This is a genomic window from Rhodococcus koreensis (assembly GCF_017068375.1).
In the GTDB taxonomy this organism is placed as follows: Bacteria; Actinomycetota; Actinomycetes; order Mycobacteriales; family Mycobacteriaceae; genus Rhodococcus_F; species Rhodococcus_F koreensis.
This window is the reverse complement of the sequence record NZ_CP070609.1, coordinates 7347277-7404947: the sequence shown is the minus strand read 5'-3', so window position 1 is coordinate 7404947 and position 57671 is coordinate 7347277. Positions and strand designations below refer to the sequence as shown.

The following is a 57671-nucleotide window of genomic DNA, read 5'->3' as shown; positions in this document are numbered from 1 at the left end:
GGATGTTGTCGATCAGCAACGGCACCAGGTCCATGATCTCGGCGAGGTCGGTGTCGTGCCGCTGCAGCACCTCGCTCACCCCCGCCAGATCGTCGATGCCGGCGGCGATGTCGCCGCCCCGGGCGGACACGAGGTGGTCGATGTGATTCAGCAAGGCGGACAGCTGGTTCACCGTGTCGCCGATCGCGAACTGCTGCCCGGCGAATTCGTCTCCGATGGCGGTGAGCGACCCGGCGAGGGAGTCGACCTGCGCCTGACGCGCCGAGATCGTGTCGACGAGTATCTCGAGGTTGTCGACGAGCGCTCCGACGTCCGCGCTGTTACCCGCGATCACCGAACTCGCCTGCGACAGTGTGCGGATGGCGTCGTTCATCGCGGGACCGAGCCCGTCCGTGGACGCCGCGGCTGCCGAGATCGCGGCGCCGGCGTCGCCGCCGTCGGGGCCGAGGGTCTTGACGACGGTGTCGACGCTGTCCATCAACTGGTCCCAGGTGATGGGCGAATGACTGCGTTCGCGGGGAATGGTCTGCCCGCTCTCCAGCACCGGACCGCCGGTGTACGCGGGACCGAGTTCGACGAAACGCTCCCCGATCGCGGAGGACACCAGCACGTACGCGTGCGCATCGGCGGGCACCACGACGTCGGACGCGATCGACATCGTGACCGTCACCACCCCGCCCCGCGGTTCGACGGACTCGACGGTGCCGACGGGCACGCCGAGCACGGTCACCTCGGTGCCGGGGAACACGCCGTTGACGTAGGCGAATTCGGAATGAATCACGGTGGAGGAGGTGCGGAAGATCAGCAGCCACCCGGCCACGACGATCGCCACCACGAGGACGAGCACGCCGCCGATCCCGACGACCCGGCGTGCGGTTCCCGCGTTCACGAGCATCCCGTGATCAGTCCGACGACGCAGAGCAGGTTGTCGGCGATCACGGCCGACGGCGCCGACACGTCGGCCCAGTCACCGTTTCCGGTCGCGTTGACGAGCGCCCTCGCCGCCGGTGCACCCGTGGTGAGCAGTGCGTCGAGGTTGGCGAGGTTCGCGTCGAGTCGCTCCGTCACCTGCCGCGCGTTCGCGAGCAGTGAGTCGAGTTCGGCGGTGTTCTCCCCCAGGAACTGGGACGCCTGCGCGATCAGGGCCTGGAGATCGTCGACCATCCGGCGGATCGCCTCGCGCCGGGTGGCGAGCGTGTTCATCACGACGTCGGCGTTGCCGAGCAGGGTGGTCAGCTGATCCTGCTGACCGACCAGCACGTCGGTGAGGGTTCGCGAGCTGTCGAGCAGTTGCGTGACCTGATCCGCGTTCTTCGCCAGGATCGCGGACGCCGCACTCACCCCGGACAGTGCCTCCCGGTTGAGGGTCGCGTCCTGCGGCACCGTGTCCGTCACGACGGTGAGCATCTTCTGCAGTCCGCCGAGGTCGAGGTCGTCCGCCGTCTCGAGCGCGGACGAGCCGATGTCGTCGAGCGAGTACGGAACGCTGGTGCGGCTCAGGGGAATCACTCCGTCGTCGCCCAGGTCGCCGGGCCCCGACGGTGACACGTCAAGATACCGCTTGCCGAGGATGGTCGACAGTTTGACGCCCGCGGACGTCGTCGACCCGAGGTGACGCGCGCCGTCGAGCCGGAAGTGGACGACCACGTGATCGCCCGCCAGGTCCACCGCGGTCACCCGGCCGGCGGGCACCCCGGCCACGTACACGTAGTCGGAATCGGTCAGGCCTGCGGCGTTCGCGAGTTCGGCGGTGTAACCGTCGGTTCGCACACTGAAGCTCACCCGCGGGATCACGAGAACCAGGGCCAGCGCCAGCGTCGCGGCGAGGATTCCCACGATTCCGACGATCAACGGGTTGACGGGCCGCACCCGCTGGTTTCCGGCCAGCGCGTCCCAGACGTCGCGCACCGTGTCGGTGACACTCATTGGCAGTACCTCGAATGCAGGTCGGGACCGAGGGCGCCTTCGCGACCGTCGACGTTGACGATGAACGTGCACAGGTAGATGTTGAGCCAGGAACCATAGGAGCCCGAGCGGTCGACGGAAGCAAAGAATTGCGGCATGGCCACCATCAGGTGATCGAATTCCGGGTCGGCACCGACCATCGCCCCCGTCAGCGATTCGAGTCGGTTCACCGTGCGGCCGAGTTCCGGAACCCGCCCGTCGACGATCTGCAGCGCCGAGCGGCTCACCGCCGCACTCTGATCGAGGGTGTCCATGAGAACCTCGTTGTTCTCGGCGAGCATCCCGCTGAACTGGGTGAGGCTGTCGACGAGGTGGGACAGTTCCGGACCGCGGGCCGCCGCCGTTCCCACCACCACCTCGAGGTTCGCGATGAGATCAGCGATCAGCTGATCGTGATTCGCGAGGGTGCCGGTGACGTCCGCGACCCGGCGCAGCAGCGTTTCCATGCTCGTCTTCCGGCCGTCGAACACGGCGACGACTTCGGTGGCGAGTTCGTTGACCTGCTTCGGGTCGATCGCGTCGAACAGCGGCTTGAATCCGTTGAAGAGACTCGTGAGATCGAGTGCGGGCGACGTCCGGTCGAGCGGAATCGTGTCGCCCTCCGCGAGGGTGCCCTCCTCGCCCGACGAACCGGCCGCGAGATCGAGATACCGGATCCCGAGCAGGTCGCCGTATCGGATCGCGACTGTCGTGCCGGCAGGCAGAGTCTGATCGCGCTGCACCTCGAAATTTACCAGGGCGGTGGCGCTTCCGGCGTCGCCGTCGACGATGTCGACCGAAGCCACCCGTCCCACCCGCACACCGGCGATGGTGACGTCGCTGCCGGCAGTCACCCCCTGGGCGTCGGTGAACAACGCCTTGTACGCGACGGTCGGTCCCTCCACCGGCACCCGCAGTGTGTTCACCACGAGGACCGCGGAGAGAATTCCGAAGACGGCGAAGACCGCCAGTTTGATTGCCGAGTTCCGGACGCTCATCCTCCGCCACCGCCCCCGCAGTTCGGTCCGTTCAGGCCGGGGTACCGCGGGCAGTCGGACGAGCTGTAGGGCCGCGGGTTCGACAGGTCGGCGGCGACCCGCACCGCGAACGTACCGGTGGAGAAGACGGCGGCGCCGGCGTCACCGAACGGACCCGCCTCGTCCAGCGTCGCCCGCAGCAGGTCGGACTTGCCGGCCATGGTGCCCAGGGTCGGTGAGACATTCAGTGCCACCGCGATCATGTTGTCCGCGTTCTGCTCCAGGACGTCGCCGGAGTTCCTCGTCACGACGAGGGAGGCGGCGAGGAAACCGGTGAAGCTGCCGGTGTTCTCGACGAGGGTGTTCGACAGCGACACCGCCGCGTCCATGCTTGCGAGGACGTCGGGTGCGGCCGTCGCCAGCTGTTCGCTGATCCGTGCGATCTGCGGCGCGCGCTCCGCGAGGGAGTCGACGAGAGGCGCGGTCGACTGCGCCACCGTGTGGAGGCTGTCGATGGTGTGCCCCAATTGTTCGCCGCGCCCGCGCAATGCGTCGGCGACGGCGCTGAGCGCGGCCTGCATCTGCTCGGGCTTCACCCGGGACACCAGGTCGTAGACCTTCGAGTACAGGTCGTACATCTGGACGGTCTCGGCCGACGTGTCGGGTTGCAGCCGGGCACCGGCCTCGAGCCGCGCACCGCCGGTTCCCGCGGTGGACACCAGCTCGACGGTCTGGTCGCCGAACAACGTGCGGGGCACCACCCGCACCTGGACGGACGCCGGGATGTGCTGCATCTGTTCGGGGCGGAGACTGATGTCCATGCCCGTCTCGTCCTGTCCGGGGTCGACGCTCGACACGGTGCCGACGGTTGCGCCCTTGTAGGACACCGTGGTGTGCGCCTTCACCGCACCGGCGTCCGCCGGAAGCGTCGCCGTCACCACGGGGTCGGTGACGATCGCACCGGTGCCGAAACCGACCAGCAGCGCCGATCCGACGGCCAGGACCGCCACTCCGATCACACCCCGCACCGCGAGGGCACCGTTGCCCGGACCTCCCGGGCGGCCGCGCATCACGGCAACCCCAGAGCGGGGGCGGAGGGGACGAGACCCCACAGGGTGAGCGTCAGCAGCAGGTCGACGATGCCGATGGCGAGGATGCTGGTACGCAGCGCGCGCCCGGCCGCCCGGCCGACGCCCTCGGGCCCGCCGTAGGCGTGATACCCGTACGAGCAGTGCACGAGCGCGATGATCGTCGCGAACACAACCGCCTTCACGAACGAGTACGCGACGTCGGTGGGCGTGAGCATGAGGTGGAAGTAGTAGTCATAGGTTCCGGCCGACTGCCCGCTGAACGTGACGATCACCAGTCGCGAAGCCAAATAGGACGACAGCAGCCCGACGACGTACAGCGGCACCACACAGACCAGGCACGAGACCAGCCTGGTGCTCGCGAGGAACGGCAGCGACGGGATCGCCATCGCGTCCAGCGCGCTGATCTCCTCCGAGATGCGCATCGCGCCGAGCTGTGCGGTGAACCCCGTCCCAACCTTCGCGGCGAGCGCGATGCTGGCGATGACGGGCGCGAGTTCGCGGGTGTTGAGGATCGCGGACAGGAGCCCGGACAGCGACCCCATTCCGAGCAGGTCCAGTCCGCGCAACCCCTCGATGCCCACCTGCGTCGCCGCGACCGCGGACATCGCGAAGACGACTCCGATCGCTCCGCCGCCGGCGAGCAGGGTCGCACCACCGAAACTGATGTCGCCGATCTGCCGCATGATGTGCCGCCAGTACTTTACGACCGCGAGGGGGACGCCTGCGATCACGCTGCCGTAGAACGTGAATTCCCGGCCCAGTCCCGTCATCAGTTCGAAGGGCTGCCGGACCCTGGACCGCACCCAGTGTGCTGCGGGCCATCGGGTACTCACGACCATCAGTAACCACCTACGGGGACGACGAGAACGGAATAGAGCTGACTGAGCACGGTGTTGACGATGAACACGAGGATGAAGGCGAGCACGACGGCCTCGTTCACGGCGTCGGCGACACCGCTGGGTCCGCCTTTGGCGTGCAGCCCTTTGAAGCTGGCGACGAGCGCCGACGTCACCGCGAACGCCATCGACTTGACGAGGGCGACCACGAAATCCGACAGCCGCGTGTACTGGGACAGTGCCGCGAGAAAACTTCCCGCCGAACTGTTCTGGACGACCACCTGGAAAAGGAAGCACGCCGACACTCCGACGGCGGTGACCATGGCGCAGAGTGCGACGCCGACCAGCACCGCGGCGAGCACCCGTGGAACCACGAGCCGCTCGATCACATCGAGTCCGAGGACCTCCATGGCCTCGACCTCTTCGCGGATCGTGCGCGAGCCGAGGTCCGCGCAGATCGCGGACCCGCCCACCCCGGCCAGCATCAGCGCACAGACCAGCGCGGACGCCTGCCCGACGATCACGAACCCGACGACCGCCCCCGTGTACCCCTCGGCGCCGAGCTGACCGGCGAGGCTGCCGATCGTGACGGCGATGAGGACTCCGATGGGGATCATCAGCAGCAGTGCCGGCGCCGACGTGACCGAGGCGATCCGCCAGGCCTGGTCCAGCAGTTCCCGCCAGGCCAGTTTGCGCCGCACCAGAACTCGGACGGCGGCCACCGTGGTCGCGATCGAGAACCCGATGAGCGCACCGACTTCGTTGGCGAAATGGCTGACGGGCCCTTTGGCGGGTGGCAGCTGGAATGTCACGCGGTCCTCCCCCGGTGCCGGTCACCTGCGATCGGTGACCGGCGTCGAGCAGTATGGGAATCGGGGTCAGACGACCGCGACGTCGTGGGCGCCGTGGGCTTTTCGAAGCTCACCCTTGACGACCTTGCCGCTGGCATTCCGGGGGAGGGCGTCGACGACGACGACGTCTTTCGGATGCTTGTAACGGGCCAGTTTGTCTTCGAGCCACGCGGCGAGTTCGTCGACCGTCAGATCGTCGCCGTCGTCGTCGAGCGCCACGATCGCCACGGGCACCTCGGTCCACTTGGGGTGGGGCCTGCCGACCACGGCGGCCTCCCGGATCCTCGGATGCCCGAACAGGACGTTCTCCACCTCGGCGCAGTAGATGTTCTCGCCGCCGGAGATAATCATGTCCTTCTTGCGATCCACCACGTAGACGAAGCCTTCCTCGTCCTGCCGCACCAGGTCGCCCGAGTGGAACCACCCGCCGGCGAACGCGTCCGCCGTCGCGGCCGGGTTCTGCCAGTAGCCCTGCATCATGGTCGGGCCGCGGTACACGATCTCGCCCACGGTGCCGGGGGCGACGTCGTTCATCTCGTCGTCGACGATCCGCGTCTGGATGGTCGGGACGGGCTTGCCCACCGAGCCCAGCTTGCGGATCGCGTCGTCGCCGTCGAGCACGCACGTGATCGGGGACATCTCGGTCTGCCCGAACACCGCCACGACGAGAGCCTTCGGGAAAGTCTCCGCCATGGCGCGCAGGACGGTGTCCGATGCGGGTGCGGCACCCCAGCTGATGACGCGGAGGGCGAGGTCGCGGCCCGCGGCAGTGGGGTCGGCGCAAACGGCCTGCCACTGCACCGGAACGAGGAACACCGTGGTGATGCGCTCGCGCTCCCACACGTCGAGCATCTCGGCAGGGTCGAACGCCTTGAGGGGGTGGATCACGGTCGTCGCGCCGAGCATCAGCATCGGGGCCACCGAACCGAGGGCGGCGACGTGGAACACCGGGGACGCGAGGAACCCGACGTCGTCGCCCCTGTCGTAGCGCATCGCCCGGATGCAGGTGATGGACTGCCCGACCATGTTCGAGTGCGACAGCACCGCACCCTTGGGTGTTCCGGTCGTGCCGGAGGTGTAGAGGATGAGCGACGGCGTGTCCTCCGGCAGGTCGACGGGGGCGAAGGCGGGACCGTCTTCCGCGACGAGGTCCTCGTAACCGAGAACGTCGCCCTCGGTCTCCGCGCCCATGACGATCGCGAGGCCGAGATCGGGAACATCTTGCCGCACAGCGGAAACGAGAGGCGCGAGCGCGGGCTCTGTGAAGATGGCTCGTGCGCCCGAGTCCCGTGCGATGAAGGCGACCTCGGGCGGTGTCAGCCGGAAGTTGACCGGGACCGCGATCGCGCCCAGCGCGTTGATCGCGAGCACCGCCTCGAAGAATTCGGTGCGGTTGAGCGTGAGCAGCAGGACGCGGTCGCCGAAGTTCACCCCGCGCCGGGACAGCGCCGCCGCGAGGGCCTGCGAACGCTCGTGCAGTTCGCGCCAGGACGTGCTCTGCCCGAGATGGCGGAACGCGGGATGGCCGGGCTTCGTCCGGGCGTGGGTGGCAACCCAGTTGTTCCAGTGGTTGCGGCGGGATTGCAGTGGCTGCGTGAGCGTCTCGCTACGTGATGACATGTGGTGGTGGTCCCTTCGCTGTACTCGAGTTCGCCCCTCGGCCCCACACGGAGGCTGTGACGAGTATTACAGATGTCGACGTCTATCGGAACGGTCTTGTTAACCACAATTCGCATCAGCTGCCGAAGTTCGGAGCACGTTTCGTGAGCATGGCGGTGACCCCTCGGCGAAGTCCGGCGACTGGAGCAATTCGGTCTGGCCCGCCTTCTCGCGGCCCAGCGCCGGGTCCAGTTCCGTCAGGGTGGTCGCCGTGAGAGCCTGCTTGGTCAGCGCGATGGCCCTGGCCCTGGCCCTGCCGATCGAGGCGGCGATCAGCGCGCTGGATCCGCCGTCGGGCATGAGCCCGACGTTGACGAACGCGAAGAGCAGGTACGCGTCCTCGGCGGCGTACGTCAGGTCCGCCGCCAGGGCGATGGAGGCCCCGACACCGACAGCCGCGCCGCGTACCTGCGCGAGCACCGGGACCGGGAGGTCGACGATCGCGCGGATCACGCGATTGGCGGAATCCATCACCACCTCCAGCGGCGCCTCCCGGCCGCCCGCTGCGGCCGCCGCCGCGAGATCCGCGCCGGTGCAGAATGCCGCGCGCCCGCACGCGAGAGGACGACGACGCGGACGGCAGGATCCGCCGCCGCGCCTTCGAGCACGTCGCCGAGTGCGGTCATGTGTGCCAGATCGAGTGCATTCATCCGGTCGGGCCGATCGATCGTAATCCGGAGGATCCCGCCGTCCACGACCACCCGGAGACCGTCGGCTGCGACGGCGGGGATGGTCGACAGTTGCCGTGGTGCACTCATGACGCCAGCTACCTCCGAGGGAATCGACCTGCGAGGCCGGGGGAAGGCGGGCGACGGAAGAAGCCATCGTCGCACGCGAATTGCTGTTAACTTATTAGTGTCGTTCGGTACGTGTCAATACCTCTCGGAACACTTTTCGTACTGTCTTACTGGCGATTCATCGAGACGCCGGGCGAACACTCCAGCGCAGGGTGACCATCCGAGGCTCGTCGGTGCGGGAGTCTCGGTTAAGATGACCGGCAGAGGAATTGGCAGACGACTGCCCACTACTGGAGGTGACCGTGGCCCGGACCAGCACGGCGGCCGGTGCCGCGACCGACCGGCCGATCCGCCGCCGCCCCAAGAATCGCAAGGCCCAGATCGCGAACGTCGCAGCCGAAGCCTTCAGCGAGCGCGGCTACCATGCGGTCGGTGTCGACGAGATCGCTGCCACCATCGGCATTTCCGGTCCCGCCCTGTACCGGCACTATCCCAACAAGTACGCGCTGTTCGTCCACGCGGCGACGACGACGGCCGACGCGCTCCAGGCAACCGCGGACGGCGCACGGGGCGGCGTCGCCGACCTCGAGCCCGGAGACCGACTCGACCATCTGATCTCCGCGCTCGTCGCAATCAGCATCGAGAACCGCAAGGTCGCCGGGCTCTACCGCTGGGAGGGCCGGTACCTCGAGGCCGACGATCGCACCCGCATCCGCGACGTCTTCGTGCACGTCACGCAGTGCGTGGCCGCGCCGCTGCGCGAGATTCGCCCCGAACTCACCGCCGTCGACGCGACGACGCTGGGGGCGTCGACACTGAGCGTGATGGCGAGCATCAGCGCACATCGCACCACCCTCGCGACGCGCCGACTCGACGCGCTTCTGAAGTCTGCCTGTGAATCGATCCTGCGCGCGACACTGCCTCCCGCCGTCCCGACCGAAGGAGAGAACGCAGGCGCAGGTGCGGTGCGCGGCCTGGCCGTGACGTCCAAGCGTGAATTGCTCATCAACGAGGCCGTCAAGATCTTCGACCGGCACGGCTACCACGACTCGAGCATCGAAGAGATCGGCGCCGCGGCCGGCATCAACGCGTCGAGCGTGTACCGCCACTTCCCCAGCAAGGCAGATCTTCTCGCAGCGGTGTTCTACCGCGCGTCCGACCGGCTGGCCGTAGCCACCTCGGCGGCCTTGTCGGCCGCCACCGGACCCGAAGATGCGCTCCGCAAACTCGCCGAGTCGTACCTGGAACTCTCGTTCGGGAACCCGGAAGTGCTGTCGGTCTACTTCGCGGAGATCGGGAACCTCCCGAAGAACGAGCGCACCAATCTCCGCAACGTGCAGCGCCTGCACGTCGAGGAATGGGTCCACCTGGTGACCGCCGTGCGGTCCGAACTCTCGGCGCCGGAGGCACGGTTTCTGGTGCACGCGGCGCTGGGGCTGGTTCTCGACATCGGCCGACTGGTCCACTTCGACACCCGCGAGGAGTCGCGTGCCCGGCTCCACACCCTGATGACGGCCGTGCTGCTGGGTCACTGAGCGTGTGTCCCTGGGCGAATCGCCCAGGGACACAGTTCTCATGCTGCCCGCCGGCGGGCTCCTCGTTGCTTGTCGTTGTCCGCGCCGAGGTCACGGGGGCGGTAGCCCACCGGGTATCCGGGGTAGGTCCGGTTGCGCGGATCGCGTGCGGCCTTCGATTCGCGGCGCGGTGGCAGGAGGCGCACGAAACGCGCCCGGATCCGCAGCGCACGTCGGGACGCGTTCTGCAGCCAGCGCGGGGCTGCGGGAAATCCGAACGCCGCCAGCATCATCGGGTCGAGGAGCGCGTAGACCCCCATTGCGACGAGCGGCCGGAGTGCCGCCGGAAACCAGGAGCAGAACAGCGTCAGCGTGTACGTGCCGACCCGATGGTTATCGTCGGTGTACCGGAAGTGTGTCCGCTCGTACTCGGCCTTGAACCGGTAGAAGTCCTCGAAGGTCTCGGGGATGTTCCTGATCCCCATGCGAACCCCCACCTGACGGTAGAAGTGGAAGCACGCAAGACGCTCGTTCGGGGTGAGCCGCCGCCACCCGAACCGGTCGATCCAGTCGATCGGCTCGTAGATGAAGGTGGTCAGCACGTACAGCATGTCGTCGTTGTCGATGTCGTACTTGCCGTGCATGCGGTTCACGACGCGCAGTGATTCGACGCCGCGTTCGGAGTCGTAGCCGTGTTCGACGAGTTCGGCCATCAGCAACGCGGTGTCGTCGTATCGCTTCTGCGGCCGCTTCTCGAACTCGCCGGTGCGCTGCAGCAGTTCCGAAATCGTGGGGACGCAATACGTTCGGAACAGTGCGAACTCGAGGGACCGCTGGTAGTCCCACGGAAACTCGTAGCCGGCAGTGATGCGGTGGATCTCCTCGTGGTCCCTGACCGGGTCGAGTTCCTCGATCCGGCGCTGCCAGCCGTGCCTGCCCCGTGGAACCCCGCCCGGCGCACCGGTGCCGGTGCGCATGGTCTTCGTCAGCATGTGGATGCCCTCCCGCGATCAGCGTCCGTGTCGGTTCTTCAACATCCAGGCGGAAATCTTCATGTCCCGCGACTTGCGCTGCATGGTGAGCAGGTTCAGCGGAGCCGCGAACTTCTGCCGGGCGATGGATTTGACCCGGCTGAATTCACGCAGACCGTCCGCGCCGTGGATGCGGCCGAAGCCCGAATCTCCGACACCGCCGAACGGCAGCGCCGCCACGCCGGCGAACCCGAGCACCGAACCGATCGTCACGACACCGGCCCTGAGCTTTTCCGCAGCCTGCATCGCCTTCGTCGCGTCCTTGGTGAAGATGGATGCGCCGAGACCGAACGTGGTGCCGTTGGCCAACGCGACCGCCTCGTCGAGGCTGGCGACCTTGTTGATGGCGACCGTGGGGCCGAACGTCTCCTCGCGGATCGCGGTGCTGTCCTCGGGAACGCCGGTCAGCACGATGGGCCCGACGTACCCGTCCGCGATGGAGTCGAGTCCGCCGACCACCGCGGATCCACCCTTGTCGAGTGCGTCCTGGACGTGGCTGCGAACCACGTCGGACTGGCTGGTCATCGTCATGGGGCCGTACGCCGCGTCCCGTGGCCCCGGGCGCAGGACCTTCGATTTCTCGGCGACCAGCCGGACGAACTCGTCGTAGACGGAGTCGACGACGTAGATGCGCTCGACGCCCGCGCACGTCTGTCCGGCGTTGCCCATCGCCCCGAACACGGCGAACCCGGCCGCCTCGTCCAGGTTCGCGTCGGCGTCGACGAGCATGGCGTCCTTGCCTCCCGCCTCGACGACCAGCGGCGTGAGCGTTTCGGCGCAGGCAGCCATGACGCGCTTGCCGGTGGCGGCGGACCCGGTGAAGGCGATCTTGTCGACGCCGGCGGAGACGAGGGCGGAACCTGTCGACCCGTCGCCGGTGACCACCTGCAGGACAGGCTGATTGGGAATGAGTGCCTTCCACTTGTCGGCGAGCCACACCGCGACCCCGGGGGTCAGTTCACTGGGTTTGAAGACGACGGTGTTGCCCGCTGCCAGCGCGTAGGAGATGGAGCCCATCGGCGTGTAGACGGGGTAGTTCCACGGCCCGATCACACCGACCACACCCATCGGCTCGTACCCGACGCTGCTGGCCTGGTTCGCGCTGACCAGACCGGAGGGCACCTTGCGCCGCTTCAGGACCTTGCCCGCGTTCTTCGCCGCCCAGTCGAGATGCTCGATGGCGAGCATCACCTCGAGCAGCGCGTCGTCGTAGGGCTTGCCGGTCTCGGCGGCGACGAGTGCGGCGAGTTGCTCGCCGTCCCGTGCCATCGACTTCTTCCAGTCCAGGAGCCATTGTTTGCGGCCGTCGAAGCCGAGGGCGTTCCACCACTGCGCGGCCGACCGGGCCGCGTCGACGGCGGCGCGCACCTCCCGCTCCCCCTCGATCGGGTACTCGGCCAGGACGGTGCCGTCGCGCGGGTCCAGGGACGCGAACGTCTTCGGCGCCGACTCCGCCGGCCCCGTCGGAGCCGTGGGCTGAGCGCCTGCCGTCGTCTCGGTCGTCTCCGCCTGCTGTGGCATGGTCGATATCCTCCCTCGAGATCACATCAAATATATGTGATGTGATGTAATGTAGTGGACATCACAGTATGCGGCTGACCCCATCGCGGCAAGCCCCACACAGTCACCCCCGGCCGGCCTGTTCGCCGCCCGCATCACCCACGAGGAGCTCCCCGGACATGAGCGTCGAATTCACCAGTGAACAGAAGGACTTCGCGGCGGCGATCGCCGATTTCTGCAAGCGGGAGAGCGGCACCCGCGAGCAACGCGACAGGCTGACGAATCACGGCGAGCACAACCACAATCAGGACCTCTACGAGAAGATGGCGAAGCTGGGCTGGCTGGGCATCACCATCCCCGAGGAGTACGACGGCTCGGCCGCGAGCCACGTCGACATGTGCATCCTGCTCGAGGAAGCCGCCAAGGGCATGGCGCCCATCGGCGGAATCGGGCCCACCCTGATCACCGGCGGCGCGTACGCGAAGTTCGGAACCGACGCACAGAAGGACGTCGTGCTGCGCGGCATCGTGGCAGGCCGGTCGCAGTCCATCTCGATGTCCGAGCCGGAGGCCGGTTCCGACGTCGGCAACCTCAGCACCCGCGCGGAGAAGACCGCCGACGGCTGGGTGATCAACGGCCAGAAGACGTGGTGCTCCAATGCGCACTTCGCCGACAACATCCTGCTCGTGGCCCGCACCGGGCGCGGCGACGGCAAACACGAAGGCCTCACGATGTTCCACGTCCCCGCGGATACCGCGGGACTGAAGATCAGTGGCATCGACACGATGGGCGGCAAGGAGGTCAACGACCTCTACTTCACCGACTGCGTCCTCCCCGAGGACGCGGTGGTGGGCGAGGTCGGCAACGGCTGGCGCCAGCTGATGACCGGACTGAACTTCGAACGCCTGATCCTCGCCGCCATGATGCTCGGCACCGCGCAGCGCGCGTTCGCGGACACCCTCGATTTCGTCACCCAGCGCAAGCAGTTCGGGCGTCCCGTCGGATCGTTCCAGGCGCTACGCCACCGCATCGCCGATCTCGCGACGGAGATCGAGTGCTGCAAACTGCTCGTGTACAGCGTCGCCAAGGACGTCGACGCGAACCCCGACAAGATGCTGGCCCGCGAAGCGTCGATGGCCAAGCTGAAGGTCACGGAGACGGCGAAGAAGGTCGCGCTCGAGGGCATGCAGATGATGGGCGGGTACGGCTACGCCACCGAGTTCGACATGGAGAAGCACGTCCGCGCCACCATCGTCTCGAGCATCTACGGCGGTACCAACGAGATTCAGCGCGACATCATCGGCAAGACCTACGGCTTGTAAACATCCACTGCGGTTTATGCTGGTTTGCCGCATCGAAGGAGTTCTCCATGGCATCGCCCTCCGTGTCACGATCCCCAGCGGGCCGCACCCTGCGCCGCCGACCCCAGTTGTCGGACGACGTCGCCGTGCACGTCCGCAACCTGATCATGTCCGGGGGCGTTCGCCCGGGTGACTTCATCCGCCTCGACGAGACGGCGGCGGACCTGGGTGTCAGCGTCACACCCGTCCGCGAGGCGCTCCTGACCCTGCGCGGCGAGGGACTCGTCGAACTGGTTCCCCACCGCGGCTACGTGGTCGCCCCGCTCAGCCGGGACGACATTCACGACCTCTTCTGGCTACAGGGCCAGATCGCCGAGGAACTCGCGGTCCGCGCGACGCGGTCCGTCACCCCGGAGGTCGTCGAGGAGCTGACCGCGATCAATGAGAAGCTGCGGCGGGCCGTCGAGGACGGCGAGGCCGACCGCATCGAGGATCTCGAGTTCTCCTTCCACCGGGTCATCAACCATCTCGCCGACGCGAGCAAGCTGTCGTGGTTCCTGCTCAGCGCCACCCGGTACACGCCGGTGCAGTTCTATTCGTCCGATCCGGCCTGGGGCGAGTCGGCGGTCGAGAGCCACCGGCGCCTCATCGCCGCGCTCGCCGACGGGAAGGCCGACGTGGTCGGCGCCGAGAACAAGGCCCACTTCATCGACGGCGCCCAGCGACTGGTCGCACATCTCGACGAGGTCGGCATCTGGGACTGACCGGCGCCGCCGATCACCCGCGCCGGGTCAGCACGGTGCGGGGTTGCGGTCTCCGTAACCGGGGTCCAGTGCCCGCTGGATGATGTACACGGCCCGCGGATCGGTGGTCAGCTGGCCGTGGTCCGCGGTGTTCGTGTCGCAGCCGTCCTGGAGCCAGATGTTGTGCACGGCGGCCCCGGGACCGGCTGTCAGGAACGTGTTCTCGGGAGGGGTGGACACGGTGTCGCTGCGACTGGCGACCACCGTGTAGTCGATGCCCGGGTCGGTGTCGCCCGCCGCGTTGAGGAGCTGCAGGAAGGGCGAGCCCACCATCTGCTGGATGTAGGACGGCCCGACCGCGACACCGGCGAGCGTCGTGACCGGCACACCCAGTGCCTGCGCGATCGCACCGAGCGACTGGACGTCCCCGAAGCTGGTGCCGTGGTTGGTGGCGCCGAGCGTGACAAGCGAGTGCACCTTGTTCAGCGCGGGGTTCGCCCGGTCGGCACCGCCTTCGAACCGCAGGTACTGGCGGGACACCGTGCCGCCGAGCGAATGCCCGATCATGTCGACCTGCGGAGCACCGGTGGCGGTGCGGACCAGCTCGACGAACCCGGCGAGCTGCCGAGCGGACTCCTCGATGTCGGCGCCGCCGAACATGCGCATCATGTTGCCCTTGGTCAGACCGGCCGCCTGTCCGTAGTTGAGGGCGAAGACGCAGTAGCCGTCCGCGCTGAGCTCCGGAGCGAGGTCCTTCCACGTCCCCACCATGCCGGTCCAGGTGCCGTGCACCAGCACGACGGGACGGGGGTGCGCCGCGGACGGCTTACAGCTCCAGTCGTTGGCCCCGGGAAGCGCGGACGGATCGACCACGGGCGCGGGTTCCGCTTCCACGGGATCCGCTGCCGCCGGTGCCGCACTGCCCAGCATCACGATGCCTGCCAGCACGCACAACAGAGCCCTAGTGGCCGACGATATACGCATATTCCTCGTATCCTGAGTGTGCGGAAATAGACTTCAGGTTACGTTAGCCAACCGTCCATCAAAGTCTCAACCTGAGATCGAGACTCCCGGGGGTGATAACCCACCAGGTTCGTTTTCGGCCGATCGACCACGGCACTCCCGGCCATCCGGAAGGCTCATGGAAACGAACCACCAACGACACACGATAGTCGGGATGAGAGAGCTACTGCCGATCGAGTGAGTGGGGCGATTATGTACTTCTCCGTAGAACAGCGGAACGGCGACGATTCCGGAGAGCATTCTGACGCCTCGGCGCAGCACGCACTCGAGAGTCTGCGCGCGGAACTCGACGCCGTCGACGCGACCCTGCTCGAGGCGGTCCGGCAGCGGTTGGAAGTGTGCCTGCGGATCGGCGAACTGAAGCGCCGCGAGCACATCGCCATGATGCAGCCGGGACGGATCCACATCGTCCACGAACGGGCGCGCCAGTACGCCGACAGCCACTCCCTCTCCCCGGAGTTCTTCGATTCGCTCTACGACCTCCTCATCGCCGAGACGTGCCGGCTCGAGGACCTCGTGATCAACGCGGAGACCGTCGACGAGGCTCCCCGCCACAATGGCAACCACAACGGCAGCCACAGCCACGCCGGCAACCACCAGGTTCGCCACAGTTCCGTGCCGTCTGCGAATGTCGAGTCGTGATGAGTACCCGGACGCTGCTGGTCGACAATTACGACTCCTTCACCTACAACCTGTTCACCCTGCTGGCCGAGGTGAACGGGGAACCGCCGACGGTCGTGCACAACGACGTGGAGTGGGGTTCGATCCCCTGGTCCGACTTCGACAACATCGTCATCTCCCCCGGCCCCGGCCGGCCGGACCGGAAACGCGACTTCGGGATCAGTGCCCGCATCATCAGGGAAACCGAACTCCCCGTGCTCGGCGTGTGCCTCGGCCACCAGGGGCTGTGCCAGCTGTTCGGGGGCAAGGTGGTGCTCGCGCCCGAACCGATGCACGGCCGCGTGTCCCTCGTCGACCACGACGGTTCCGAACTCTTCGCCGGCATTCCGTCGCCGTTCCCGACGGTTCGCTACCACTCGCTGATCGTCGAGGATCTCCCCGGCGACCTCGAGGCCACCGCCTGGACGGCCGACGGACTCCTGATGGGCGTGCGGCACCGCACCCGCCCGCTGTGGGGAGTCCAGTTCCATCCCGAATCGATCAGCACCGCCTTTGGCCACGAACTGCTCGCGAACTTCCGCGACCTCACGCAGACGCATTCCGGGACACCCACGCACGGTTCCCTGCTCAGAATCCCGATCCCCCACGCGCCGTACGTGGTCCAGCAGGTGCGGGTCGACCACGAAGTCGACCCCCGCACCACGTTCGAGGATCTGTTCGCGTCCGGACCCAACGCGTTCTGGCTCGACGGGACCTCGGCGTCGGAACCGACTTCGCGTTTCACGATCATGGGCAACTGTTCCGGTCCGCGCGCCGAATACATCACGTACGACGTCAGCGAAGCGATCGTCCGGATCACGCGCGAGGGGTTGCCGGTCGAACAGGTGCACGCACCGTTCTTCGACTACCTCGAACGGCAACTGCAGGCACGGTCGGTGCCCGGACTCCCGGGTGTGCCGTTCGGCCTCGGCTACGTGGGATACCTCGGCTACGAGTTGAAGGCCGAGACCGGCGGAACGGCGGCACACAAGTCGCCCACCCCGGACGCCGCGCTGGTGTTCGCGGACCGCGCCGTGGTCATCGACCATTCGAACGAGCGCACGTACGCGCTGTGCCTGAGCGATCACCAGGACGATCCGGAGTTGCGCCGCTGGCTCGACGAGATGGAGGCGGCGCTGCACCGGCTGGCCGAGCCGGACCAGCCGCCGACCGCGGTGCCGCCGATCCGGAAACCGGAATCCGCCGAACTCGCCCTGCGGCACGACCACGACAAGTACCTCGACCACATCGCGACGTCGCTCGGCGAGATCCGGACCGGCGAGTCCTACGAGGTGTGCCTGACCAACATGGCGACGGTGGACCAGTCGATCGATCCCCTGCACACGTTCGAACTGCTGCGCTCCATCAGCCCCACTCCGTACAGCGCGTACCTCCAGTTCGCCGGACTGTCCGTTCTCAGCGCCTCCCCCGAACGGTTCCTGCGGATCGGCGCGGACCGGGTGGTGGAGTCCAAACCCATCAAGGGGACCCGTCCGCGCGGTGCCACCCCCGCCAAGGACGCGGCGCTGCGGCAGGATCTGCTCGACAGCGAGAAGGATCGCGCCGAGAACCTGATGATCGTCGATCTGACGCGGAACGATCTGGCCCGGGTGTGCGTTCCCGGCTCGGTGCACGTTCCGAAGCTGTTCGACGTCGAAACGTACGCGGCCGTGCATCAACTCGTGTCGACCGTGCGCGGAACCCTCAGCGCCGACGCCTCCGTCGTCGAGTGTGTCCGGGCCGCCTTCCCCGGCGGATCGATGACGGGCGCCCCGAAGATCCGGACGATGGAGATCATCGACCGGCTCGAGTCCGGGCCGCGCGGTGTGTATTCCGGTTCGATCGGCTACTTCTCGCTGACGGGGACGGCCGACCTGTCCATCGTCATCCGGACGATCGTTGCCACGGACACCGAGGTGACATTCGGCATCGGCGGTGCGATCACTGCGCTGTCGGACCCGGAGGAAGAGTTCGACGAGGCAATGGTCAAGGCCGCCACCATGTTGCGGGCGCTGTCCGTGACGGCAGACCGGCCGAACGAGATCGGGCAGTGAACGCCCCGGCCGCATCCGCCAGGACCGTCGCACTGATCGGCGGTTCGGGCGATGTCGGCCGGATGCTCGCAACCCGGCTCCGCGCCGACGGAAACACGGTGCGCACCATTGATATCCGGTTCACCGACCGGTCCGACTCGGATCAGATGAAGGGCGACGTCACCGACCCGACGCCGGAAATGCGGGCGGTGGTGCAGAACGCCGATGCGGTGATCCTCGCGATACCCGAAAGCGTCGCGCTGGAGTCGATTCCGTTCGTCGTCGCGGAGTTGCGCGAGCAGGCCCTGCTGGTCGACACGCTGTCCGTGAAATCTCGATTCGATGCGGCCCTGCGGGAGAGCGCACTGCGGGGCGGCGCGGTGGGCATCAACCCGATGTTCGCGCCGTCCCTCGGACCGGAGGGCCGCCCCGTCGCGGCCGTGACCTACCGGGACGGCGCCGGGGTCGAATGGTTCCTGTCCGCACTGTCCGGCTGGGGATCCTCGGTGGTCCGCCTGGACGCCGAACACCACGACCGGCTCACGGCAGCGACCCAGGCACTGACACACGCCGGCGTCCTCGCTTTCGGCCTCGCTCTCGCGGAACTCGGTGTCGACGGCGCCGAACTCACCGCGGTGGGCACCCCTCCGCATCTCGTCTCGCTCGCGCTCCTCGCACGGGTCGGCGGCGGCGTCCCGGAGGTCTACCACGACATCCAGGCCGGCAATCCCTTCGCCGGCGACGCCCGCCGCGCGCTCGCCGCCGCGCTCGCCACGCTCACCGACACCGTCGAGCAGGGTTCGGAAGACGATTTCGCCGCGCTCATGTCCCGCGCGACGTCCCCCCTCGGCGACCGGAACGAACCCCTCGCCCGGCTGTGCGCCGACCTCTTCACCGATCTCGTTCACCGACAGCCGCGGAACGGAGATACGTCATGACGACCCGGAACTTTCCCTCGCTCCCGGAGTACGACCCGTCCGATCCGGTGGAGAGTGCCGTCGTGACGCGGCTCGCCCGCAACTGGGGGCAGCGGGCGACCGTGAAGAAGCCGGAACCGGACCTCGACGCGCTGTTCGACCTCGGCAAGCAGGACTACCCGAACGAGTTGCTGCCGTTCGCCGATCACGACCGGTTCCTCCGCATGGGCGGCGAGCAACGGAACCAGCTGCGGGCGTGGGCCTGGATCGCGTTCAACAAGAACGTCATGGACATCGAGCAGTACGTGGTCAATCCCGGGTTCGACCTCGTCGCGCACGACGCCCTCGACACCGGGCTCGGAGACACGTTCGCCGTGGCCGTCCACCAGGCGATGGTGGACGAGCAGTACCACACCCTCATGCACCTGAACGCGAGCGCGGTCACGCGCCGTCAACGCGGTTGGGCGATGCCCAATAACGCCCTGCCCGACGTCCTGACGTTGCGCCGCCAGCGCGCGGCGACGACCGAGGCCGCCGACCCGAGGCAGCGGGCGATCACGACGTTCGCCTTCATGACCGTGGCGGAGATCTCGATCAGCTCCTACCTCGACCTGATCTCCGAGAACGACGTCATCCAGCCGGTCAACCGGGCGACGGTCCGGCTGCACAATCGCGACGAGTACTGTCACGCCTCGATCGCCGACGACATCGCGGGCGTCGTCTACGACACCCTGAACCCCGGCGACCGGCGGCTCTTCCTCGACCGGCTGGTCGACGCGATGACCGCCTTCAGCAGCAACGACTACTCGACCTGGCACACCATCGTCGACATTCTGGACCTCGAGGGCGGTCAGGCGATGATCGACGACGCCGAACACGACACCCGGCGATCCGCGCTGGTCCAGGATTTCGGTGGCATCCACAAACTGTGCAAGCACCTCGGGGTCGCGGGCGAGATGTCCTACGAGTGGGCCTGACGTCGCGGGGAAGCCGCCCGATTTCCGTGACAGCCGCTCCCGTCCGGTTGTCACAGAACGGCGGGGCCCGGTGTCTGGTGTGTGACACCGTCGAGAACGAAGAGGAGCCAGCCATGGCCGGCACGTCGCAGACCACGCCCGACGATCGCGGCGGGAGCACGGATGCCCGTTCCGATCCCGCCACCGAGGCGTTCGTCGCCCACCGCAATCTGCTGTTCACCGTCGCCTACGAGATGCTCGGCTCGGCCGCCGACGCGGAGGACATCCTGCAGGAGACGTGGCTGCGGTGGGCGGGCGTCGATCTGGGCACGGTGCGGAATCAGCGGGCGTACCTGGTGCGGATCACCACCCGCCAGGCGCTGGTCCGGCTGCGCACGGTCGGCAGGCGCAGGGAGTCCTACGTCGGCCCCTGGCTACCGGAGCCGCTGTTGACCGCCCCCGACGTGGCCGAGGACGTCGAGTTGGCCGACAGCGTGTCGATGGCGATGATGCTGGTGCTGGAGACGCTCGCACCGACCGAGCGGGCGGTGTTCGTGCTCCGTGAGGTGTTCGCTCTGGAGTACGGGGAGATCGCGGCCGCCGTCGACAAGAGCACGGACGCCGTCCGTCAGATCGCGCACCGGGCGCGGACCCACGTCGCTGCGCGCCGGCCGCGGGGCGTCGTCTCCCCGGCCGAGTCACGGGATGCGCTCGACGCGTTCAAACGGGCGCTCGAGACGGGCGACCTGCAGAGCCTGCTCGACCAGCTCGCACCGGACGTCGTCCTCCTCGGTGACGGCGGCGGAGTCAAGCAGGCCGTGCTGCGGCCCATCGTCGGGGCCGACAAGGTGGGCCGCCTGCTCGCGGCCGGCCTGCCCCGGATCGGCGGCGAGGTATCGGTCGAGCCCGTGCAGATGAACGGCTCCCCCGCGCTGATCGTCCGGCTCGACGGGGAGATCGACGACGTCGTGGCGGTGCGGATGGACGACGGCAAGATCACCGGGCTCTACATCGTGCGCAACCCCGAGAAACTGTCGCGGGTCGAGCGGGAAACCGCGGTGAGCCGCTGAGGCGGACCCCTGAACTGACGATGCCCATGGTGGGAAGGCGCGGAGCCTTCCCACCACGGGCGCTCGGAGATCAGTTCCCGGACCGCTCCTCGGCCTGAGCCACGAGCGCGGTGAGCGCCGCCACCCAGAACTGCCCGAACCGGTCCACGTCCGGCGCCGAGAGGATGCCGGGCGGGAACGACATGAACGCCGACAACTGCAGGCCCTCAGCAGTTTCCGAGATCACCGACTGGATGTCGAGAACGGCCTGGGCGGGCATCGCACTCTTCTCGAACCCACCCGTGACGGGAGATTCGAAGTCGGGCAGCCAGTCGAGTCCGCGGACCGCCTCGGGAACCTCGGCGGCGCTGACGCGTCCGATGTAGTTGAACACGATCTGCGGTTCCGGCCAGTTCCTCATCACCGACGTCGTGTCGGGGTTGAGGTACCGCAGCAGTCCGTATCCGATTCCTCGGTCCGGGATCGCACGCAGCTGATCCCGCACCGCGCGCACCGCGTCCGCGGCGCCCGCACCGCCCCGCAGGGCGTCGGCGATGTCGACCCCGGCGAGATCGAGCCGTGCCGGGTACATCGTGGTGAACCAGCCGACCGTCCGCGACAGATCCGCACCCGGCACCGCGGACTCTTCACGTCCGTGACCCTCGAGCGTGACCACCATCGACGAGGCCTCGACTCCGCGGTCGCGCCGCCACGCGGCCACCGCCAACGCGAGGGCCGCCGCGAGGACGTCGCCGATCTCACCGTCGAGCGCACCCGGCGTGCCGCCCAGCAACGCCTCGGTGACCGGTGCGGGCACGTCCACCCGGGTCCGTTCCAGCGTGCTGACCAGATCGGTGCGCAGGTCCAGCTCACGCGATCCGAGCAGCGGATCCGGAGCGGTCAGCATCCGTTCCCACACCGCGAGTTCGGCCACCCGCTCCGGTGTCGCCGCCGCCTCGAGCAGACCGTCGGTCCACCGCCGCAGCGACGTTCCGACCGGCTCCAGCGACGGCGTCGTGCCTGCGGCGATCTGGGCGCCTGCGGTCGCGAAGTCCGGCACCAGGATCCGCCACGACACGGAGTCGATGACGAGGTGGTGCGGCACGACGAGGAGCCGTCCGCGCCGATCCGCCTCGGCGGGGTCGAACCAGACGAACTGGAGCATCGACCCGGTGCGCGGATCGAGACGATCCAGCGCCGCATCGAATGCCCCGCCCGCCACCGCGTCGAACTCCGGCGAACCGGGCTCGGCGCCGGCCGCGATCTCCACCCGCTGCACGGTGGCGTCGAGATCGACGCTGCCCGCAGGTGCGATCTCGAGCGCGTCCCCGGCACCGTCCGTGACCAGTGTCGACCGCAGCACGTCGTGCTGGTCGACCACCGCGGTGATCGTCGCGATCACCTGCTCGCGTTCGATCCCGGCGGGCAGTGTCAGCAACAACGGCATGACGAATCGGTCGAAGTCGCCGCCGCGCTCGACCATCTTGCGGGCGACCGGGGTCAGCGGCACCGTTCCGACGCCGCCCTCCTCGTACTCGGCCAGTACCGCTGCCGCGGACTCGCCCGAATCGGCCACTGCTGCCAGCTCGGCAACGGTGCGCCGCTCGAACACATCGCGCGCCGTGAAGTGGATACCGGCCGAACGCGCCCGCGCCACCAACTGGATGGACACGATGCTGTCGCCGCCGAGTTCGAAGAACGAGTCGTCGATGCCGACGCGCTCCCGGCCGAGCAGCTCCCCGAACACGGTGGCGAGTGCCCGTTCGGTGTCGGTGCGCGGCGCGCGGAACTCGGCCGCCGACGCGAAGTCCGGCACCGGCAGCGCGCGCCGGTCGAGCTTGCCGCTGGTGCCCAGCGGAAGCTCCGCGAGAACCATCACGGAATCCGGGATCATGTACTCGGGCAACGATTCCGCGACGAACGCATTCAGCGCCGCCTGGTCGATGGCCGCGTCAGGCCTCGGCACGAGATAGGCGACGAGCCGCGCGCCCACCTCACTGGTGTGCACGATCACGGCTGCCTGCGCCACGTCGCCGTGCCGGACGAAGGCCTCCTCGACCTCGCCGAGCTCGATGCGCAGTCCGCGCACCTTCACCTGGAAGTCGGTGCGGCCCACGAACTCGAGGGCACCGCTCTCGTTCCACCGGACGAGGTCACCGGTGCGGTACATCCGCACACCCGGATCACCGAACGGGTCGGCGACGAACCGTTCCGCACTCAGCACAGCGCTGTTGACGTAGCCGCGCGCGAGTTGCGCGCCGTCGAGGTACAGCTCGCCGGGTACACCGATCGGCGCCGGGTTCAGGTGGGCGTCGAGCACGTAGGCCCGCGTGTTCCAGGCCGGCGAACCGATCGGTGCAATCGTCGCCGTCCCCGACCGGTCCACCACGTGGGCCGTCGAGTTGATGGTCACCTCGGTCGGGCCGTACAGGTTCACCAGCTCCGCGGAGCCGAGTCCTGCAACCCGCTCGGCGGCCGACTGCGGCAGCGGCTCACCACCCGCGAACACGAGCCGCAGCGAACCGCACCCGTCGGCGGTCGCGGCGTCGAGGAACATGGTGAGCACGGACGGGACGAACTGGATCACCGTCACCGATTCCGTGTCGACCGTCGCGGCCATGTACTCGGGATCGCGATGACCGTCCGGTGACGCGATCACGAGGGTTCCGCCGACCACCAACGGCAGGAACAGCTCCCATACGGAGGCGTCGAACGTGAACGGCGTCTTCTGCAGCACCACGTCCTGCGCGTCGATGCCGTAGACATCGCGCATCCACGCCAGCTGATTGGCCAGCGCCGAGTGCGGAATCGCCACACCCTTCGGACGTCCCGTCGAACCCGACGTGTACAGCGCGTACGCCAGGTTGTCCGGGCGCAGGTCGGCGAGCCGTTCGGTGTCCTCGATCGGACCGTCGCCATACCCGGACAGGTCGAAGTCCTCGACCAGGTACACCGGGACCTCCACGTCGAGGTTCGCGATGTCGTCGGCCGAACTCAGCACGCAGGCCGGCGTGGCGCTGTCCACCACGTACGACGTCCGGTCGGCGGGATGCTCGGGGTCGATCGGCACGTACGCGCCGCCCGCCGCGTGGACGGCGTAGAGGCTGGTCAGCATGTCGAGCGAGCGCCGCATCGCGATGCCCACCACCGTGTCCGGTCCCACCCCGATCGCCATCAGGTGCCGCGCCAGGCGGTTGACCCGCGCGTCGAACTCGGCGTAGGTGAGCCGCACGTGGTCCGCCACCACGGCGGTCCGATCGGGTGTGCGCGCAACCTGGGCACCGAACATCGACACCACGGATTCTTCCGCGACATCGCGGCGGGAATCGTTCCATCCGGACAGGACGAGGTCGCGCTCGTCCTGCGTGAGCAGGTCCAGATCGCCCACCAGAGTAGAACTTCCGGCCGCGATGGTCTGCAGGATCCGGTTCAGCCGGGCACCGAGGCGCTCGACGGTGTCGGCGCCGAACACATCCGGAAGGTACTTCAGGACCAACTGCAGTTCGCTGTCCGACTGCGCCAGCAGGCTCAGCGGGTAGTGCGAGGCGTCGCTGATCTGCACCCCGGCGACCCGCAGGCCGTCGATGTCGCTGTCCTCGGTGAGTCCGGCCCGGTCCACGGGGTACGACTCGAACACCGTCAACGTGTCGAACAGCCCGCCGATTCCGGCGATCTGCTGGATCTCGGGGAGACCGATGTGGTGGTGGTCGAACAGAGCGGACTGTTCCGCCTGCAGCCGCTCGAGCAGTCCGAGGATCGACTCGCGGGGATCGACGCGCACCCGGATCGGGATGGTGTTGATGAACAGACCCACCATCGACTCGATGCCCGCGACCTCCGGTGGGCGGCCCGACACGGTGGCGCCGAAGACGACGTCGTCGGACGCGGTCATCCGGGCCAGCAGCAGACCCCACGCCGCCTGGACGATCGTGTTCATCGTCAGGCCGCGATCCCGCGCGATGCGCGCCAGGTTCTCGCTCACCACCTCACCGAGATGCAGTGCGATCTCGGCGGGCTCGGGACGGTCCTCGCCGGCAGGCGCCGGGGCCAGGACGGTCGGCCCGTCCAGCCCGGCCAGTGCGTGCGCCCAGGCGCTGCGCGAGGCGTTGGCGTCGCGTTCGGACAGCCAGCTGAGGAAGTCACGGTAGCCGCGGACTCGCGGCAGCACCGAGCCGTCTCCGCGGGTCGCGTACAGCACCAGCAGGTCCTTCATCAGCAACGGCATCGACCATCCGTCGAGCAGGATGTGGTGGTTGCTGATGGAGAACCGGTAGCTGCTCTCCCCCGTGCGGATCAGCAGGAACCGCATCAGGGGCGGACGGCCCATGTCGAACCGCGCCGAACGGTGTTCGCTCAGAACGGAACCGATCCGCTCCTCGCGGTCGGCCTCGGACAGCGCCGACAGGTCGAGTTCTTCCCACGGCAGTGCAACGTGGTCGACGACCACCTGGACCGCGGTCCCCGAATCGTCGGGGACGAAGGCGGTGCGCAGGTTCGCGTGCCGGGCGATCAACGCTTCCGCCGCGCCGCGGAGGCGGCCGGTGTCGACGACGCCGCGGAAGTCGAGCACCACCTGAGCGGTGTAGACGTCCACCGCGTCCTCGGCGAGAACGGAATGGAAGAACATTCCGGACTGCAGCGGAGCGAGCGGCCACACGTCGGTCGCGGCGGGGTAGCGCCGTTCGAGCGCCTCGAGGTCGTCCTGCGTCACGGTCACGAGCGGGACGTCGGACGGCGTGAGACCGCCGCTCTCCGGCCCGGACGCGTGCTCGGCGAGCGCGGTCGCCGCGGCGTGCCACAGCTCCGCGAACTCCCACACGTCCGCCTCGTCGAGAATCTCGGTGGCGAAAGCGATCTTGGCCTCGATCTGCGGGCCGGACGCCGTCTCCGACGTCACGGCGTTGATGCTGAGCACCGCAGGCGCCACCATCTCGTCGTCCATGGCGCCGCCGAACTCACCCGAGTCGCTGTCCGGAATCCAGCCGAGATCCCGGATCTCGGCGGGCAGATCCACCGAACCCGCCCGGCCGAGGTAGTTGAACCCGATCTGCGGAGTCGGCAGCGACGCCAGCGCCGGAGCGGTCTCGTCGTTGAGGTAGCGCAGGAGGCCGTAGCCGATGCCCTTGTCGGGCACGGCCAGCAACTGTTCCTTGACGGCCTTCAACGCAGAACCCGCCGAGATGCCGCCGTCGAACGCGTCGGCGAGATCGGCCCGCGACACGTCCAGCCGCACCGGGTACAGGCTGGTGAACCAGCCCACCGTGCGGGCGAGGTCGGCACCGGGAACGGTCGACTCTTCGCGGCCGTGTCCCTCCAGGTTGATCAGCACCGAACGATCCGTGGTGCCGCCGCGAAGTTCACGCCAGCGCGACACCGCGAGGGCGAGCGCCGCGAGCAGGCCGTCGTTGACGCCGCCGTTCACGGACTGCGGGATCGTGGTCAGCAGCGCCTGCGTCACCTGCGTCGAGAACGTCATGCTCAGGCGGTCGGTCCGGGCGATCACGTCGCGTTCCGGATCGAACGCGCGCCGTCCGATCAGCGGATCGGTTCCCGCGAGCATGCCGCGCCAGACGTCGAGTTCGGCCACGCGGTGCGGAGACTTCGCTTCCTCGGCGAGTCCGTGCGCCCACGCCCGGACGGAGGATCCGACCGGTTCGAGCTGCGCGGGCGCTCCCGCCATGATCTGCGAACCCGCGGTCGCGAAGTCCGGCAACAGCACTCGCCAGGACACCCCGTCGACGACGAGGTGGTGCGCGAGCACCAGCAGGCGTCCGCTCTGACCCGGCAACGACTCCGCCGGGGCGAACCACACGAACTGCGTCATCCGGCCCGCCGCCGGATCGAGGCGGTCTGCGGCACGACTGAGAGCCGCGCGGGCCAGCCGCTCGAACTCGTCGGTGCCCGGCTTGTCGGTGAACTCGATCTGCTCGATCAGCTCGTCCGCGTCGAACGCGCGTCGAACGGACAGCGACTCGAACGACCAGTCGTCCCCGACCCGCGTGAGCCGGGAGCGGAGAATGTCGTGGCGCGCCAGGATCGCGTCCACCGTGTCCGCGAGCTGATCTCGCGTGACGGCGGGCGGGGTGGTCAGCAGGACGGCCTGCGAGAACTTCTCGAAGGTTCCTGCAGTCTCCACGAGCCAGTGCGCGATCGGGGTGAGCGGCATCGGTCCGACGCCGCCGCCCGGCAATTCCTCGAGCTTCACCGAGTCGACCTCGGTGGCCCAGGCGGCCACCTCGGCCAGCGCCGCCACGGTCTTGCGTTCGAAGACGTCGCGCGCGGTGAACAGCACCCCGGCGTTCTTCGCCCGGGTCGTCAGCTGGATGGACACGATGCTGTCGCCGCCGAGAGCGAAGAACGAATCGTCGACGCTGACCCGGTCGACACCGAGGACCTGCGCGAAGACGTCGGCGATGGCCTTCTCCATCGGCGTCGACGGCGCGGTGTATTCACTGGCGACCGACACGAACTGCGGCTCGGGAAGCGCCTTGCGGTCGAGCTTGCCCGCGGGTGTCAGCGGCACCGAGTCGATGGCCATGATCGACGACGGCACCATGTACCCGGGCAGGGTCTCGGAGACGAACGCCGACAGCTCGGCGACGTCGATCGACGCGCCCGATGCAGGCATGACGTACGACACGAGCACGGTCTGCCCGGTCTGCTCGCGGTGGTGGCCGAGCGTGACCGCGAAGTCGACACTCGGGTGCCTGCCGAGTTCGGCGTCGATCTCTCCGAGTTCGATGCGGAATCCGCGGACCTTCACCTGGAAGTCGGAACGGCCGACGTAGTCGAGGACGAGGTCGCCCGTCTCGTCGTCGTGCACCCAGCGGACGACGTCGCCGGTGCGGTAGAGCCGCTCACCGGGACCGCCGAACGGGTTGGCGACGAATCGCTCTGCCGTCAGGGCGAACCGGTTGTGGTAGCCGCGGGCCACACTCGGACCCGCGACGTACAGCTCACCCGCGACACCCACCGGGACGGGCGTGAGCCGGGAATCGAGAACGACCACGTCGACGCCCCGGGTGGGACCGCCGATGGTGACGGGCCGATCCGCCGTCATCGGGTTGCTCGACGTACTCCAGATCGTCGCCTCGGACGGGCCGTACAGGTTGAACATGCGCCTGCCCGGTGCCCACTTCTGCATGAGCTCCGGCGGGCAGGCCTCACCGGCCACCGACAGCACCTCGATGCCTTCCAACCCGGCCGGGTCCACCGTGGTGAGCGCGGCGGGTGTGATGAAGGCGTGCGTGACCTTCTGCTTCTTCAGCAACCGGGCGAGTTCGTCTCCGCCGTACACGACACCGGACGCGATGACCATCGTCGACGCGGCGGCCACGGCGTGCAGCAACTCGAAGACGGAGGCGTCGAAGCTGGGCGAGGCGAAGTGCAGCACCCGCGACTGCGGGGTGAGCCGGAGCCGCTCGACCTGCTCGGTCGTGACGTTCGCCAGGCCCGTGTGGGTGACGACGACGCCCTTGGGCAGACCCGTCGATCCCGACGTGTAGATCACGTACGCCGCGTCGTCGACCCGGGTCGGACGGATGCGGTCCGCGTCGGTGACGGCCTCGTCCGACACGGACGCGCACAGTTCGTCCATCTCGTCCGCGCCGAGCACGAGCCAGCGCACGGTGTCCGGGAGTTCGGCGACGTGGGCGCCGGTGGTGAGACCGATCTCCACGCGGGAGTCCGTGACCATGTGCAGGATCCGGTCGAACGGGTAGCTCGGATCGACCGGGACGAACGCCGCCCCGGTCTTCGCGACCGCCCAGATGGAGAGGATCGATTCGACGGAGCGTGTCAGTGCCAGCGCCACGAAGTCGTCGGCGCCGATGCCCCTGCCGATGAGAACGCGGGCGAGACGGTTCGAGCGCTCGTCGAGTTCGCGGTAGGTGACCTGGTCGTCGCCGCACACGACGGCGACGGCGTCCGGGTTCACCGCCGCGGCAGCGGCGAGGATGCCCGCCAGCAGCTCGGGTGCGGCGGTGTCCGCGCCGCGCACCGGAGCCAGCACGGCGTGCTCGTTCTCGCTGAGGACGTCGATGTCGCCGATCAGCACGGACGCGTCGGCGGTGATCGCCTCGAGGATGCGCTGGAAGCGGAACGCGAACGACGCGATGGTGCGCTCGTCGAACAGATCCGTCGCGTAGGTGAACACGCCGCGCATCGGCGCGTCCCCGTCCGCGCCTGCCGCGTCGGCGAGCGTGAGCTGCAGATCAAACTTGGCGGCGTTGATCCCACCGTCGAGTCCCTCGACCGTCAGGCCGGGCAGTTCGAGGTGCGCCTGCTCGATGTTCTGGAACGCGAGAGCGACCTGGAACAGCGGCGAGAATGCGGTCGAGCGTTCCGGCTGCAGGATCTCGACCAGCCGCTCGAACGGCACGTCGGTGTGCGTGAACGCGCCGAGGTCGTGCTGACGCACCTGCGCGAGGAGGTCGGCGAACGTCGCGTCGACGTCGACCTGCGCGCGCAGCACCAGCGTGTTGACGAACATGCCGACCAGGTCGTCGAGTGCGGCCTCGCCGCGGCCCTCGATCGCGGTACCCACCGCGATGTCGTCCGTGGCGCTGAGCCGTGCGAGCAGCACCGACAGCGCCGCGTGCGCGACCATGAACAGCGACGCGTTGTGTTCGCGGGCCAGTGCCCCGAGCCGGTCGCGCAGTGCCGCGTCGATCTCGAAGTCGAAGTTGGCGCCGCGCATCGACTGTGCGGGCGGCCGCGGCCGGTCCGTCGGCAACGGCAGCACGTCCGGCAGACCGCTCAGCGTGGTCCGCCAGTAGTCGATCTGCTGGGTGGCCAGCGAATCCGGAGCGTTCTCGTCACCGAGCAACTCGTGCTGCCACAGCGAGAAGTCCGCGTACTGGACGTCGAGCGGAGCCCAGGCGGGTTCCGAACCGGCGGCGCGGGCGCTGTAGGCGATCACCACGTCGCGTGCCAGCGGTGCCGTCGAGGCGCCGTCGGACGAGATGTGGTGGACGACGATGACCAGCACATGCTGGTCGGCGTCGATCCGCAGGAGCCGGGCGCGGACCGGAACCGCCGTCGCGACGTCGAATCCGGCGGTGACGAGAGAGATCACGCGTTCGCGCAGCACAGTCTCGTCGGCGACGTCCTCGACGTCCAGGGCCGTGAAACTCCGGGCCCGCGACAGCACGACCTGGCCCGGTCCGTCACCGGTGTCGGGGTAGGTGGTGCGCAGCGTCTCGTGCCGCTCGACGACGTCGCCGAGTGCCTGCTCGAGCGCGGCGACGTCGAGGTGGCCGGTCAGCCTGATCGCCAGCGGAATGTTGTACGCCGCCGACGCGGTGTCGAACTGGTTGATGAACCACATGCGGGACTGCGCCGGGGACAGCGGAATCCGGGCGGGACGCGACTGCGGCACCAGAGCCGGCCGGTTCGCACCCGCCGAATCGGACTGCTCGGCGCGAGCCGACAGCGCGATCACCGTCGGCGCCTCGAACAACTCGCGCACACCGATCGACGTGTCGAGGGCTGCGTTGAGCCGGGCGACCACGCGGGTCGCGACCAGCGAGTTGCCGCCGAGGTCGAAGAAGCTCGTGTCGGCACTGACCCGCTCGTGGCCGAGGACGTCCGCGAAGACCCCCGCGACGATTTCCTCGACCGGGGTGCGCGGAGCCCGGTAATGGTCCGCGGCGCCGCCGAACTCGGGCTCGGGAAGGGCCTTGCGGTCGAGCTTGCCGTTGATGTTCAGCGGCAACTCGTCGAGCGCGATCAGCGCGGACGGCACCATGTAGCCGGGTACCGACCTACCCGCGAACGCGAGGACGTCGGCGTCGGCCACGGAACCGCCCGGCTCCGGCACGGAGTGACCGCGTGCCTCCGGCACGACGTAACCGACGAGGCGGTCGCCGGTGTGCCGGTCGCTGTGCACCACGACGACGGCCTGCGCGATCGCCGGGTGCGCGACGAGGGCACGCTCGATCTCGCCGAGTTCGATGCGGAAACCGCGGACCTTCACCTGGAAGTCGCTGCGGCCGACGTAGTCGAGGTTGCCGTCGCGGTTCCACCGCACGAGGTCGCCGGTGCGGTACATCCGCGCTCCGGCCTCGCCGAACGGGCCGGCGACGAATCGTTCCGCGGTGAGGTCGTGGCGGCCGAAGTACCCGCGCGCCAACTGCTCGCCCGCGAGATAGAGCTCACCGGTGACGCCGGCGGGAACGGGGTGCAGACGCGAATCGAGAACGTAGGTCTGCGTGTTCCATTCGGGCCTGCCGATCGGGACCGAACCGTCGCGCTCGTCGCCGCACCGGTAGTGGGTGACGCTGACGGCGGCCTCGGTGGGGCCGTACAGGTTGAAGATGTCCGCGTCGCAGACGTCCCGGAACCGGAGCACCGTGTCGGCAGGCAGGGCCTCACCGATGCACAGCACCCGGCGCAGCGACGCCAGCTGCGCGGGTTCCGCCACCGCGACGAACGCGGACAGCAGCGAAGGCACGAAGTGCACCGTCGACACCTGCTGCTCGGCGACGAGTGCGGCCAGGTAGGACGGGTCGCGGTGGCCGTCCGGTGCGGCGACGACGAGCCGTGCGCCCGCGGTCAGCGCCCACCAGAACTCCCACACCGACAGGTCGAACGTGGCCGCCGTCTTGAGCAGCACCGAATCCTCGGCGGTGAGAGGGTATTCCGACTGCTTCCACCGCAACTGGTTCGCGATCGCACCGTGCGCGATCGCCACGCCCTTCGGCCGTCCGGTCGAGCCGGACGTGTAGATCACGTACGCGGCGTTCTCCGGCCGCAGCGGTGCGGTCCGCTCCGAGTCGGTCAGCGGAGCCGGGTCGATATCGCCGAGATCCAGTTCGTCGAGGAGGAGGTAGTCGACACCACCGGGCAGTCCCCCGACGACGTCGCGGGTCGCCAGGACGCAGACGGGTTGCGCGCTCTCCAGCACGTACGCGGTGCGCTCGGCCGGATGGTCCGGGTCGATCGGCAGGTACGCGCCGCCTGCCGCGGCGATCGCGTACATGCCGACCAGCAGTTCCACCGAACGCGGAATGGCCAGGCCCACCACGGTTTCGGGGCCGACACCGCGGCCCACGAGATGCCGGGCCAACCGGTTCACCCGCGCCGAGAACTCGGCGTACGTGAGAGATTCGCCGTCGAACACGAGAGCGGTGACGCCCGGGTTCTCCGCGGCGGCGGCCGCGAACATGTCCGCCAGCGTCGTCTCCGGCAGTGCCTGCGCGGTGTCGTTCCATCCGGACACCACGAGTGCGCGCTCGTCGCTGCCGGTGAGCGGCAGGTCGCCGACCGCTGTCCGCGGCGAATCCACCGCGGCGGCCAGCACACGGCGGAACATTTCCGCGAAGCGCTGGACGGTGGCGGCGTCGAACAGGTCGGTGGCGAACGTGAACACACCCGACATCTGCTCACCCTCGGGGCTGTCCCCCAGGATCAGATGCAGATCGAACTGCGCGGTGTCGCCCTCGACGTCGAGCGGCGCGACGGTGAGGTCGGGCAGTTCCAGCTCGGCCTTCGTCGTGTTCTGGAACGAGTAGCCCACCTGGAAGATCGGGTGGTGGGCCATCGAGCGTGCCGGGTTCAGGACCTCGACGAGGCGCTCGAACGGGACGTCCGCGTGCGAGAACGCCTCGAGGTCGGCCTCCCGGGCGCGATCGAGGATCTCGTCGAACGTCTGCCGCCCGTCGACCTGCACCCGCAGCGCGAGGGTGTTGACGAACATGCCGACGACGTCGTCGAGTTCGCGCTCGCCGCGGCCTGCGATCGGGGTGCCGACCGCGATGTCCTCGGTGCCGGACAGCCGGCTGAGCAGCACCGCGAACGCGGCGTGCACGGCCATGAAGACGCTGGCGTTGTGCCTGCGGGCCAGTGCGGCCAGTCCGCGGTGCACCTCGGCGTCGACGGTGAAATCGATCCGCGACCCGCGCAGCGACTGCACGGGCGGACGCGGCCGGTCCACGGGCAGCTCGAGGAGGTCGGGCAGGCCCGCGAGGGTCTTCGTCCAGAAGCCCAGCTGGGCGGCGATCAGGCTGTCCGGGTCGTCCTCGCTGCCGAGGAGTTCCCGCTGCCAGATCGCGTAGTCCGCGTACTGCACCGGAAGCGGCGCGAAGCCGGGTTCGTGGCCCGCCGCCCGGGATGCGTACGCCACCATGACGTCACGCACGAAGGGGGCGGTCGATTCGCCGTCGGTCGACACGTGGTGCACGACGAGTGCCAGCACGTAGTCCTGCGGACCGGCTTCGAACAGTCGCACCCGGATCGGCGGCACATCGGCGGTGACGTCGAATCCGGTGGACACCATCTCCACCAGCTGCTCACGCAGTTCGGTCTCGGTGACCGGAACGGGTGCGACGTCGATCGGCACCTGCGCGGCCGGGAGGATCACCTGGTGCGGGCCGTCGGCCGAATCCGGGTAGATCGTGCGCAGCGACTCGTGCCGCCCCAGCACGTCGAACACCGCGGACTGCAGTGCGTCGACATCCAGCGCGCCGGTCAACCGGACTGCGAGCGGGATGTTGTAGGCGGGCGAGTCCGGGTCGAAGCGGTTGATGAACCACATCCGGGACTGCGCCAGCGACAACGGGACGAAGGCAGACCTCTCCCGTGGTGCGAGGACGGGCCGTGGCCGGACGTTCTCGTCCGGGGTGGCGATGCGGGCGGCCAGGCCCGCGACCGTCGGGGCCTCGAACAGTTCCCGCACGCCGATGCGGAGGCCGAAGACCTGTCCGGCCCGCGACACGACCCGGGTGGCGCTCAGCGAGTTTCCGCCGAGATCGAAGAAGCTGTCGTCGACGCTGACCTGCTCGAGTCCGAGCACGTCCGCGAAGATGCCCGCGATCGTCTCTTCGGCGGGTGTCGTCGGGGCACGGAACTCCGCACCCGCGGACACGAACTCGGGTTCGGGCAGCCGCGCCCGGTCCAGCTTGCCGATGCCGGTCAGCGGGATCTCGTCGAGGAGGATCACGACGGACGGCACCATGTACGGCGGAAGTGTGTCGCCGACAACCGTCTTCAGCGATTCCGGATCGACCGTCGCGCCGTCGGCGGGCAGGACGTACGACACGAGGGTCATCAGTCCGGCGGGGTTCTCGCGACCCACGGTCACCGCGAACTCGATGTCCGGCTGCGCGGTCAGGGCGGCGTCGATCTCACCGAGTTCGACGCGGAACCCACGGACCTTCACCTGGAAGTCGGACCGGCCGACGTACTCCACCCGATGTCCGTCCGCCCAGCGCACGACGTCGCCGGTGCGGTACATGCGGGCGCCGGGCTCGCCGAACGGGTTGGCCACGAACCGTTCCGCCGTGACAGACGGACGGTTGTGGTAGCCGCGGGTTACCGACGGACCGCAGATGTACAGCTCCCCGGGCACGCCCTCCGGCACCGGACGCAACCGCGAATCGAGGATGAGCGATTCGACGCCACGCAGCGGCGAACCGATCGTGACGCGTTCACCGGCCACCATCGGTTCGGTGATGGTGACGATGACCGTGGTCTCGGTGGGACCGTACGCATTGCGCATCTCGCGGCCGGGAGCCCACCGCGCCACGAGTTCCGGCGTGCAGGTGTCGCCGCCGACCACGACGGACGTGACGGAGTCGAGGCCGTCGGGATCGACCGTCATCAGCGCAGTCGGCGTCATGACCACGTTGGTGACCTGTTCGCGGCGGATCAGGTCGGCGAGTTCGTCGCCGCCGTAGACGTCCGCGGGCGAGATCACCAGGGTGGCGCCCGCACTGAACGCGGCGAGCATCTCCCCGACCGACGTGTCGAAGCTCGGCGACGCCACGTGCAGGAACCGGGACTCCGGCGACACGACGTAGTGCTCGCGCACCTCGCGGGTGAGGTTGGCCAGACCGCGGTGGGTGACCACCACGCCCTTCGGCTTGCCCGTCGAACCCGAGGTGTAGATGAGGTACGCGGGATGATCGACCGTCAGCGCGCGGCGCAGATCGGCGTACTCCACCGCGGCCGCACTGCGGGCAGTGATCTCCTCGGCGGCTGCCGTCTCGTCGAGGACGATCCACGGCACCGTGCCGGGCAGGTCGGTGTGATGGCGGGCGACCGTCAGTCCGAGGACCGCTCCCGAATCGGACAGCATCTCGCCGATCCGCTCGAACGGAAGCTTCGGGTCGACGGGCAGGTAGGCGCCGCCGGCCTTCGCGATCGACCAGATCCCGAGGATGGATTCGACGGAGCGCGTGATCGCCAGCGCGACATAGTCCTCCGGCCCCACACCCCGATCGATCAGGACGCGCGCCAGCCGGTTCGACTGCTCGTCGAGTTCGCGGTACGTGAGCTCACGACCCTCGAAGGACACCGCGACCGACTCCGGCGAGATCTCGACGCCCGAACGCAGCAGGTCCGGCAGCGTGCTCGGCTCGACCGACTGCGGCCCGCGGACCGGGGCGATCGCGGCCTTCTCCGCGGCGTCGAGGATCTCGATGTCGCCGAGGACCACGTCGCGGTCGGACGACACGGCGCCGAGGATCCGGACGAACCGGTCCGCGAAGCTCAGGACGGTTTGCTCGTCGAAGATGTCGGTCGAATAGTTGAACGTCGCGGCGATCCCCGCGGCGGCCCCGTCGGCGTAGCGCTCCCCGACGCTGAGCTGGAGGTCGAACTTGGCGACCTCGAGCGGGGCGTCGAGCGCGGAGATCCCGAGGCCCGGGAACTCCATCCGGACCGACTCGTTGTTGTCGAACGACAACGCCACCTGGAACAGCGGCTGGTGCGCCGTCGACCGCGGGACGTCGAGGACCTCGACGAGGCGCTCGAACGGAACGTCGCTGTGGCTGAACGCATTCAGATCGGTGGCGCGCACCTGTGCCAGCAGGTCGGCGAAGGTGTCGTCGGGGCGCACCGACGCGCGGAGCACGAGGGTGTTGACGAACATGCCGACGAGCCTGTCGAGTTCCTGCTCGCCGCGGCCGGCGACCGGCGTGCCGATCGCGACGTCCGTCTGCGAAGACAGCCGCTCGAGCAGCACCGCGAGCGCGGCGTGCACGACCATGAACAGGGTCGTGTTCGTATCCTGGGCGATCGCGAGCAGCCCGCGGTGGGTCTGCGCGTCGATCGTGAACCGCGCCGACGCGCCGCGCAGCGACTGCACGGGCGGCCGGGGCCGGTCGGTCGGCAATTCGAGCACTTCGGGGAGCCCGCCGAGCGCCTGCTGCCAGTAACCGAGCTGGCGGGCGGCCAGCGAGTCGGGGTCCGACTCGTCGCCGAGCGACTCACGCTGCCACAGAGCGTAATCGGCGTACTGGACGGGCAGCGGTTCCCAGCCGGGGGCACTGCCGGCGGCACGCGCCGCGTAGGCGGTCATCACGTCCGTGAACAGCGGCGCCAGCGACGCACCATCGGCCGAGATGTGGTGCACGACCATCATCAGGATGTGGTCGGTGGGGTTCACCTCGAAGCAGGCGACCCGCACGGGGACCGTCTCGGTGACGTCGAATCCGGTGGCACCGAGTTCACGCAGACGCGCGAACAGGTCCTGCTCGTCCGCGACCGGGGTCGGGGTCAGGTCGGACACCACGTCCGCTGCGGGCAGCACGACCTGGTGCGCGTCCTCGTCGCCGACCGGGAAGACCGTGCGCAGCGACTCGTGCCGCTCGACGACGTCCGCCCACGCCGCATTCAGCGCCGCCGCGTCGATCGAGCCGGTCAACCGCACCGCCAACGGCAGGTTGTACGCCGGGGAGGTCGGATCGAACTGGTTGACGAACCACATCCGCTGCTGGGCCAGCGACAGCGGGATCCGGTCGGGCCGCGGTCGGGCGACGAGCGCAGGACGCTGCTCTGCGGTACCCGACGTCGCCTCGAGCAGCGCCGCGAGTTCCGCGACGGTCGGATTTTCGAAGCACTCCCGCACCGAGAGGTGCGCGCCGACCGCCGCCCTGAGGCGGGCGGTGAGCCTCGTCGCGCTGATCGAGTTTCCACCGAGGTCGAAGAACGAGTCGGCGGACCCGACCCGTTCGGCGCCGAGAACATCGGCGAACACGCCCGCCACGACGGTCTCCATCGGCGTGCGCGGGGCCACGTACTCCACCGCGACGGTGGCGAACTCGGGCTCCGGCAAGGCCTTCCGGTCCAGCTTCCCGCTGGCACCGAGCGGGAAACTGTCCAGGACGACGACGCGTGCGGGCACCATGTACGCGGGCAGCACCTGCGCCGCCGCGTCCTGCACCGACTTCGTGTCGACCCGGGCGCCGGACCGCGGCACCACATAGGCCACGAGATTCTCGCCGGTCGACTCGCTTCGATGGATCGTCACCGCTGCCTGCGCCAAGGATTCGTGCGTCAGCAACGCGGCCTCGACCTCGCCGAGTTCGATCCGCAATCCACGCAGCTTGACCTGGAAGTCGCTGCGTCCGATGTATTCGAGGTTCCCGTCGGCGCGCCGGCGAACGACGTCGCCCGTACGGTACATCCGCTGCCCGGACCCGCCGAACGGGTTGGCGACGAACCGATCGGAGGTCAGATCGCTGCGTCCGACGTATCCGCGGGCCAACTGCGTCCCCGCGAGGTACAGCTCGCCGGGAACCCCGACCGGCACCGGGCGAAGCCGTGAATCCAGCACGTGGAGATCCGTGTTCCGCACCGCACTACCGATGGGAACGGTACCGCGGACATCGTGGTCGACCTGCCCGGCGGTCGCGTGCACGGTGAATTCCGTCGGACCGTACAGGTTGTGCACTACGGCATCCGACAGTCCGCGGAACGCCTCGGCGGTCGCGGGCGGGAACGCCTCGCCCGCGACGAGCACGATTCGAAGGCTGAGAAGGTCGTGCCGTTCGGCCTCGCCGACGAACACCGACAGCATCGACGGCACGAACGAGGTCGCCGTGACGCCCTCGCGCGCGATCAGCGCCGCGAGATACTCGGGGTCACCGTGACCGTCGGGCGTCGCGATCACCAGGCGGGCACCCGAGACGAGCGTGCCGAACAACTCCCAGACCGACACGTCGAACGTCGCCGGGGTCTTCTGCAGCACGACATCGTGCGCGCCGAGTCCGTACTCGTCGACGATCCACGAGATCTGGTTCAGGACCGCCGCGTGGCTCACCGCGACGCCCTTCGGCCGACCCGTCGAACCGGACGTGTAGATGACGTAGGCGGGGTTCGACGGCCGGAGAGTCCCCCGGCGCTCCTCGTCGCGCAGCGGCTCGGCCGGCATGTCGACGGACAGCCGGTCGATCTCCACCACGTTGTGCCCGGCGGGAAGGTCGAGAGCATCTCGCGCAACCGTCAGGATGCAGAGCGGCGAGGCGCTGTCAAGGACGTAGGACGTGCGCTCGGCCGGATGGTCGGGGTCGAGCGGAACATACGCCCCACCCGCCTTCACGATCGCGTACATCGCGACCATCGAGTCGATCGACCGCCGGATCGCGAGTGCGACCCGGACCTCCGGCCCGACACCCATCTCGATCAGGGTGCGCGCGAGTGTGTTGACACGCTTGTCGAACTCGGCGTAGGTCAGCGACTCGTCGCCGGACACCAGGGCCACGGCGTCCGGCGTCCGCGCGACCTGCTCGTCGAACAGGTCGACGACGGTCTGCTCCTCCGCTTCGGTCGCGGAGGTCGCCGACGACGCGTCGGCGATCACGCCGGCGAGGACACCGGCGAACGTGTCGGCGAAACCTTCGCCCGACGATCCGTCGAGCAGTCCGGGCAGCAGGGTGGACAGGGCCACCGTGACCGCGGCCTCCGGGCCGACGCCCACACCGGCGAGCGTGCGCGCGAGTTCGGCGGACTTGTCCCGTAACTGCACGTACGTGACGTCGGTCCCGTTGTGCGACAGCGCGATTCCGTCCGGGTTGATCGACGCGGCACCGTCGAGGAGTTCGGGCAGCGACTTGGTGGCTGCCAGCTCCTGCGAGATCGAGTGCGACAACAGGGACTGTCCGCCCTCGTCCGGTACGGCGAGCCCGGCCTTCTCGTCCTCGGTCAGGATGTCGATGTCGCCGACGACGGCGTCCGCGTCGGCCGTGACGGCCTCCAGCACACGGACGAAACGATCGGCGAAACCGCGGACCGTCGCCTCGTCGAAGAGATCGGTGGCGTAGGAGAACCAGCCCCGCATGCCGTTCGCGACCGATCCCTCGTCGAACCGTTCCTCGACGGCGACACCGAGATCGGTCTTGCTCGTGGTGAGACCGCTCTCGAGGACCTCGACGGTCAGCCCGGCGAGTTCGAGCTTCGGCCTCTCGAGGTTCTGGAAGCTCAGCATCACCTGCGCGAGCGGCGCGTACGCGGCGGTGCGCGACGGCCGGAGCACCTCGACGATCTGCTCGAACGGCACATCGGCATTGGCGAATGCGTTGAGATCGACCTCACGGGCCTGCGTGAGCAGCGTGCTGAAGCGGGCGTTCTGGTCGACGTCGGTGCGCAGCACCAGAGTGTTGACGAACATCCCTACGAGGTCGTCGAGCGCGCGGTCACCGCGGCCCGCGACCGGGGTGCTGACCGAGATGTCGCTGGTGCTGCTCAGTCGTCCGAGCAGCACCGCGAGCGCGGTGTGCACCACCATGAACAGCGACGCCTGGTGGGTCTGCGCGAGTTCGTTCAGGGACCGGTGCACGTCCTGCCCGATCTCGAAATCGATCAGCCCGCCCTGCGGGTTGCGGACCGCCGGGCGCGGCCGGTCGGCCGGGAGGTCGAGGACCTCCGGCGCATCGCCGAGGGCGTGCGTCCAGTACGCGATCTGCTTGCCCGCGAGCGACTCCGGATCGTCCTCGGAGCCGAGGAGGTTGCGCTGCCACAGGGCGAAGTCGGGGTACTGCACGGGCAGCGGCGAGAAGCCGGGCTCCTCCCCCTGCACGCGTGCGCCGTACGCGCCGAACAGGTCCCGCGCGAGCGGGGCCATCGACGAACCGTCCGCCGAGATGTGGTGGACGACGACCACGAGGACGTGGTCGCGTTCCCCGAGCGCGAACAGGGCGGCGCGCACCGGGACGTCGGCGGTGACGTCGAAGCCTGCCGACGCCAGCGTGACGACCCGCTCCCGCAGTTCCTGCTCGCCGGCCACGCGGACCACGTCGAGTTCGGACTGCGTGCCGGACGCGGACAGGACGACCTGGTAGGGGCCGTCGACGGAATCCGGGTACACCGTGCGCAGCGATTCGTGCCGGGCCACGACGTCGGCGATCGCCGTCCGCAGCGCGTCGACGTCCAGTGCGCCGGTGAGCCGGAGCGCCAACGGGATGTTGTACTCGGCCGATTCGGGGTCGAATCGGTTGGCGTACCACATCCGCTGCTGCGCCAGCGACAGCGGCAGACGGTCCGGGCGCGGTCCGGCGGTGACGGGCGGACGGGCGCCGCCGTCCACGCCGAGCGCTTCCAGCCTGCGGGCCAGCTGCGCCACCGTGGGGGCCTCGAAGATCTCGCGGACCGGCGCGTCGATTCCGACGGCCTCGTTGATCCGCGCCATCACGCGGGTGGCGGCGAGCGAGTTGCCGCCGAGCGTGAAGAAGGAGTCGTCGGCGCCGACCTGGTCGACACCGAGCACCTCCGCGAACACCGCGGCGACCCGCTGTTCGAGAGCGGTTCCCGCGGCACGGAACTCGCGGTCCTCCGCCAGGAACTCGGGCTCGGGCAGCGCCCGGCGGTCGAGTTTGCCCACCGGGGTGAGCGGGATCGCGTCGAGCGTCACGATCGTCGACGGCACCATGTACGTGGGGACGAACTCGCCCACGAAGTCCAGTATCGCGGCGACGTCCACCTCGGCTCCCGGCGCCGGCAGCACGTACGACACGAGGACCGAATCCCCGGACGGCCCGGGCAGCACCGACGTCGTCGCGAAGTCGACGGCGGGATGCTTGGCCAGCACCGCGTCGATCTCGCCGAGTTCGATGCGGAACCCGCGAACCTTCACCTGCTGGTCCGAGCGGCCCACGTAGTCGACGGTCAGCGCGCCGTCCGCGTCCTTCGTCCAGCGGACGACGTCGCCGGTGCGGTACATCCGGTCGCCCGGTTCACCGTAGGGGTTCGCCACGAAGCGTCCCGCGGTCAGCGGCGTGCGCCGGTGGTAGCCACGGGCCAGTCCGAGGCCCGACAGATAGAGGTCACCTGCGATACCGACCGGGACGGGTCGGAGCCGATCGTCGAGGACCAGCGCGCTGGTGCCGCGGATCGGACCACCGATCGTGACCGGGCCGTCGGCGGCCATCGGGTCGCTGATGTTGGTCATGATCGTGGTCTCGGTGGGACCGTAGCCGTTGAACAGCGAGCGTCCGGGAGCCCAGCGGGCCGCGAGTTCCGCCGGGACGGCCTCGCCGCCGGCGACGACGAACTGGAAGTCGTCCAGCCCGGACGGGTCCACGGAGGCCAGCGCCGACGGCGTGACGAAGCCGTGCGTGACGCGGTGCTCGCGCAGGAACTTCGCGAACTCGGGTCCGCCGTACACGTCGGTGGGAGCGATCACCATGGTGGCGCCGGCGCCGACCGCGAGCAGCAGTTCCAGAACGGACGCGTCGAAACTCGGCGACGCGAAGTGCAGCGTCCGCGAGTCGGTCGTCACCGAGTAGCGCTCACGCTGTTCGGCGGCGAAGTTGGCCAGACCCCGGTGCGTGACGACGACGCCCTTGGGCTGCCCGGTGGTGCCGGACGTGTAGATCACGTAGGCGCTGTTGGCCGGTGTGACCGCCGTCCGGCGCTCCGCCTCCGCGACGGGAGCCGTGGAGTAGCGCGCCGAGGCGTCCACGAAGTCGTCGCTGTCGAGGATCAGCCAGTCGACGTCCCGCGGAAGCCTGCCGACCTCGGAGCTCACGGAAAGGCCCAGTGTCACACCGGAATCGGTGACCATGTGGGCGATGCGCTCGTCCGGGTACCCGGGGTCGATCGGCACGTACGCGCCGCCACTCTTGGCGACGGCCCAGATGCCGACGATGGACGGGATCGAGCGGGTGATGCCGAGCCCGACGAACGTTTCCGCGCCGACCCCGCGTTCGATCAGGATGCGCGCCACCCGGTTCGAGCGCTCGTCCAGTTCGCGGTAGGTGATGCTGTCGCCGCCCGAGACGATCGCGTCCCCGTCCGGGTTCGCGGCGACCGCAGCCTCGAGCAGTTCGACGAGCGTGGTGGGCGCGACGCCCTCGATACCGCGGACCGGTGTCAGTTCCTCGGTCTCCGCGGCGTCGAGAATGGGGATGTCCCCCACCGCGACGTCGGTTCCGCCGCCCGCGACGGCGGTGAGGATCCGCACGAAGCGGTCCGCGAAGCCCTGCACGGTGTCCGCGTCGAAGATCTCGGTGGCGTACCCGAGAACACCGGTGATCCCGGTGGGCGCACCCTCGTCCGACCACAGTTCGCGCAGGTCGACGGTGAGGTCGAACTTGCTGAACTCGACGTCCACGGCACCGGGTGTCGCCTCGAGTCCGGCGAATTCGAGCGACGGGATGCCGTTGACCTGATGGGTCAGCACGACCTGGAACAGCGGCGAGTACGCCGTGGACCGGGTCGGATTCAGGGCGTCCACCAACTGCTCGAACGGAACGTCCTGGTTGCTGAATGCGGCGAGGTCCTGGGTGCGGACCTGCTCGAGCAGTTCGCCGAAGGAGGTTCCGGGCTCGACCTCGGTCCGCAGCACCAGCGTGTTGACGAACATGCCGACGAGGTTCTCGAGCGCCTCGTCGCCGCGACCGGCCACCGCGGCGCCGATGGCGATGTCGGTGCTCGAACTGAGCCGCGCCAGCAGCACGGACAGTGAGGCGTGCAGCACCATGAACAGAGACACGTTGTGCGCCCGCGCGACCTCGCCGAGACGACGGTGCACGTCCTCGTCGACGGAGAAGCCGACGGAGGCGCCTGCCATCGACCGCACCGTCGGGCGGGGGCGGTCGATGGGGAGAGCCAGCACGTCGGGGACACCCGCGAGGGTCTTCGACCAGAAGTCGATCTGCGCGGCGGCCAGAGAATCGGGGTCGTCCTCGGAACCGAGCACGTCCCGCTGCCACAGCGCGTAGTCGGCGTACTGGACGGGCAGCACCGGCCAGGCGGGCTCCGTGCCCTCTCGGTGGGCCGCGTACGCCGTCATGACGTCGCGGGCCAGCGGCAGCGTGGAGGCGCCGTCGGACGCGATGTGGTGCATGACGAGCACGAGGACGTGGTCGTTCGCGCCGAGCCGGAACAGGCGGGTCCGGACCGGGATCGTGTCGGTGACGTCGAAGCCGGTGGACCCGAACTCGAACATCCGGTCCCGCAGGTCCTCCTCGCGGACGTCGACCGGTTCGAGAGCGAGGTCGACGTCGGCGGCGGGCAGGATCACCTGGTGCGCACCGGAATCGGAGTCCGGGAACACGGTCCGCAGCACCTCGTGCCGCGCGACGACGTCGGACAGCGCCGCGGCCAGGGCGTCGACGTCCAGTTCGCCGCGCAGCCGCACGGTGAGCGGAACGTTGTACGCGGGTGAAGACGGATCGAAACGGTTGAGGAACCACATCCGCTGCTGCGCGAGCGACAGCGGCAACGCCTGGGGGCGCCGTGCCGCGACGAGCGCGGAGCGGCGGGTGCCGGTGTGGGCCCGGTCTTCGACGAGCTTCGCGAGGGTCGCGACCGTGGGCGCCTCGAACAGGTCACGGATCCCGACCTCGGTGCCGGTCGCGGACGTGACTCGGGCAGCCACCCGGGTGGCGCTGAGCGAGTTGCCACCGAGGTCGAAGAACGACTCGTCGACGCCCACCCGCGGCGCGGAGATCACGTCACCGAAGATGCCGGCGACGATCTCCTCGAGCGGCGTGCGCGGGGCGACGAATTCGGCGGTGCCGGTGGTGAAGACCGGTTCCGGAAGAGCCTTGCGGTCGACCTTGAGATTCGCGTTGAGCGGCATCTCGTCGAGGACCATCACCGTGTCCGGGATCATGTGCGACGGCAGCACGTCCCGCAGTGCGTCCACGGTCGCGTCGACGTCGAGTTCGGCGCCCGCGGTCGCGGTGACGTACGCGACGAGCCGGGGACCCTGCTCGCTGTCGTGCACGACCACCACCGACTTCTGCACCGCGCTGTTCGCGGTGAGGGCGGCTTCGATCTCGCCGAGTTCGATCCGGAGACCGCGGATCTTGACCTGGAAGTCGCTGCGGCCCACGAACACGAGTCCACCGTGGTCGAGTTCGCGGACGCGGTCGCCGGTCCGGTACATGCGGGCGCCGGGCCCCTCGAACGGGTTCGCCACGAACCGCGACGCGGTGGTGCCGAACATGTTGCCGTAACCGCGGGCCAGAACCTGGCCGCCGATGTACAGGTCACCGGTCACTCCCGGCGGCACGGGGCGCATCCGGCCGTCGAGCACGTGGTACCGGACACCGCGGAACGCGGTGCCGAACGGGACCGGCCACTTCTCGGCGTCCGCGGTGGAGAGGTCCAGTTCGTACGAGGAGCACGTGACCGAGGCCTCGGTCGGACCGTAATTGTTGAGCAGGCGCGAATCCGTTCCGATCAGCGCCGTGCAGGCCGCCGGCCGCAGCATCTCGCCGCCGAGGAGAATCACCTTCAGGTTGGGCAGGACACCCTCGGTGTCCAGCTCGGTGAGCACCTCGAACGCACTCGGCGCGAGGTTGGTGATCTGGACGTCGCCGGTGCCGATCATGCGGAGAATCGGTCCCGGATCGAAGCCGTCGTCGGCGAGGTGGAGCACGCCGCCGTACGCGAGTCCCACCCAGATGTTCTTCTGCGTCTGGTCGAACAGCGGCGAGTTCGCGATCAGCAGTCCGGTGCCGTCCTTCACCCGGAGGTCGCCCTGGTACGACTGATAGTTGTTGGACAGACCCAGCATCGGGACCATCGTCGGCTTGGGACGTCCGGTCGAGCCCGACGTCGAGATGACGTGCCCCAGGCGCTTGCCCGCGTGCTCGTCGGACCACGGATCGTGCGGGAAATCGGTGTCGTCGAGCGAGGCGAGGTGACGCACCGTCTCGGGATCGTCGAGCACGATCGGGTCGTCGAGCGCCGCGTTGCCGGTGGGTGCGCCGGTGAGCCCGCTCCAGGACCGGGTGGCCACCACGGCCCGCGTTCCGCTGTCTTCGACCAGTCCCGTGATCCGCTCGATCCCCCACTTCTGGTCGAACGGCGAGTAGGCCGCGCCGACCTTCCAGGCGGCGATCATCCCGATCACCCATTCCAGGGAACGAGGGACGAGGAGTGCGACTACGTCGTCGGGGCGAACCCCGCGCGACACCAGTTCGCGGGCGAGTTGGTTGGCGCGACGGTTCACTTCGCCGCGGGTGGTCGAGATACCCCCGGCGACGACGGCGGGAGCCTGCGGGTCGCGCCCGACCCACTCCTGCCAGCGGGTGACGAAGAGTTCGAGCGGCCAGCCCTCCGTCTCGGCGTCCCCCTCGGGTGCGGCGACGATCTCCGGTGCGGGCGCCACGATCTCGATGTCACCGACCAGGGCGTGCGCGTCCGCGATGACCTGGTCGAGGATCGTGCCGAAGCCGTCCTTCCCGTCCTCCGACGGCGGGGCCATCATGATGGTGGGAACCAGGCCGGACAGCACGACGGACACGATCGCGTCGGGGCCCATGCCCCGCTCGGACAGCGGAGCCGACATCAAGCGCAGGCGCTCGTCGAACTCGCGGTACGTCACCTGCATGCCGTCGTGGGCGACGGCCACGGCGTCGGGGGCGACGTCGACCGCAGCAGCCAGAAGCTGCGGCAGCTCGCGAACCGTCATCGTGCGGGCAGGTCGCGCTTGGCTCAACTTTGCTCTCTCGTGTTCGGTGAGAATGTCGATGTCGCCTACAGCGACACCGGGATCGGTGACGACGGCCTCGAGGATCCTGACGAACCGTTCCGCGATACGTTCGGCGGTGCCGCGCTCGAACAGGTCGGTGGCGAACGTGAACCGCCCGCCCAGACCCGCAGGCCGACCCGACTCGTCGGCCTTCTCGGTGATCGTCAACGTGAGGTCGTACTTGGCGCCCTGCGCCATGTCGTCGATCACGCGCACGGTCAACCCGGGCAGTTCGAGCGCGTCCATCCGGTTGTTCTGGAACGACAGCATCACCTGGAACAGCGGCGAATAGGCCGCCGAGCGCCGGATCCGCAGCGCCTCCACGATCTTCTCGAACGGCACGTCGGAATTGCCGAATGCCGCCAGGTCACCTTCGCGGACCCGGTCGACGAGTCCGGAGAACGAATCTCCCGGCCGCACGTGGGTACGCAGGACGAGGGTGTTGACGAACATGCCCACCAGGTCGTCGAGCGCCTGGTCGCCGCGTGCGGCGAGCGGGGTGCCGACAGTGATGTCGTCGCTGTTACTCAGCCGCGACAGCAGCGTCGTCAGTGCGGCGTGCGTCACCATGAAGAGGGACGCTCCGCGGTCCTTGCCGACCGCTTCGAGCCCGCGCCGCAACTCCGGGGTGATCGCGAAGTCGATCGAGTCGCCCAGCATCGACTGCCTGGCCGGGCGCACGTGGTCCAGCGGCAGGTCGATCAGCTCGGGTGCCCCGGCGAGGGTGTCCGCCCAGTGGGCGATCTGCTTGCCCGCGAGCGACCGCGTGTCGGCGGGGTCGCCGAGGACGTCGCGCTGCCAAAGCGCGAAGTCGGGGTACTGCACCGGCAGCGGCTGCCACAGCGGGGCCGCGCCCGCGGTGCGCGCGCTGTAGGCGACCATGACGTCCCGCGCGAGCGGCGCCATCGACGCGCCGTCGGCGCAGATGTGGTGCACCACGAGGACGAGCAGGAATTCGCTCTCGCTCGTGGCGAACAGCCGGATCCGCTGCGGGGGCGCGGCCGTGACGTCGAATCCTTCGGTGGCGAATTCGGTGAGGGCCGTGGGGAGTTCGGCCTCGGGCACCCGCACGGGCGTGAGGTCGAACGGAACCTGGGCGACGTCGACGACCTGCTGGTACGGCCCGTCGGCGGAGTCCGGGAACACCGTCCGCAGCGACTCGTGCCGCGCGAGCACGTCGGAGACGGCCGACGACATCGCGTCGATGTCGAGCGCACCGGACAGCCGAACGGCGAGCGGGATGTTGTACGCCGAGGACGCCGTGTCGAACCGGTTCATCAGCCACATGCTCTGCTGCGCCATCGACAGCGGAACTCGCTCGGGGCGCGGCCGCGCGACGAGCGCCGGGCGGTCCGAGCCGGTGCCTGCCTGCTCGGCGACCTTGACGGCGAGCCGCTCCACGGTCGGCGCCTCGAACAACTCGCGCACGCCCAGTCGGGTGCCTGCGGCGGCGTTGAGCCGCGCAACTGCCTTCGTCGCGACGAGCGAGTTGCCGCCGAGGTCGAAGAACGACTCGGCGACGCTGATCTTCGGAAGCCCGAGCACGTCCGCGAGGACACCGGCGACCAGTTCCTCGGTGGGTGTGCGCGGTTCGACCATCTCGCCCTGCAGGGCGTCGAAATCCGGCTCGGGCAGAGCCTTCCGGTCGAGTTTGCCTGCGGTGGTGAGCGGGATCTCGTCGAGGACGACGATCGCGCTCGGCACCATGTGCGCCGGCAGCGTGTCGCCGACGAAGTGCGTCACCTCGGCGGCGTCGACCGTGGCGCCCGCGGTCGGCAGCACGTACGACACGAGAGCGGTCGATCCCGACGGCAGCGACGTGCCCAGGGTGGCCGCGAACTCGAGGTTCGGGTGCGCGACCAGCGCCGCGTCGATCTCGCCGAGTTCGATGCGGAAGCCGCGGACCTTCACCTGGAAGTCGCTGCGGCCCACGTACTCCACCCCGTAACCGGCGCGGTGCCCGGGGTCGGCGACGAACCGGACGATGTCGCCCGTGCGGTACATCCGGCTGCCGTTCTCACCGAACGGGTTGGCGACGAATCGTTCGGAGGTGAGGCCGAGACGGTCGTGGTATCCGCGGGCGAGACCGGGGCCCGCGATGTACAGCTCCCCTGCCACGCCGACGGGTACCGGGCGCAGGAGTGCGTCGAGGACGTAGACGGTGACGGCACAGACGGGACCGCCGATCTCGATCCGGTTCCCGGGCACCAGCATGTTGCTGACGTTGCTCATGACCGTGGCCTCGGTGGGACCGTAGCCGTTGTACATCCGGCGGCCCGGCGCCCAGCGTTCCACCAGTTCCGGCGGGCACGCCTCGCCGCCGACGACGACGACCTCGAGCCGATCGAGTCCGGCCGGCTCCACCGACGCGAGCGCGGCGGGCGTGACGAAGGCGTGGGTGACGTCGTTGTCCGCGAGGAAGTGTCGCAGTTCCTCGCCGCCGTACAGGTCGGCGGGGGCCACGACCATCGTCGCGCCGCAACCGAACGCGAGCAGCAGTTCGAGGACGGACGCGTCGAAACTCGGGGACGCGAAGTGCAGGGTCCGCGCCGAGGGGCTCACCCCGTAATGGGTGCGCTGTTCGGCGGAGAAGTTGGCCAGACCCGTGTGGGTGACGACGACGCCCTTGGGCAGACCTGTGGTGCCGGACGTGTAGATCATGTAGGCCGCGTCCTCGAGCCGGACCGGCACGGTCCGCTCGGAATCCGTCACCGGCTCCGGCGACTTCGGGGCGCACAGCGACTCGCACTCGGACGAGTCCAGCGCGAGCCAGTCGACACCCGACGGAAGGTCGTCCCGCTGAGCGGACACGGTGAGGCCGAGGATCGCGCCGGAGTCGGCGACCATGTGCGCGATGCGCTCGGACGGGTAGCGGGGGTCGACGGGCACGAACGTGCCGCCGGCCTTGGCCACGGCCCACGTTCCGATCACCGAGTGCTGCGAGCGCGTCATCCCGAGCGCCACAGACGTTTCCGGTCCGACTCCGCGGTCGATGAGCACGCGCGCGAGACGGCTCGAGCGCGCGTCCAGTTCCGCGTAAGTCATCGACTCGCCGTCCGCGACGAGCGCGATGCGCTCGCCGTTCTCCGCCGCGGCCGCAGCGAGGATCTCCGGCAGCGACAGCGGTGCGGCGGCGTCGGTGCCGTGCGCCGCGAGCAGCGACGCGCGCTCGTCGGGAGCGAGGATGTCGATGTCCGCGATGCGCGTGTCTACGTCCCCGGACAACGCCCCGAGCACGCGGACGACCCGCGCCATGATCTCCTCGACCTCGGCGGCCTCGAACAGCTCGGGAAGGAACTTGGCGGTCAGGTGCAGCCGCGGGTCGGTCATCGCGACGATCGCCAGCGGGTAGTGCGTGGCGTCGTTGGACGTCACGTCGAGAACGCGGAGTCCCTCGATGTCGCTGTTCTTCGTAAGGGCTTCACGGTCGAGCGGGTAGGACTCGTAGACCATCAGGGTGTCGAACAGCGCTCCGAGTCCGAGCCCCTGCTGGATGTCGGTGAGCCCGACGTGATGGTGGTCGAGCAACTCGGTCTGCTCGTGCTGGATGCGGTCGAGCAGGGTGCGCACGGCGTCGCCTGCCTGCACGCGGACCCGGACCGGCAGGGTGTTGATGAAGAGCCCGAGCATCGACTCGATGCCGGGCACCTGCGGCGGACGGCCCGAGACGGTGGTGCCGAACACCACGTCGTCCCGTCCGGTCAGCCTGCCCAGCACGATTCCCCACGCGGCCTGGACCAGTGTGTTCATGGTGACGCCGAGTTCGCGCGAGCGCGCGGTCATGTCGGCGAGCAGGTCGTCCGGCAGATCGATGACGAGCTCACCGGGGGTGAGCGCCGGGGCCGTCTCCGTGTGTGCAGGCGCGAGGAGGGTGGGCTCCTCGACACCGTCGAGGGCCTTCGCCCACGCGTCCACCGACACCTGCGGATCCTGTGCCGCCAGCCACTCGAGGTAGCTGCGGTACGGACGCGGCTGCGGCAGCGCCAGCGCGTCGCCGTCCACCGCGTACAGGGTCAGCAGATCCTGGATGAGGATCGGCAGCGACCAGCCGTCCAGCAGGATGTGGTGGTTGGTGACGGCGAACCGGTAGCGGTCCGCACCCGTCTCGACCAGCAGGAATCGCACCAGAGGCGGGGCCGTCATGTCGAACCGGTCCGTCCGGTTCGCGAGCATCAGCGCATCGAGTTCGGCGTCCCGGTCGTGCTCGGACGAGGCCGACAGGTCGACGTGCGTCCACGGCACGTCCACCCGGTCGACGACCACCTGCATGCCGGTGCCGTCGTCGCCCGCGACGAAAGCGGTGCGCAGGTTGGGGTGCCGGGCGACGAGCGATTCCGCGGCGCGGCGGAGTCGGCCGGTGTCGACGGATCCGCCCAGGTCCATGACCAGCTGGGTGGTGTACACGTCGGTGGTGGCACCGGCCAGCGACGCGTGGAACAGGAGGCCCACCTGCAGCGGGGCCAGCGACCAGACGTCGGCGAGCGCGGGGTAGTCGCTCTCGAGGGTGTCGATCCGGCTCTGGCTCAGCGGAACGAGGTCGAGGTCCGACGGCGTCCGGCCGCCGGCTCCCGGCCGCTTCGTGTGCTCGACGAGCCCTTCGAGCGCGCGCGTCCACAGGCCGGTGAGCTCCCCCACCTCGGCGTCCGTGAGGACACCCTGCGGGAAGTCGACGGTGGCCGAAAGTCGTTGTTCGCCTTCGACGTCCACGATCATCGCGTTGATGTCGAGGGCGAAGTGCACCGGCATCTCGCTGTTGCGGGTGCCGGTCAGCTCCATCGTGTCGGTGTCGGGGACCCAGCCTGCAGCCCGGAACGCGGCGGGAATCTCGCCGACCGACACGCGGCCCAGATAGTTGAAGCTGATCTGGGGGCTCGGCAGCGCCGCGAGAACCGCGCGGGTCTCGGCGTTGAGGAACCGCAGCATTCCGTAACCGATGCCGTGCTCGGGTACGCGCGCGAGTTGTTCCTTCACCGACTTGACGGCCTGACCTGCGGCCGCACCGCCGGCGAGGGCGTCACGGACGTCGACTCCGGGCGCCGACAACCGGACCGGGAACATGCTGGTGAACCAGCCCACCGTGCGGGACAGGTCGGCGCCGGGGAGCACCGTCTCCTCGCGGCCGTGGCCTTCGAGGTGCACGAGCGTGGAGGACTCGGTGATCCCGCGTTCCGCGCGCCACGCCGCGACGGCAAGCGCGAGGGCGGTGAGAAGACCGTCGTTCACGCCACCGTGGAAGGCGCGCGGCACGTCGGTCAGCAGACCGTCGGTGACGTCCGCCGGGACCTCCAGGCGGACCCGCCCGGTGGTCGAGACCGTGTCGCGGCCGTCGAGGGCGCGCGAACCGATCAGCGGGTCCGCACCGTCCAGCGTGGTGCGCCAGTAGTCCAGTTCGCCCACGCGCCGGGCACTGCGCGCGTTGTCGGCGAGGCCGTGCGCCCAGCGGCGGACCGAGGTCCCGACGGCCGGGAGCAGCGGGTCGGCCCCGGCGGCGATCTGCCCCCAGGCGGACGCGAAGTCGGGCACCAGCACTCGCCAGGACACGCCGTCCACCGCGAGGTGGTGGATCACCACGAGCAGGCGTCCCGTTCGCGGGGCGCTCTCCGCCTCCGCGGTGTCGCCGTCCGCGGCGTCCCGAGGTGCGGGTTCGGCGGAGTCCTCGGCGGGCGCGAACCAGACGAAACGCACCACACCGCCGGTCGCCGGGTCCAGCCTGTCCACGGTGCGCTCGAGGGCGTGCGCTGCCAGCGACTCGAACGTGCCGGTGCCGGGACCCTCGGTGAATTCGACGCGATCGACGAGGCGGTCGACGTCGACCGAGCCGATCGGAGCGACCTCCAGCGACCACCCGGACGGAGAGTCGTTGCGCCGCAACGACGAACGCAGGGCGTCGTGGCGATCGACGACGGCCGCCAGCGTGCGCACCAGGCGCTCGCGCTCCACCTTCGGCGGCAGCGCGAGGAGAATGGACTGGGAGTACCGGTGGAAGTCGCCACCCAGCTCCGTCATCCAGTGCACGACCGGGGTCAGCGGCATGGTGCCGATACCGGCGCCCGGCAACTCCTCGAGGACGTGCACCGTCGCCGACTCGGATGCGGACTTCGCGACCTCGGCGAGCGAGGCAACGGTCTTGCGCTCGAAGACGTCCCGGGCTGTGAACAGGACGCCGGCTTCCTTCGCGCGGGACACCAGCTGGATCGAGACGATGCTGTCGCCGCCGAGCGCGAAGAACGAGTCGCCGACACTGACGCGCGGCAGACCGAGGACCTCGGCGAACAGGCCGGCGATCGACTCCTCCATGGTGCTGCGGGGAGCCACGTACTCGCTGGACTCCGCCGCGAACGTGGGTTCGGGCAGCGCCTTCCGGTCGAGCTTGCCGCTCGCGCCGACCGGCATCTCGGCGAGCACCATGACGGCGTCGGGAACCATGTACGAGGGCACCGCGCGGCCGACGTGGACCGTCAGATCGTCGACGTCCACCGCGGAACCGGCCTCGGGAACGACGTAACCGACGAGCCGCTGCCCGAGGGAACTGTCGTGCACGACCACAACCGACTGCGCCACATGAGGATACGAGGACATCGCGGACTCGATCTCGCCCAGCTCGATCCGCAGTCCGCGCACCTTCACCTGGAAGTCGGTGCGGCCGAGGTACTCGATGCTGCCGTCGACGCGCCACTTGACGAGGTCGCCGGTGCGGTACAGGCGGGTACCCGCGGCGTCGAAAGGATTGGCCACGAAGCGTTCTGCGGTGAGCTCCGGCCTGCCCTCGTAGCCGCGGGCCACCTGGGCGCCCGCGAGATAGAGCTCTCCCGCGGATCCGATGGGTGCGGGCCGGAGGTGACCGTCGAGCACGTACGCCTCGGTGTTCCACACCGGGGTGCCGATGGGGATCGTGTGGACCGACTCCCGATCCACCTCGCTCGCGGTGGCGTGCACGGTGAACTCGGTGGGGCCGTACAGGTTGTGCAACTCGGCGCCGGACTTCGCCCGGAACGCCGCTGCGACGGCAGGCGGAAACGCTTCTCCCGCAACGAGAACGACGCGCAGGCTGACGAGTTGTTCGCGGTCGGCCTCGGAGACGAACACCGACAGCATCGACGGGACGAACGACGTCGCCGTGACGTTCTCGCGCGCGATCACGTCGGCGAGGTAGGTGGGGTCGCGATGCCCCTCGGGCGCGGCGATCACCACGCGCGACCCGGAGGCGAGTGCGGCGAACAGTTCCCAGACCGACACGTCGAACGTCGTCGGCGTCTTCTGCAGCACGACGTCGTGCGCGTCGAGGCCGTAGCGCGACGCGATCCACGTGACCTGGTTCAGGACGGCAGCGTGGCTCACCGCCACACCCTTCGGTCGCCCGGTGGACCCGGACGTGTAGATGACGTACGCCGGGTTGGCGGCCCGCAGGCCCGCAGTCCGCTCCTCGTCGCGGATCGGGCCCGCCGGAACGCCGCTCGGATCCACGGCGTCGATCTCCACGACGTCGTGATCGGCGGGGAAGACGAGACCGTCCCGCGCGACTGTGAGGATGCACAGCGGGCGGGCGCTGTCGAGCACGTACGCGGTGCGCTCGGCGGGGTGGTCGGGGTCGAGGGGCACGTATGCGGCGCCTGCCTTGACGACGGCGTACATCGCGACCATGGAGTCGAGTGAGCGGCGGATCGCGAGGGCGACCTTGGTCTCCGGACCCACGCCACGGCCGATCAGCGTCCGGGCGAGGCGGTTCACCCGCGCGTCGAACTCGGCGTAGGTGAGCTCCTCGCCCTCGAAGACGAGCGCCGTCGCGTCGGGCGTGCGCGCGACCTGGGCGTCGAACAGGTCGACGACGGTGCCCGCAGGCGGGGCCACGACGTCGCCGTTCCACCGCGTCACGACCTGCTCGTACTCCTCACCGCTCATCGTGGCCAGGTCGGACACCGAGGCGTCGTCGCCGGCGCCGAGGAAGCGCTCGAAGAAGTCGAAGAATCGGCTGTGGTGACGGTCCAGCTCGTCCGCCGAGTACAGGTTGGGGTTGGCCTCGAAGTCGATGTGGATCTTGCTGCCTGCCACACCCTGGTAGATGTTGAGCGAGAGGTCCTCGACCGGTCCGGTGGTGAGGACGTTCTGGTGCCCGGTGACCGTTCCCAGCTTGATCTCGCTGTGGAACATCATGATGTTGATCGAGGGCCCGAAGAAGCCGCGCTGCCCCTGGGGCGCGCCGGCGTCGCGGCGGATGTCCTCGTGCCGGTAGCGCTGGCGGCGCAGGGCCCCGGTGAGTTCGATCTGCACGCTCTTGACCAGCTCGGGGACGGTCATCTCCGGGGTGATCTGGAGGCGGAGCGGGACGATGTTGGACACCATTCCACCGGAGCGGCGCAACGTGGCGGTGGTGCGGGCCGACACCGGCAGGCTGAGGACGACGTCCGTCCGGTCGGTCATGTGGGCCAGGTACGCGGCGAACGCGGCCACCACGATGGGCGCGGAACTGGCGTTACTGCCGCCCAGCGCCTCGTCGAGAAGGGTGGCGGTGGACTCGGGCAGTGCTTCGGAGGAGAGTCGCGCGAACTTGCCGACCATCGCGGCACGACCGGCCAGGCTCGGGGCCTCGGGCAGGTGCGCGGTGCGTTCGGCCCAGTATTCGCGATCCTTCGCGAAGCGGTCGGAATTGCGGTACCGCTGCTCGTCCTCGACGATCCGGACCAGGTCCTCGGCGCGGCAGGCCGGCGGCTCGGCGCCCTCGACCAGTGCGGTGTAGATCTCGGCGATGCGCGCGATCAGCGCCATCGCGCCGAAGCCGTCGAGCGCGATGTGGTGAATGCGGCAGAACCAGAAGTAGTGGTTCTCGCCGACGTGGAGCAGGTAGACGACGACGAGGCGGTCCTCGAGAAGGTCGACGGGGGCGCTGTAGTTGGCCCGCATCCACTTCTCGGCGGCGTCGACGGAATCGTCCTCGCCCCGCAGGTCGACATAAGTGATGGCGTCGTCGAGCGCCTTGTCGACGTACTGGTACGGAACGCCGTCGATCTCGACGAGGCGGAGGAAGCCGGAGCCGAACTCCCGGCCGGTGCGCTTGCTGGCCTCGGTCAGGAGGTCGAGGTCGATGTCGCCGCGAAGCTCGATGTACTGGGCGATAGTGAGGGGAACGTCGCCCATCGCGTGTTGCGCGAACCAGATGCCACGCTGCGCGGCCGACAGCGGAAACGCTCCTTCCGGAGCACCGCTACTACCCGCTGCATGTCCCGACCCCAAGGGTTACTCCGTTCTCGAACGCGTGGCGACTGCCGCCTGTGTCTTTGGTGATTCGTAGCTCTCGGTCCCACGGACTGCGCCGTGGGCCGGTCTTCCGATGAACGCCATCACATGAACGGGCCTTGCCGGTTCGAAGCATCTCGCGGAACAGGGACGTGCCGAGCGCGGGAGGACCTGCGCTGATCGAAGAGTTCCACCACACTCGGAGTCGATGTCAGACGATCGTCCGAAACCCGATTGCCTGCGACGCCGAACACTCCAAGGCCCTTACATCCCGACCTACTTGCGGTGAGCGGGTTCATACGTGGCTCCGTTCTCTCATCGATCCAACAAGCGGCCACCCAATCGGTGCTCGTCATCCTCCGAGTCGAGAGCCGAGTCTACGGCCCTGGTGAAGGAACGAAACATCGTCGCGATCATCGCTTCGGCCTCCTCTCGCTCGGTGGTGACATTTTCGGTTCGTACGGTTCCGCGGCAACGCCGGGAATTACATCGGTGTCAGATCCAGTACCGTTACCGGCGCTGCTGTGACGTACCCAACCCTCGATACTTCCAGAACCAGGCCTGAATTCGATCTTCGACGCGCTCATATTCAACAGGCAGAACCACATTCCGGGCGCCGTGTCCAACCGGAACGCGGATACCGTACCGAGAGTCGGAATTTCGCTAGGTGTACAACTGTCGTATCCAGTTTCATGTTCCGCCTCCCGACTGTCCTCCATGCACGGTGCAGCCGATCAGGTGATCGACCGCGGCGTTGAACACCCACTGCCCCCCGTGACCGCAGTTTTTGCCAACCACCGTGTCTACCAAAGCCCCGAGCAGGTCTCAAAACGACGAGCACCCGAGGTTGCGCGCGGGGAATAACCGACCAGGTCCGTCGCCCGTCCATATCGAGCGGAATACTGGACGCCCGACCACTGCGCTGTGCGCATCCAGGTCGGGGCAGATCGCCCGCTGACCTGCCACGGAGAAGCGCAGGCACTACCGCGGCGAGGACGGGCGACCCAGCGAGATCGCGGCCGCATCCCAGCATCTGGAACGCGCTCCCGAAACGCTGCACCCCGGGTGTCCGATTAGTCGCATTTGCTGCGGCGCGACCAATCGGAGGCGGGCGGGAGATATCTCACATTCGCGGATACCCGGCCGTCGGCAGGTCGATCTCTCGCAGCCAGTAACAAAGGTAAGACTAACCTAATCGTTGGCGCCCAACGACACTGAGATCGGCGGAGTCGCTGCTCAGCGTCCGTGCCGCGCGAACCAGTCGAGCAGGCCGGGGTCGTCGACGGCACTGCGGTCCACCGTCCGCCCCGCGTCCGCACCCTGGAAGATTCGCTTGAGCGGCACCTCGAGTTTCTTGCCGGTGCGGGTGTGCGGGATGCCCGGCGCCTCGATGATGTCGTCGGGCACGTGCCGCGGCGATGCCTGCTCCCGGATAGCTCCGCGGATCCGCTGCTTCAGCGCGTCGTCGAGTTCCGCACCCTCCGAGAGGACCACGAACAGCGGCATCCAGTATCCGCCGTCCGCCTGGTCGACCCCGACGACGAGCGCCTCGGCAACCTCCGGGAGCTTCTCCACCACCTGGTAGATGTCGGCGCTACCCATCCGGATTCCATTGCGGTTCAACGTGGAATCGGACCTTCCGTGCATGAGGACGGTCCCGCGATCGGTGATCGTGATCCAGTCACCGTGCCGCCACACTCCGGGGAACACTTCGAAATAAGCTTCGCGGTAACGCTTTCCGTCCGGATCGTTCCAGAACGACACCGGCATGGACGGCATCGGCGCGGTGACGACGAGTTCGCCCACCTCGTCTCGCACCGGCCGGCCCGACTCGTCGAACGCCTCGACGGCGACCCCGAGGCAGGGGGCGGACAGCTCGCCAGGCCAGACCGGGACGGTGCGCGCTCCCCCGATGAACGCCGACACCACGTCGGTCCCACCGGTGATCGACACGACGGGAACGCGGCGACCGACGTTCTCCGACAGCCACAGCGACGACGCCGCAGGCAGCGTCGATCCGGTGACTCCCACCGTGCGCAGCGCGCTCAGATCGTGGTCGCGGACGGGGATCACCCCCGCCTTGTCGCACGCGAGAACGTAGCCGGGACTGGTGCCGGCCACCGTGACACCCAGTCGTGACACCAAGGCCCACAACGCATCCGGAGTCGGATGCGACGGGCTTCCGTCGTAACAGACGATCGTGGCTCCCACCAGCAGGCCCGCCGTCTGGAAGTTCCACATCATCCAACTGGGACTGGTGTACCAGAAAAATTTGTCCTCGCGGCCGATGTCGAGCTGGAGCGCCAGCGACTTCACGTGTTCGAGGAGAACACCTCCGTGACCGTGCACGATGCCCTTCGGCAGGCCGGTGGTCCCCGAGGAGAACACCACCCACAACGGGTGGTCGAACGGGACGGGAACGGGCTCGAGTGCGCGGCCCCCGGCGGTGGCCTCCGCCCAGGTGACGCCGCCGTCGACGGCGGCGTCCGCATCGAGGTGGGGCACCACCACGGTGAGGGCCGGCGACAACCCGGCGCGCAGCTCGGCCACCGCCCCCAGACGGTCGTGCTCCTTGCCCCCGAACCGGTACCCGTCCGCGGTGATCAGCGCTGCCGGCTCCAGTTGACCCAGCCGATCGAGCGCGGCCGGCGCGGAGTAGTCCTGCCCGCACGCCGCCCACACGGCGCCGAGCGACGCCGTGGCGAGGAATGCGACCACGGCCTCGGGGATGTTCGGAAGGTAGCCGACCACGCGATCCCCGACCCCGACCCCGTGCTCGCGAAGCGTCGCGGCGAGTCCCGCCACCGCGGACCGCAACTCGTCCCACCCGATCGAGACGTCGGCGCAGCCCTCACCCGCGTACAGGATCGCCGGACAGCCGGGGCGGGCATTCCGGAAGACGTGGTCGACAT

The 57671-nt window shown here is 68.9% G+C and carries 20 protein-coding genes and 1 pseudogene (2 of these 21 only partly in view); 8 read left to right on the top strand and 13 right to left on the bottom strand.

Going from position 1 to position 57671, the window contains the following annotated elements; translation table 11 throughout:
• The 8 genes and pseudogenes from JWS14_RS33350 to JWS14_RS33315 form a co-directional block, all read right to left on the bottom strand.
• On the bottom strand, positions 1-895 hold the 5' portion of the coding sequence (locus tag JWS14_RS33350; RefSeq protein ID WP_206015181.1) for an MCE family protein. It extends 203 nt beyond the left edge of the window; 895 of the gene's 1098 nt are visible here — the first part of the coding sequence; it begins with the start codon at positions 893-895; the stop codon falls past the left edge of the window.
• The gene (locus JWS14_RS33345) at positions 886-1926 is read right to left on the bottom strand and encodes an MCE family protein (protein WP_206015180.1); all 1041 of its coding nucleotides are present in this window, start codon (positions 1924-1926) and stop codon (positions 886-888) included. Before JWS14_RS33345 ends, JWS14_RS33350 begins: the two co-directional genes overlap by 10 nt.
• Positions 1923-2942, bottom strand: a complete 1020-nt coding sequence (locus JWS14_RS33340; protein ID WP_072945677.1) for an MCE family protein — start codon at positions 2940-2942, stop codon at positions 1923-1925. The genes JWS14_RS33345 and JWS14_RS33340 overlap by 4 nt, the downstream gene beginning before the upstream one ends.
• Positions 2939-3991, bottom strand: a complete 1053-nt coding sequence (locus tag JWS14_RS33335) for an MCE family protein (RefSeq protein ID WP_206015179.1) — start codon at positions 3989-3991, stop codon at positions 2939-2941. Before JWS14_RS33335 ends, JWS14_RS33340 begins: the two co-directional genes overlap by 4 nt.
• Complete coding sequence (locus JWS14_RS33330; protein WP_206015178.1) at positions 3991-4851, bottom strand: MlaE family ABC transporter permease; 861 nt, start codon at positions 4849-4851, stop codon at positions 3991-3993. The genes JWS14_RS33335 and JWS14_RS33330 overlap by 1 nt, the downstream gene beginning before the upstream one ends.
• Positions 4851-5660, bottom strand: a complete 810-nt coding sequence (locus tag JWS14_RS33325) for an MlaE family ABC transporter permease (RefSeq protein ID WP_072945674.1) — start codon at positions 5658-5660, stop codon at positions 4851-4853. Before JWS14_RS33325 ends, JWS14_RS33330 begins: the two co-directional genes overlap by 1 nt.
• A 66-nt stretch (positions 5661-5726) precedes the next feature.
• The gene (fadD5, locus tag JWS14_RS33320) at positions 5727-7319 is read right to left on the bottom strand and encodes a fatty-acid--CoA ligase FadD5 (protein ID WP_206015177.1); all 1593 of its coding nucleotides are present in this window, start codon (positions 7317-7319) and stop codon (positions 5727-5729) included.
• Positions 7320-7434: 115 nt separating this feature from the next.
• Positions 7435-8089: pseudogene (locus JWS14_RS33315) on the bottom strand (enoyl-CoA hydratase-related protein).
• 302 nt (positions 8090-8391) lie between these two features.
• Here JWS14_RS33315 and JWS14_RS33310 point away from each other — a divergent pair.
• Positions 8392-9630, top strand: coding sequence for a TetR/AcrR family transcriptional regulator (locus JWS14_RS33310; protein ID WP_072945672.1), 1239 nt, complete (start codon positions 8392-8394; stop codon positions 9628-9630).
• Between the two features lie 38 nt (positions 9631-9668).
• Here the strand turns inward: JWS14_RS33310 and JWS14_RS33305 are convergent, their stop codons facing one another.
• Both JWS14_RS33305 and JWS14_RS33300 read right to left on the bottom strand, forming a co-directional pair.
• Entirely contained in the window at positions 9669-10601 is a 933-nt protein-coding gene (locus JWS14_RS33305; RefSeq protein WP_072945671.1) for an oxygenase MpaB family protein, read from the bottom strand.
• 18 nt (positions 10602-10619) lie between these two features.
• A complete protein-coding gene (locus JWS14_RS33300; protein WP_206015176.1) occupies positions 10620-12161 on the bottom strand; it encodes an aldehyde dehydrogenase family protein in 1542 nt (513 codons plus the stop codon).
• A 158-nt stretch (positions 12162-12319) separates the two neighbouring features.
• Here JWS14_RS33300 and JWS14_RS33295 point away from each other — a divergent pair, with 158 nt between their 5' ends.
• Together JWS14_RS33295 and JWS14_RS33290 are read left to right on the top strand one after the other, a co-directional pair.
• Positions 12320-13462, top strand: coding sequence for an acyl-CoA dehydrogenase family protein (locus JWS14_RS33295; protein ID WP_095860937.1), 1143 nt, complete (start codon positions 12320-12322; stop codon positions 13460-13462).
• A 47-nt stretch (positions 13463-13509) separates the two neighbouring features.
• Entirely contained in the window at positions 13510-14205 is a 696-nt protein-coding gene (locus JWS14_RS33290) for a GntR family transcriptional regulator (protein WP_072945665.1), read from the top strand.
• A gap of 27 nt (positions 14206-14232) precedes the next feature.
• Here JWS14_RS33290 and JWS14_RS33285 read toward each other — a convergent pair whose 3' ends face one another.
• Positions 14233-15168: an esterase/lipase family protein gene (locus tag JWS14_RS33285; protein WP_072945663.1), complete on the bottom strand. Its 936-nt coding sequence runs from the start codon at positions 15166-15168 to the stop codon at positions 14233-14235.
• A 231-nt stretch (positions 15169-15399) separates the two neighbouring features.
• Here JWS14_RS33285 and JWS14_RS33280 point away from each other — a divergent pair, with 231 nt between their 5' ends.
• The 5 genes from JWS14_RS33280 (at position 15400) to JWS14_RS33260 (ending at position 20843) form a co-directional block, all read left to right on the top strand.
• Positions 15400-15849 carry a chorismate mutase family protein gene (locus JWS14_RS33280; protein WP_095860938.1) on the top strand — a complete coding sequence of 150 codons (450 nt, stop codon included), beginning with the start codon at positions 15400-15402 and terminating at the stop codon, positions 15847-15849.
• Positions 15849-17921: an aminodeoxychorismate synthase component I gene (gene pabB / locus JWS14_RS33275; protein WP_072945658.1), complete on the top strand. Its 2073-nt coding sequence runs from the start codon at positions 15849-15851 to the stop codon at positions 17919-17921. Before JWS14_RS33280 ends, pabB begins: the two co-directional genes overlap by 1 nt.
• On the top strand, positions 17918-18838 hold the full coding sequence (locus JWS14_RS33270) for a prephenate dehydrogenase/arogenate dehydrogenase family protein (RefSeq protein WP_206015175.1): 921 nt from the start codon (positions 17918-17920) through the stop codon (positions 18836-18838). The genes pabB and JWS14_RS33270 overlap by 4 nt, the downstream gene beginning before the upstream one ends.
• Positions 18835-19794: a diiron oxygenase gene (locus JWS14_RS33265; protein ID WP_072945652.1), complete on the top strand. Its 960-nt coding sequence runs from the start codon at positions 18835-18837 to the stop codon at positions 19792-19794. The genes JWS14_RS33270 and JWS14_RS33265 overlap by 4 nt, the downstream gene beginning before the upstream one ends.
• 113 nt (positions 19795-19907) lie before the next feature.
• Positions 19908-20843, top strand: coding sequence for an RNA polymerase sigma-70 factor (locus JWS14_RS33260; protein WP_072945650.1), 936 nt, complete (start codon positions 19908-19910; stop codon positions 20841-20843).
• A gap of 70 nt (positions 20844-20913) precedes the next feature.
• Here the strand turns inward: JWS14_RS33260 and JWS14_RS33255 are convergent, their stop codons facing one another.
• Together JWS14_RS33255 and JWS14_RS33250 are read right to left on the bottom strand one after the other, a co-directional pair.
• Complete coding sequence (locus JWS14_RS33255; protein WP_420855149.1) at positions 20914-54660, bottom strand: non-ribosomal peptide synthase/polyketide synthase; 33747 nt, start codon at positions 54658-54660, stop codon at positions 20914-20916.
• 1335 nt (positions 54661-55995) lie between these two features.
• Positions 55996-57671, bottom strand: the 3' portion of a protein-coding gene (locus JWS14_RS33250; RefSeq protein ID WP_072945645.1) for an acetoacetate--CoA ligase. The gene runs 265 nt beyond the window's last position; the window shows 1676 of its 1941 coding nt (coding positions 266-1941); its start codon lies off the right edge, out of view; it ends in the stop codon at positions 55996-55998.

Bases quoted from the DNA above. Each gene is read 5' to 3' on its own strand.
- JWS14_RS33345 (WP_206015180.1), bottom strand. From the start codon at position 1,926: ATGAGTGTCACCGACACGGTGCGCGACGTCTGGGACGCGCTGGCCGGA.
- JWS14_RS33340 (WP_072945677.1), bottom strand. From the start codon at position 2,942: ATGAGCGTCCGGAACTCGGCAATCAAACTGGCGGTCTTCGCCGTCTTC.
- JWS14_RS33335 (WP_206015179.1), bottom strand. From the start codon at position 3,991: ATGCGCGGCCGCCCGGGAGGTCCGGGCAACGGTGCCCTCGCGGTGCGG.
- JWS14_RS33330 (WP_206015178.1), bottom strand. From the start codon at position 4,851: ATGGTCGTGAGTACCCGATGGCCCGCAGCACACTGGGTGCGGTCCAGG.
- fadD5 (WP_206015177.1), bottom strand. From the start codon at position 7,319: ATGTCATCACGTAGCGAGACGCTCACGCAGCCACTGCAATCCCGCCGC.
- JWS14_RS33305 (WP_072945671.1), bottom strand. From the start codon at position 10,601: ATGCTGACGAAGACCATGCGCACCGGCACCGGTGCGCCGGGCGGGGTT.
- JWS14_RS33300 (WP_206015176.1), bottom strand. From the start codon at position 12,161: ATGCCACAGCAGGCGGAGACGACCGAGACGACGGCAGGCGCTCAGCCC.
- JWS14_RS33295 (WP_095860937.1), top strand. From the start codon at position 12,320: ATGAGCGTCGAATTCACCAGTGAACAGAAGGACTTCGCGGCGGCGATC.
- JWS14_RS33290 (WP_072945665.1), top strand. From the start codon at position 13,510: ATGGCATCGCCCTCCGTGTCACGATCCCCAGCGGGCCGCACCCTGCGC.
- JWS14_RS33285 (WP_072945663.1), bottom strand. From the start codon at position 15,168: ATGCGTATATCGTCGGCCACTAGGGCTCTGTTGTGCGTGCTGGCAGGC.
- JWS14_RS33280 (WP_095860938.1), top strand. From the start codon at position 15,400: ATGTACTTCTCCGTAGAACAGCGGAACGGCGACGATTCCGGAGAGCAT.
- pabB (WP_072945658.1), top strand. From the start codon at position 15,849: ATGAGTACCCGGACGCTGCTGGTCGACAATTACGACTCCTTCACCTAC.
- JWS14_RS33265 (WP_072945652.1), top strand. From the start codon at position 18,835: ATGACGACCCGGAACTTTCCCTCGCTCCCGGAGTACGACCCGTCCGAT.
- JWS14_RS33260 (WP_072945650.1), top strand. From the start codon at position 19,908: ATGGCCGGCACGTCGCAGACCACGCCCGACGATCGCGGCGGGAGCACG.
- JWS14_RS33255 (WP_420855149.1), bottom strand. From the start codon at position 54,660: ATGGGCGACGTTCCCCTCACTATCGCCCAGTACATCGAGCTTCGCGGC.